The 56,251-nt window shown below is 70.5% G+C and carries 54 protein-coding genes (1 of these 54 cut by a window edge); 26 read left to right on the top strand and 28 right to left on the bottom strand.

Annotation, left to right across the window (positions count from 1 at the left end; translation table 11 throughout):
- The 3 genes in view from HNR30_RS28465 to HNR30_RS28455 are tightly spaced (at most 16 nt apart) and all read left to right on the top strand, a layout consistent with a single transcriptional unit that may run on beyond the window.
- Nucleotides 1-235 carry the end of an NADP-dependent oxidoreductase gene (locus tag HNR30_RS28465; protein WP_181613149.1) on the top strand. The gene continues 638 nt to the left of window position 1, outside the view, so 235 of the gene's 873 nt are visible here — the last part of the coding sequence; the start codon falls outside the window, past its left edge; its stop codon occupies nt 233-235.
- Between the two features lie 16 nt (nt 236-251).
- Nucleotides 252-1,223 carry a helix-turn-helix transcriptional regulator gene (locus HNR30_RS28460; RefSeq protein ID WP_181613148.1) on the top strand — a complete coding sequence of 324 codons (972 nt, stop codon included), beginning with the start codon at nt 252-254 and terminating at the stop codon, nt 1,221-1,223.
- A 3-nt stretch (nt 1,224-1,226) separates the two neighbouring features.
- A complete protein-coding gene (locus tag HNR30_RS28455; RefSeq protein WP_181613147.1) occupies nt 1,227-2,339 on the top strand; it encodes a C45 family peptidase in 1,113 nt (370 codons plus the stop codon).
- Here the strand turns inward: HNR30_RS28455 and HNR30_RS28450 are convergent.
- Together HNR30_RS28450 and HNR30_RS28445 are read right to left on the bottom strand one after the other, a co-directional pair.
- The gene (locus HNR30_RS28450; protein ID WP_181613146.1) at nt 2,323-2,976 is read right to left on the bottom strand and encodes a response regulator; all 654 of its coding nucleotides are present in this window, start codon (nt 2,974-2,976) and stop codon (nt 2,323-2,325) included. The two genes, HNR30_RS28455 and HNR30_RS28450, sit on opposite strands and share 17 nt — an antisense overlap.
- Nucleotides 2,973-4,076 carry a sensor histidine kinase gene (locus tag HNR30_RS28445; RefSeq protein WP_181613145.1) on the bottom strand — a complete coding sequence of 368 codons (1,104 nt, stop codon included), beginning with the start codon at nt 4,074-4,076 and terminating at the stop codon, nt 2,973-2,975. Before HNR30_RS28445 ends, HNR30_RS28450 begins: the two co-directional genes overlap by 4 nt.
- A gap of 121 nt (nt 4,077-4,197) precedes the next feature.
- Here HNR30_RS28445 and HNR30_RS28440 point away from each other — a divergent pair, with 121 nt between their 5' ends.
- Complete coding sequence (locus tag HNR30_RS28440; protein ID WP_181613144.1) at nt 4,198-5,352, top strand: FAD-binding oxidoreductase; 1,155 nt, start codon at nt 4,198-4,200, stop codon at nt 5,350-5,352.
- Complete coding sequence (locus HNR30_RS28435) at nt 5,349-6,236, top strand: carboxymuconolactone decarboxylase family protein (protein WP_220134131.1); 888 nt, start codon at nt 5,349-5,351, stop codon at nt 6,234-6,236. Before HNR30_RS28440 ends, HNR30_RS28435 begins: the two co-directional genes overlap by 4 nt.
- Here HNR30_RS28435 and HNR30_RS28430 read toward each other — a convergent pair.
- The 3 genes from HNR30_RS28430 to HNR30_RS28420 are packed head-to-tail and all read right to left on the bottom strand — an operon-like array spanning nt 6,211 to nt 9,755.
- A complete protein-coding gene (locus HNR30_RS28430) occupies nt 6,211-7,632 on the bottom strand; it encodes an AMP-binding protein (RefSeq protein WP_181613143.1) in 1,422 nt (473 codons plus the stop codon). The genes HNR30_RS28435 and HNR30_RS28430 overlap by 26 nt on opposite strands.
- The gene (locus HNR30_RS28425; RefSeq protein ID WP_181613142.1) at nt 7,633-8,613 is read right to left on the bottom strand and encodes an acyl-CoA dehydrogenase family protein; all 981 of its coding nucleotides are present in this window, start codon (nt 8,611-8,613) and stop codon (nt 7,633-7,635) included. It abuts the gene before it with no gap.
- A complete protein-coding gene (locus HNR30_RS28420) occupies nt 8,610-9,755 on the bottom strand; it encodes an acyl-CoA dehydrogenase family protein (protein WP_181613141.1) in 1,146 nt (381 codons plus the stop codon). Before HNR30_RS28420 ends, HNR30_RS28425 begins: the two co-directional genes overlap by 4 nt.
- Nucleotides 9,756-9,903: 148 nt before the next feature.
- Here HNR30_RS28420 and HNR30_RS28415 point away from each other — a divergent pair, with 148 nt between their 5' ends.
- The 3 genes from HNR30_RS28415 (at nt 9,904) to HNR30_RS28405 (ending at nt 13,537) form a co-directional block, all read left to right on the top strand.
- Nucleotides 9,904-11,247, top strand: coding sequence for a sensor histidine kinase (locus HNR30_RS28415; protein ID WP_312894692.1), 1,344 nt, complete (start codon nt 9,904-9,906; stop codon nt 11,245-11,247).
- Nucleotides 11,248-11,250: 3 nt separating this feature from the next.
- Nucleotides 11,251-12,591, top strand: a complete 1,341-nt coding sequence (locus tag HNR30_RS50320) for a sensor histidine kinase (protein WP_181613140.1) — start codon at nt 11,251-11,253, stop codon at nt 12,589-12,591.
- Between the two features lie 97 nt (nt 12,592-12,688).
- On the top strand, nt 12,689-13,537 hold the full coding sequence (locus HNR30_RS28405; protein ID WP_181613139.1) for a hypothetical protein: 849 nt from the start codon (nt 12,689-12,691) through the stop codon (nt 13,535-13,537).
- Between the two features lie 43 nt (nt 13,538-13,580).
- Here the strand turns inward: HNR30_RS28405 and HNR30_RS28400 are convergent, their stop codons facing one another.
- Nucleotides 13,581-14,144, bottom strand: a complete 564-nt coding sequence (locus HNR30_RS28400; protein WP_181613138.1) for a TetR/AcrR family transcriptional regulator — start codon at nt 14,142-14,144, stop codon at nt 13,581-13,583.
- Between the two features lie 82 nt (nt 14,145-14,226).
- Between HNR30_RS28400 and HNR30_RS28395 the strand changes: the two genes are divergently transcribed.
- The 4 genes from HNR30_RS28395 to HNR30_RS28380 are packed head-to-tail and all read left to right on the top strand — an operon-like array spanning nt 14,227 to nt 17,124.
- Entirely contained in the window at nt 14,227-15,141 is a 915-nt protein-coding gene (locus HNR30_RS28395) for an SDR family NAD(P)-dependent oxidoreductase (protein WP_181613137.1), read from the top strand.
- 60 nt (nt 15,142-15,201) lie between these two features.
- Nucleotides 15,202-16,155 (top strand): AurF N-oxygenase family protein, encoded by a 954-nt coding sequence (locus HNR30_RS28390; RefSeq protein WP_181613136.1) that lies wholly within the window; start codon nt 15,202-15,204, stop codon nt 16,153-16,155.
- A complete protein-coding gene (locus HNR30_RS28385) occupies nt 16,152-16,934 on the top strand; it encodes an SDR family NAD(P)-dependent oxidoreductase (protein WP_181613135.1) in 783 nt (260 codons plus the stop codon). The genes HNR30_RS28390 and HNR30_RS28385 overlap by 4 nt, the downstream gene beginning before the upstream one ends.
- A gap of 28 nt (nt 16,935-16,962) precedes the next feature.
- Nucleotides 16,963-17,124 carry a hypothetical protein gene (locus tag HNR30_RS28380; RefSeq protein WP_181613134.1) on the top strand — a complete coding sequence of 54 codons (162 nt, stop codon included), beginning with the start codon at nt 16,963-16,965 and terminating at the stop codon, nt 17,122-17,124.
- Between the two features lie 163 nt (nt 17,125-17,287).
- On the opposite strand, the gene HNR30_RS28375 is transcribed toward HNR30_RS28380, so the two are convergent.
- The 5 genes from HNR30_RS28375 to HNR30_RS28355 all read right to left on the bottom strand — a co-directional run bounded on the left by HNR30_RS28375 (nt 17,288) and on the right by HNR30_RS28355 (nt 24,057).
- On the bottom strand, nt 17,288-19,651 hold the full coding sequence (locus tag HNR30_RS28375; RefSeq protein ID WP_181613133.1) for an endo-1,4-beta-xylanase: 2,364 nt from the start codon (nt 19,649-19,651) through the stop codon (nt 17,288-17,290).
- On the bottom strand, nt 19,648-21,018 hold the full coding sequence (locus HNR30_RS28370; protein ID WP_246379552.1) for a glycoside hydrolase family 5 protein: 1,371 nt from the start codon (nt 21,016-21,018) through the stop codon (nt 19,648-19,650). Before HNR30_RS28370 ends, HNR30_RS28375 begins: the two co-directional genes overlap by 4 nt.
- The gene (locus tag HNR30_RS28365) at nt 21,015-21,833 is read right to left on the bottom strand and encodes a carbohydrate ABC transporter permease (RefSeq protein WP_181613132.1); all 819 of its coding nucleotides are present in this window, start codon (nt 21,831-21,833) and stop codon (nt 21,015-21,017) included. Before HNR30_RS28365 ends, HNR30_RS28370 begins: the two co-directional genes overlap by 4 nt.
- Nucleotides 21,830-22,699 (bottom strand): carbohydrate ABC transporter permease, encoded by an 870-nt coding sequence (locus HNR30_RS28360; protein WP_312894691.1) that lies wholly within the window; start codon nt 22,697-22,699, stop codon nt 21,830-21,832. The genes HNR30_RS28365 and HNR30_RS28360 overlap by 4 nt, the downstream gene beginning before the upstream one ends.
- A 74-nt stretch (nt 22,700-22,773) precedes the next feature.
- Nucleotides 22,774-24,057, bottom strand: coding sequence for an extracellular solute-binding protein (locus HNR30_RS28355; RefSeq protein ID WP_312894690.1), 1,284 nt, complete (start codon nt 24,055-24,057; stop codon nt 22,774-22,776).
- Between the two features lie 142 nt (nt 24,058-24,199).
- On the opposite strand from HNR30_RS28355, the gene HNR30_RS28350 reads away from it, so the two are divergent.
- Nucleotides 24,200-25,213 (top strand): LacI family DNA-binding transcriptional regulator, encoded by a 1,014-nt coding sequence (locus HNR30_RS28350; protein WP_181613130.1) that lies wholly within the window; start codon nt 24,200-24,202, stop codon nt 25,211-25,213.
- A gap of 5 nt (nt 25,214-25,218) precedes the next feature.
- Here HNR30_RS28350 and ppk2 read toward each other — a convergent pair whose 3' ends face one another.
- Nucleotides 25,219-26,142, bottom strand: coding sequence for a polyphosphate kinase 2 (ppk2, locus tag HNR30_RS28345; protein ID WP_246379550.1), 924 nt, complete (start codon nt 26,140-26,142; stop codon nt 25,219-25,221).
- A 303-nt stretch (nt 26,143-26,445) separates the two neighbouring features.
- Here ppk2 and HNR30_RS28340 point away from each other — a divergent pair, with 303 nt between their 5' ends.
- From HNR30_RS28340 to HNR30_RS28330, 3 genes are read left to right on the top strand one after another with little or no spacing between them, the layout of a single operon-like run.
- The gene (locus tag HNR30_RS28340; RefSeq protein WP_181613128.1) at nt 26,446-27,489 is read left to right on the top strand and encodes a Gfo/Idh/MocA family protein; all 1,044 of its coding nucleotides are present in this window, start codon (nt 26,446-26,448) and stop codon (nt 27,487-27,489) included.
- Nucleotides 27,486-28,307 carry a DUF6807 domain-containing protein gene (locus HNR30_RS28335; protein ID WP_181613127.1) on the top strand — a complete coding sequence of 274 codons (822 nt, stop codon included), beginning with the start codon at nt 27,486-27,488 and terminating at the stop codon, nt 28,305-28,307. The genes HNR30_RS28340 and HNR30_RS28335 overlap by 4 nt, the downstream gene beginning before the upstream one ends.
- The gene (locus HNR30_RS28330) at nt 28,304-28,972 is read left to right on the top strand and encodes a cupin domain-containing protein (RefSeq protein ID WP_312894689.1); all 669 of its coding nucleotides are present in this window, start codon (nt 28,304-28,306) and stop codon (nt 28,970-28,972) included. The genes HNR30_RS28335 and HNR30_RS28330 overlap by 4 nt, the downstream gene beginning before the upstream one ends.
- Before the next feature lie 59 nt (nt 28,973-29,031).
- Here the strand turns inward: HNR30_RS28330 and HNR30_RS28325 are convergent, their stop codons facing one another.
- Together HNR30_RS28325 and HNR30_RS28320 are read right to left on the bottom strand one after the other, a co-directional pair.
- Complete coding sequence (locus HNR30_RS28325) at nt 29,032-30,264, bottom strand: MFS transporter (RefSeq protein WP_181613126.1); 1,233 nt, start codon at nt 30,262-30,264, stop codon at nt 29,032-29,034.
- A 33-nt stretch (nt 30,265-30,297) separates the two neighbouring features.
- Nucleotides 30,298-31,056: a class I SAM-dependent methyltransferase gene (locus HNR30_RS28320; RefSeq protein WP_181613125.1), complete on the bottom strand. Its 759-nt coding sequence runs from the start codon at nt 31,054-31,056 to the stop codon at nt 30,298-30,300.
- 50 nt (nt 31,057-31,106) lie between these two features.
- Between HNR30_RS28320 and HNR30_RS28315 the strand changes: the two genes are divergently transcribed.
- Nucleotides 31,107-31,805, top strand: coding sequence for a copper resistance CopC family protein (locus HNR30_RS28315; protein ID WP_312894688.1), 699 nt, complete (start codon nt 31,107-31,109; stop codon nt 31,803-31,805).
- Nucleotides 31,802-32,818, top strand: coding sequence for a CopD family protein (locus tag HNR30_RS28310; protein ID WP_181613124.1), 1,017 nt, complete (start codon nt 31,802-31,804; stop codon nt 32,816-32,818). The genes HNR30_RS28315 and HNR30_RS28310 overlap by 4 nt, the downstream gene beginning before the upstream one ends.
- On the opposite strand, the gene HNR30_RS28305 is transcribed toward HNR30_RS28310, so the two are convergent.
- Entirely contained in the window at nt 32,776-33,846 is a 1,071-nt protein-coding gene (locus tag HNR30_RS28305; RefSeq protein ID WP_246379547.1) for a hypothetical protein, read from the bottom strand. The genes HNR30_RS28310 and HNR30_RS28305 overlap by 43 nt on opposite strands.
- Nucleotides 33,847-34,057: 211 nt before the next feature.
- Here HNR30_RS28305 and HNR30_RS28300 point away from each other — a divergent pair, with 211 nt between their 5' ends.
- Both HNR30_RS28300 and HNR30_RS28295 read left to right on the top strand, forming a co-directional pair.
- Nucleotides 34,058-35,287 carry an RNA-guided endonuclease InsQ/TnpB family protein gene (locus HNR30_RS28300; RefSeq protein ID WP_181613123.1) on the top strand — a complete coding sequence of 410 codons (1,230 nt, stop codon included), beginning with the start codon at nt 34,058-34,060 and terminating at the stop codon, nt 35,285-35,287.
- Nucleotides 35,288-35,309: 22 nt separating this feature from the next.
- Nucleotides 35,310-35,849, top strand: a complete 540-nt coding sequence (locus HNR30_RS28295; protein WP_181613122.1) for a GNAT family N-acetyltransferase — start codon at nt 35,310-35,312, stop codon at nt 35,847-35,849.
- Here HNR30_RS28295 and HNR30_RS28290 read toward each other — a convergent pair.
- The gene (locus HNR30_RS28290; protein ID WP_181613121.1) at nt 35,731-37,014 is read right to left on the bottom strand and encodes a cytochrome P450; all 1,284 of its coding nucleotides are present in this window, start codon (nt 37,012-37,014) and stop codon (nt 35,731-35,733) included. The genes HNR30_RS28295 and HNR30_RS28290 overlap by 119 nt on opposite strands.
- Before the next feature lie 25 nt (nt 37,015-37,039).
- Here HNR30_RS28290 and HNR30_RS50315 point away from each other — a divergent pair, with 25 nt between their 5' ends.
- Both HNR30_RS50315 and HNR30_RS28280 read left to right on the top strand, forming a co-directional pair.
- Nucleotides 37,040-37,447, top strand: coding sequence for a PaaI family thioesterase (locus tag HNR30_RS50315; RefSeq protein ID WP_220134130.1), 408 nt, complete (start codon nt 37,040-37,042; stop codon nt 37,445-37,447).
- A 20-nt stretch (nt 37,448-37,467) separates the two neighbouring features.
- Complete coding sequence (locus tag HNR30_RS28280) at nt 37,468-37,809, top strand: VOC family protein (protein ID WP_181613119.1); 342 nt, start codon at nt 37,468-37,470, stop codon at nt 37,807-37,809.
- 56 nt (nt 37,810-37,865) lie between these two features.
- Here the strand turns inward: HNR30_RS28280 and HNR30_RS28275 are convergent, their stop codons facing one another.
- The 9 genes from HNR30_RS28275 to HNR30_RS49485 form a co-directional block, all read right to left on the bottom strand.
- Nucleotides 37,866-38,894, bottom strand: coding sequence for a hypothetical protein (locus tag HNR30_RS28275; RefSeq protein ID WP_181613118.1), 1,029 nt, complete (start codon nt 38,892-38,894; stop codon nt 37,866-37,868).
- Nucleotides 38,891-39,403, bottom strand: a complete 513-nt coding sequence (locus HNR30_RS28270) for an RNA polymerase sigma factor (protein ID WP_181613117.1) — start codon at nt 39,401-39,403, stop codon at nt 38,891-38,893. Before HNR30_RS28270 ends, HNR30_RS28275 begins: the two co-directional genes overlap by 4 nt.
- A gap of 180 nt (nt 39,404-39,583) precedes the next feature.
- A complete protein-coding gene (locus tag HNR30_RS28265) occupies nt 39,584-39,775 on the bottom strand; it encodes a hypothetical protein (RefSeq protein WP_181613116.1) in 192 nt (63 codons plus the stop codon).
- 112 nt (nt 39,776-39,887) lie between these two features.
- Nucleotides 39,888-40,067, bottom strand: coding sequence for a hypothetical protein (locus HNR30_RS28260; RefSeq protein ID WP_181613115.1), 180 nt, complete (start codon nt 40,065-40,067; stop codon nt 39,888-39,890).
- 36 nt (nt 40,068-40,103) lie between these two features.
- Complete coding sequence (locus tag HNR30_RS28255) at nt 40,104-40,286, bottom strand: hypothetical protein (RefSeq protein WP_181613114.1); 183 nt, start codon at nt 40,284-40,286, stop codon at nt 40,104-40,106.
- A 35-nt stretch (nt 40,287-40,321) separates the two neighbouring features.
- Entirely contained in the window at nt 40,322-40,510 is a 189-nt protein-coding gene (locus tag HNR30_RS28250; protein ID WP_181613113.1) for a hypothetical protein, read from the bottom strand.
- Nucleotides 40,503-42,698, bottom strand: a complete 2,196-nt coding sequence (locus HNR30_RS28245; protein WP_181613112.1) for a peptidase domain-containing ABC transporter — start codon at nt 42,696-42,698, stop codon at nt 40,503-40,505. Before HNR30_RS28245 ends, HNR30_RS28250 begins: the two co-directional genes overlap by 8 nt.
- On the bottom strand, nt 42,698-45,832 hold the full coding sequence (locus tag HNR30_RS28240; protein ID WP_181613111.1) for a type 2 lanthipeptide synthetase LanM family protein: 3,135 nt from the start codon (nt 45,830-45,832) through the stop codon (nt 42,698-42,700). Before HNR30_RS28240 ends, HNR30_RS28245 begins: the two co-directional genes overlap by 1 nt.
- A gap of 217 nt (nt 45,833-46,049) precedes the next feature.
- The gene (locus HNR30_RS49485; RefSeq protein WP_181613110.1) at nt 46,050-47,264 is read right to left on the bottom strand and encodes an alpha/beta hydrolase fold domain-containing protein; all 1,215 of its coding nucleotides are present in this window, start codon (nt 47,262-47,264) and stop codon (nt 46,050-46,052) included.
- 101 nt (nt 47,265-47,365) lie between these two features.
- Here HNR30_RS49485 and HNR30_RS28230 point away from each other — a divergent pair, with 101 nt between their 5' ends.
- The 3 genes from HNR30_RS28230 (at nt 47,366) to HNR30_RS28220 (ending at nt 52,472) form a co-directional block, all read left to right on the top strand.
- The gene (locus HNR30_RS28230; protein WP_181613109.1) at nt 47,366-48,469 is read left to right on the top strand and encodes a serine hydrolase domain-containing protein; all 1,104 of its coding nucleotides are present in this window, start codon (nt 47,366-47,368) and stop codon (nt 48,467-48,469) included.
- 576 nt (nt 48,470-49,045) lie between these two features.
- Nucleotides 49,046-51,571, top strand: a complete 2,526-nt coding sequence (locus tag HNR30_RS28225; RefSeq protein ID WP_246379544.1) for an alpha/beta fold hydrolase — start codon at nt 49,046-49,048, stop codon at nt 51,569-51,571.
- A gap of 64 nt (nt 51,572-51,635) precedes the next feature.
- A complete protein-coding gene (locus HNR30_RS28220; protein WP_312894687.1) occupies nt 51,636-52,472 on the top strand; it encodes an ABC transporter permease in 837 nt (278 codons plus the stop codon).
- On the opposite strand, the gene HNR30_RS28215 is transcribed toward HNR30_RS28220, so the two are convergent.
- From HNR30_RS28215 to HNR30_RS49480, 3 genes are read right to left on the bottom strand one after another with little or no spacing between them, the layout of a single operon-like run.
- Nucleotides 52,409-53,752 (bottom strand): MFS transporter, encoded by a 1,344-nt coding sequence (locus HNR30_RS28215; RefSeq protein WP_181613108.1) that lies wholly within the window; start codon nt 53,750-53,752, stop codon nt 52,409-52,411. The genes HNR30_RS28220 and HNR30_RS28215 overlap by 64 nt on opposite strands.
- Before the next feature lie 26 nt (nt 53,753-53,778).
- On the bottom strand, nt 53,779-54,324 hold the full coding sequence (locus tag HNR30_RS28210; RefSeq protein ID WP_181613107.1) for a CGNR zinc finger domain-containing protein: 546 nt from the start codon (nt 54,322-54,324) through the stop codon (nt 53,779-53,781).
- A 5-nt stretch (nt 54,325-54,329) separates the two neighbouring features.
- Entirely contained in the window at nt 54,330-54,452 is a 123-nt protein-coding gene (locus HNR30_RS49480; protein ID WP_281389888.1) for a hypothetical protein, read from the bottom strand.
- Between the two features lie 96 nt (nt 54,453-54,548).
- Here HNR30_RS49480 and HNR30_RS28205 point away from each other — a divergent pair, with 96 nt between their 5' ends.
- Nucleotides 54,549-56,186 carry an ATP-binding protein gene (locus HNR30_RS28205; RefSeq protein ID WP_246379542.1) on the top strand — a complete coding sequence of 546 codons (1,638 nt, stop codon included), beginning with the start codon at nt 54,549-54,551 and terminating at the stop codon, nt 56,184-56,186.
- Nucleotides 56,187-56,251: the final 65 nt, after the last annotated feature.

Genomic DNA, 56,251 nt, shown 5'->3' with positions numbered 1-56,251 from the left:
CACGAGCCGCGTGGTGTCGATCGCCAGCCACGACGTCCCCGAGCTGTTCTCCTCCGCCAGCACGGAAGGGGTGCCGCTGGCGGAGGTGTTCGCCGAGCTCCTGCCGGTCGTGCGGCTGCCCATCGCCGCCGTCTTCCCGCTCGGCCGGACCGCGGAGGCGCACCGGCTGAGCGAGGAGGGCCACCTGCGCGGGAAGATCGTCATCGCGATCGCGGAAGGAAATCTTCCTCGATAGCGGGCAGAATGTCGTCATGCTGGAAACCTCGGCCCGACTGCTCCGCCTGCTGTCGCTGCTCCAGGCCCACCGCGAATGGTCGGGCCCGGAGCTGGCCGGCCGCCTGGGCGTGTCGACCAGGACCATTCGCAACGACGTGGAGCGCCTGCGCACGCTCGGCTACCCGGTGCACGCCACGCCCGGGGTGGCGGGCGGCTACCGGCTGGGCGCCGGCGCCGCGCTGCCGCCGCTCCTGCTCGACGACGACGAGGCGGTGGCGGTCGCCGTGGGCCTGGGCAGGGCGGCGGGCGGCGGAGTGGCCGGCATCGAGGAGAGCTCGATCAGGGCGCTGGCCAAGCTGGAGCAGGTGCTGCCGTCGCGGCTCCGGCACCGGGTCAACGCGCTCAACACCCACACCGTGCACATCCCGGGAACCACGCCGAGCGTGCCGCCGGAGACCCTGACGACGATCGCCAACGCCGCGCGCGACCACGAGCGGCTGCGCTTCGACTACACCGTCCACGACGGCGAGGCCAGCGTGCGCGAGGCCGAGCCGTACAAGCTGGTGCACCGCCGCGGCCGCTGGTACCTGGTCGGATGGGACGTGCAGCGCGAGGACTGGCGCACCTACCGGGTCGACCGCATCACGCCGCGCACCCCCAACGGCCGCCGCTTCACCCCGCGCGAGGTGCCCTTCGACGTGGCCGAACACGTGGAACGCGGCGTCAACACCGCGATGTGGCGTCACCGCGCGACCGTGCGGATGTTCGCCCCGGCGGAACGGCTGACCAGCCTGCCCATGGGCCTGGACGTGGAGCCGGAGACGGAACAGACCTGCCTGCTGCGTGTCGGCGCCGACGACCCCGGCGCGATGGCGGTGTGGATCGGCTTCCTCGGCATCGACTTCGAGGTGCTCGACTCGCCCGAACTGATCGAGCACTTGCGGATCGTGGCCGAGCGCTACCAGCGGGCGGTCAGCGCGCGGTCAGCGCCGGAGCCGACCGTGTGAGGCATGACAGTCAAGCAGATCGCGGGCAGCGCGAACGACTTCCAGCTCGTCCACCACGTCACCGCCACCGGCGACCAGCAGGCCATCGGCCGCCTCCTCGCGGCGCAGGCCGCCGAGGTCTTCGGATGGCGGCCCCAGCCGGTCGACCCGGAGCTGAACCGGGCCCGCATGGCCTGGTTCGCCGAGCACTGGCCGCAGCACCACGCCAGGATCGAGGGCGCCCGCGCCCTGTGGGCGCAGGAGCACGGCGGGGCCTGCGCCGACGGCCTGACCTTCGACGGGCTGACCGGCATGGCCATGGGCTGCTCGGCGTTGTGGGTCCCGCCCTCGGCCAGCACCGACGGACACGGCCGGATCGGCCGCAACTACGACTTCTTCACCCTGACCACCAGCGAGCTCATGGGCCTGGGCGGGCCCCAGCCGGGCGAGCTGCCCATGGCCGCCCGCCCGCACGTCGTCACCACCGTGCCCGACGAGGGCCTGGCCTCGACCGTGGTGTCGATGTCCGACCTCGACGGCGCCATGGACGGCATCAACGAGGCGGGCCTGGCCGTGGCGCTGCTCATGGAGGACTACGCCCGGACCGAGCCGCCCACGGACACCACGCCCGGCATTGGGGTCAGCTCGGTGCAGTTGCTGCGGTTCCTGCTCGACACCTGCGAGGACACCGAGCAGGCCAAGACGGCGCTGAAGGGGCTGCCGACCTACGACTTCGGCATGCCGCTGCACTACATCGTGGCCGACGCCGCCGGACGGGCCTTCGTGTGGGAGAACGGCAACGCCTTCGAGGTGGGCGACGCGGCCCTGTGCGTCACCAACCACCCGCTCCACCGCCACCCGGACCCGCGCTCGCTGCCCGAGGACGACGAGCTGACCATGACCACCTACGCGCGCCTGCGCTCCATCTTCGACGCCAGCCGCGGCGTCACCATGTCGCCCGAGTCGCTGCGCGCCGCGCTGCGAGGAGTCCAGGCCGGGCAGGACAGCCCGTGGCGCACGACGTGGAACACGGTGTTCGACACTTACGACCGCACCATGGCCGTGCGCTTCTACCTCGGCGACGGCGAGCGGGAGCCGCGCTACACCCAGGAGCTGCTGTTCACCGCCGGGGTGTGACCAGCCCCGACTCGTAGGCCATCACGACGAGCTGGGCGCGGTCGCGCACACCCAGCTTGGTCATCGCCCTGCTGACGTGGGTCTTGGCGGTGAACGGGCTCACCACCAGCTCCGTGGCGATCTCCTCGTTCGACAGGCCCTGGCCGACCAGCGCGACCACCTCCCGTTCGCGGGAGGTGAGCGCGCTCAGGTCGCCCTGCACCGGCCTGCCGCGCGAGACGAACTCGTCGATCAGCCTGCGGGTGATGCCGGGCGACAGCAGCGCGTCGCCCCTGGCGGCCACCCGGATCGCGTGGAGCAGGTCAGCCGGGTCGGTGTCCTTCAGCATGAAGCCGGCCGCCCCGGCCCGCAGGGCGTCGAAGACGTACTCGTCGACGCCGTAGTTGGTGAGGATCACCACGTGCACCCCGGCCAGAGCCGGGTCGGCGGCGATGCGCCTGGTCGCCTCGATGCCGTCCATCACCGGCATCTGCACGTCGAGCAGCACCACCTCGGGCACGTGCTCGGTGACCAGCGCGACCGCCTCGGCACCGTTGCAGGCCTCCCCCACGACCTCGATGCTCTCCTCGGCCTCCAGCAGGGCGCGGAAGCCCGCCCTGATCAGCGCCTGGTCGTCGGCCAGCACCACGCGGATCATGCCGGCAGCGCCTTGCCGGACAGGCCGGCCGTGACCTCGACGGGCAGCCACGCCCTGACGGTGAAGCCCCGCCCGGCCGGACCCGCCTCCAGCCTGCCGCCGAGCGCGTCGACGCGCTCGCGCATGCCGGTCAGCCCCTTGCCGCCCCCCGCGAGGCCCTCGCCTGGAGCGGCCGCCCCTCCGGTGTCGCTCACCTCGACCACGACCTCCTGCTTGCCGTACTCCACCAGCACCGAGGCCTGCGCGCCGGGCGCGTGCCTGACGCAGTTGGTCAGCGCCTCCTGCACGATACGGAAGGCCGCCTGGTCGACGGAGGCGGGCAGGGCCCGGCTGTTGCCCTCGACCGTCAGCGCCACCTCCTGCCCCATGGCCCGCATGCGGGAGATGAGCTCGGGCAGCCTGGCCAGCGCCACGGTGTCGTCACGCAGCACCTCCAGCGTCTCGCGCAGCTCGCGCATGGCCTCGCCGCTGGCCTCCTGGATCGCCAGCAGAGCGGGTGACGCCTGCTCGCCGCGCTTGGAGGTGAGGTGGACGGCCACACCGGCCTGCACCTTGATCACCGAGATCGTGTGGGTGAGCGAGTCGTGCAGCTCGCGCGCGATGCGCAGCCGCTCCTCTCCCGCCCGGCGCAACGCGGCCTCCTCGCGGGAGTGCTCGGCGTCGAGCGCCCGCCGGTCGGCCTGCTGCAGCGCGATGCCCATGGCGACGGCGGCGACGAACCAGCCCATGACCAGGAAACCGCCCTTGACGGCGGCGAGCACGGGCTGGTCGGAGAGCAGGTAGCCGCCGGTCATCGCGGCCACCAGGCCCAGCGCGGCGACCTGGGCGGCACGACGGTGCCCGTGGCGCACCACGCTGGCCAGCGTGATCAGGGCGGGGATGGTGGCGGCCATCTCCGGCTCGACGGCGAGCACATAGCACGCGGCCAGCACCGAGGTGACGGCCAGGACGTGGAGCGGATGACGCCGGTGCGCGGCCAGCGCCGCCGCGGAGAGCACGAGCAGGCCGTAACCGGCCGGGCCCGCCACCCCGTTGAGCGCGGCCGTGCCCACCATCAGGGCGCCGACCACCGGAGCCACCATGACATCGACCCTGTTCATGTCGTCAAGGTACGACAAAGATCCGCCGGGCGCGTCGTACGGTGGGAGTACTTCGAGCGCATCATCAGGTGTCTCTCCAGGCACGACGACCGCGGGCACGCCGCGGGCGATCGTTGGGGCCATGAGAGATTTCACCGGAAGCGTCCACCGTCCAGGCGACGCCGGATACGACGAGGCCCGCCGCGCCTGGAACCGTGCCGTGGACCCGCGCCCCGCCCTTGTCGCGGAGGCGCTCACGCCGCAGGACGTGCGCTGCGCCGTCCTTGAGGCCAGGACCAAGGAGATGCCGCTGACCGTGCAGGCCACCGGCCACGGCACGCTGGCCGATGTGCCGGGAGCGCTGCTGCTCAGGACCGGCGACCTCGACCATGTCTTCGTCGACCCGTTCAGGCGCGAGGTGAGCGTGGGCGCCGGGGCGGTGTGGTCGGACGTGATCGCGGCCGCCGCGCCGTACGGCCTGGCGCCCCTGTCGGGCACCCCGTGGATCGGCGTGAGCGGCTACACCCTGGGCGGCGGCGCGGGATACCTGTCCAGGAAGTACGGCCTGGCGGCCGACAGCCTGCTGGGAGCCACGATCGTCACCGCCGACGGCGAGCTCGTCGAGGCCCGTGACGAGCTGCTGTGGGCGCTGAAGGGCGGCAGCGGCAACTTCGGCGTGGTCACCGAGCTCACGCTGCGGCTGTTCCCCGCGGAGCGGGTGGTGGCAGGGAGGAGCTTCCACCCCGGCGAACGCGCCCAGGAGGTGCTGGCCGCCTTCGAGGAGCTGGAGCAGCCCGACGAGCTCAACGCGGCCGTCCTGCTCATGCCGGGCATGGTGGGCCTGCGCGTCCTCGCCGTCGAGGGCGGCGAGCGCGCGCTGGCTCCGCTGCTGAAGGCGGCCGGCGATCCCCTCCGGGGCGGCTTCGCCGAGATGAGCTTCCAGGAGGCGGGCGACGTGCTCGGGCCCAGGCACGACCCGGCGCCCGTCGCTCACGGCTTCGAGCTGTTCCACCGGCTGCCGCCGCTGGAGGGCGTCTTCGGCGAGGTCAGGCGCTGGGGCGGGGCGATGGCGCACGGCGAGGGGCCCGCAGGCCACCGCGACGTGCCCTTCTCCGTCATCAGCTCCGAGCCGGTCGACCTGCCCGGCAGGACCGGCGGGGCGTTCCTGAACTTCCTGGTCGACACCTCGCGCACGGCCGACGCCTACACCCGCGCCGACTACGAGCGCCTCGTGGAGCTGAAGAAGCTCCACGACCCCGACAACCTGTTCCGCCCTTCGCACCTGATCGGATCATGATGAAATTCAGGCACATCATCCCTGTCGAGCCGCGTGACGCGACCGGGCTCGTCGCCGAGATCTACAGCCAGCAGGCGCGCGACATGGGCATGACACGGCTGCGCCCGCTGATGCCGCTGTCGCACGCCCCCGACCTCATGGCCGCCGCCTGGGCGCTGCTGCGCGAGTCGCTCGTGGCGGGAACGGTCAGCAGGACCGAGCGCGAACTGGTCGCCATCGGCGTCTCCGAGCGCAACCGGTGCCCGTTCTGCTTCGACGCCCACACGATGTTGCTGCACGCCACCGGCCGGCACCGGCTGGCCGAGGCCATCGCGCGCGGCGAGCGCCCGGCCGATCCGCGCCAGGCGGCGCTGCTCGACGGGCGCGGCCTGGACGAGCCCGAGCTGGTGGGGACCGCGCTGGCCTTCCACTTCGTCAACCGCATGGTCTCCACGCTGCACTCCCCCGACGTGCTGCCCGGCGGCATGCAACGCTGGCGTGCCGTACGGTCGCTGGCGGGGCGGGCCTTCGCCAGTACGGTCCGCCGGGTCGCGCCGCCGGGCGACAGCCTCAAGCTGCTCACCGTGCGGCCCGACGCGCCCGCGTGGGCGGAGGACAGCCCCGTCGGCACGGCCTACGCCGCCCTGTGCGCCCTGGCAGACGACGCCGTCGTGCCGGGCCTGGACACCTGGGACGGCGGCCATCCGCCGCTCACCCACCGCTGGCCCGACGAGCCGGTCGCCCGGCTGCGGGCCAAGGTCGCCCTGGCGCCCTACCGGATCACCGACGACGACCTCGGCTCGTGCGGGCTCGGCCCCGAGGAACTCGTGAGGGTGATCGCCTCGGGCGCCGTGGCGGCGATGCGCCGCCACGAGCGGCTCATCCTCGCAGGTACTCCTCTCTGACCTTGGAGCGCGACAACTTCCCGGTGGGCGTGCGCGGCAGCGCCTCGCGGAACTCGATCACCTTCGGGTGCTTGAAGCGCGCCAGGCGAGGCTCCAGATGCTCCAGCAGCTCCCCGGCGCTCACCTCGGACAGGGGCTGGACCAGGGCGACGACGTTGTGCCCCCACTCCTCGTCGGGGACGCCGATCACGGCCACGTCGGCGACCGCCGGGTGCTCCAGCAGCGCCGCCTCGATCTCGGCGGGGTAGATGTTGACCCCGCCCGAGATGATCAGGTCGGTGCGGCGGTCGCACAGGAACAGGTAGCCCTCCTTGTCGAGGTAGCCGATGTCGCCGGGGGCGTACCACTCGCCGCGCATGCTGGCCTCGGTCTTGGCCCGGTCCTTGCGGTACTCGAAGGTGCCCAGGCCGGACTTGACGTAGATCATTCCGGGTTCGCCCGGCGGCAGGTCGTCGCCGTTCTCGTCGAGGATGCGCACCTCGAAGGTCGGGGCGGGCTTGCCGACCGTGCCAGGGTGCGCCAGCCAGTCGTGCGGCTTGACCGAGAAGGCGATGGTCGACTCGGTGGAGCCGTAGTACTCGTAGAGCACCGGGCCCCACCAGTTCATGATCCCCTTCTTGACCGCCACGGGGCAGGCCGCCGCGGTATGGATGACCTGCTGCAACGACGACACGTCATGGCGCCGCCGCACCTCCTCGGGCAGCTGGAGCATGCGGTGGAACATGGTCGGCACCATCATCGCGTTGGTGACCCGGTGGCGCTCGATCAGCTCCAGGATCGGCTCGGGTTCGAAGCGCGGCGCGATCACCAGCGTGTGCCCGAGGTGCAGGGCGAACATCGTGTGCGCGCAGGGCGAGGAGTGGTACATCGGCGAGGTGACCAGGTGCACCGCGTCGCCCTGCTTCAGGTCGCAGACCTCGCCCAGGAACCACTGGTAGAGCGGTACGACGGCCTCGGGCTCGGCCCCGGGCAGCGGGCGCTGCACGCCCTTGGGGAAGCCGGTCGTGCCGGAGGTGTACCACATGACCGCGCCCATGCTCCGGTCGGCGGGCGACGCGGTGGGCTGGTCTGCCGCCAGGTCGGCCACCCCGGTCGTGACGACCACCTTGGCGTCGCAGTCGGCGACGATGTAGTCGATCTCGGGTTGCGTCAGGTGCCAGTTGATCGGCACGTAGTACAGGCCGATCTGTCCGGTGGCCATCAGCATGACCACCTGGTCGATCCCGTTGCGCAGGACCCCGGCGACCACGTCGCCGTTCTGCAGCCCGCGGGCGCGCAGGCCGTGGCTGACCCGGTTGGTCAGCGCGAGGAGCTCGCCGTAGGTCACCTGGGGTTCGGCGATGGCGAGGCGGTCGGGATGGGCTTGGGCGATGGCGTAGAAACCCGGAAGATCCATCTAGAGCTCCAGGAGCTGGGCGAGTCTGGCGCGGTAGACGCGCGGCGGGCCGAGCAGGACCTCGTCGGCCTTGGCGCGCTTGTAGTACAGGTGGGCGTCGTGCTCCCAGGTGAAGCCGATGCCTCCGTGCAGCAGCAGGTGGTCGCGGGCCACCTCGAAACATGCCCGCCCGACGAAGGCCTGGGCGAACATGCCCGCGCGGGCCACCTCCCCCGGCTCGTTGTCGGCCGTCCAGGCGGCGTATCGGACGATCGACTCGGCCTGCTCGAGCTTGCCGTGCATGTCGGCGAGCTTGTGCTTGACCGCCTGGTAGGAGCCGATCAGGCGGCCGAAGGCGGCGCGGATCTTGGCGTAGGCCACGATCGCGTCGAGCGAGGCGCGCATGACGCCCAGCTGCTCGGCGGCCAGGGCGATGGCCATGCGGTCGAAGACGCCCGACTCAGGAGCCGCGCCCAGCTCACGGGCGGGGGGCTGGTCGAGCTCGATCCTGGCGTAGCCGCGGGTGACGTCGAGCGCGGGCTGTGCCGTACGGCTGACGCCCGGCCCGTCGAGCTCGACCGCGTAGAACGTGTCGCCGACGCGGGTGACCAGGACCTCGGCCTCCATGCCGCTGAGCACCTGCTCGTAGGTGCCGGTCAGGCCCGGCCCCTCGGCGAGGGTGACCGCGCGGCCCTCGGCGATCTGGGTGAGCAGTTCCTTGTCGGGGGTGAGGCTCAGCGCGATCGTGGCGAAGACGGTGGCCAGGTACGGCCCGGGCAGCAGGGCGGCGCCCGTCTCCTCCAGGGCCACGGCCAGCTCGGCGTAGCCCGCTCCGGCTCCGCCGTACTCCTCGGGGACCAGCAGGCCCGCGAGGCCGAGTTCGCCGTTGAGCCGGCGGTAGACGGCCGGGTCGTGGCCGTCGCGCGGCCTGGCGTTGGCCGCCAGGAAGGAGCGGACGGCGGTGCGGAGCTCCTGCTGCTCCGCGGTCAGCAACAGGTTCACGCCTGGGTCCCCACCTTCAGGTCCTTGAACGGCACGGTCTTGTCGACGCGGGGCTCGGGCGGCAGGTTGAGCACGCGGTCGCCGACGATGCCGCGCATGATCTCGTTGGTGCCGCCGCCGAGCGCCATGCCCGGCGCCCAGGAGACGGCGAAGGCCAGCCGGTCGTCCTCCAGCAGCGCCTGCGGGCCGACCAGGTTCACCGCCAGGTCGGCCTGGAAGACGGTCAGCTCGGCGAGCAGGAGCTTGGCGGCGCTGCCGCGGGCGCCGGGGAAGATCCCGGCCCTGGTCTCCTGGCCCAGCCGCTGGTTGAACAGCTGCAGCGCCTTGGATCTGATGTACAGCTCGACCAGCTGGTCGCGGACCAGGGGGTCGTCGGTGTCGACCACCTCGCGCAGGGCCTCCAGGGAGGTGGGGTTGTCGCCGCTCATGCCGACGCCCGCCGAGATCGACAGCCGCTCGTGCAGGAGCGTCGTGACGGCCACGGACCAGCCGTCGTTGACCTCGCCGACGCGGTCGGAGTCGGGGATGTGCACGTCGTCGAAGAAGATCTCGTTGAAGTGCGCGCGTCCCGTCATGTCACGCAGCGGCCGTACGGTCACCCCCGGGTGGCGCATGTTGACCACGAACATGGTCAGGCCCTTGTGTTTGGGCACGTCGATGTCGGTGCGGGTGAGGATGAGGCCCCAGTCGGCGTACTGCGCGTTGGTGGTCCACACCTTCTGGCCGTTGACGATCCAGCCCTCGCCGTCGCGTACGGCACGCGTCTGGAGGCTGGCCACGTCGCTGCCCGCTCCCGGCTCGGAGAACAGCTGGCACCAGATCTCCTCGCCGCGCAGCAGCGGCCGGATCCAGCGGGCACGCTGCTCGTCGTCGCCCCTGTCGACCAGCGTGGGACCGCACATGCCCAGGCCGATCGAGAAGATCGGCGTCGGCATGGAGAATTCCCTGGCGACTTCGGCGAAGGCTCTTTCCTCGGCCTGTCCGAGTCCCTGGCCGCCCCATTCCTTGGGCCAGGTGATGCCGGAATATCCGGCGTCGTACAGCCCGGCCATGAATCGTTTGGCGCCGTCGACGCCCTCCGCCGCCGGGGTGTTGGCCTCCAGCCACTGCCGGGCCGTGCGGCGGTATTCGTCCAGATTCACTCCGCCTCCTCGAGATCAGTGCTCACTTACTCTAATCAGCGGAAAGGGCCTCGCATAGGGCAAGGTTTTGTCCGTTTTTATGACCGAATCTCCCTTAATTAGGGTGAACTCCACCTAGTGTGATCACCTGATTACCAGGGGGAGAGGCGTGATCACACGGTTCGCGGGGTCCGTGCGTGCGAGGCTGACACTGATCGCCAGCGTCGTCATGGCACTGATCTGCCTTGTCCTGAACACCCTGGTGCTCTACGGCGTGCACACCGCCGCCGACGACTACCGCACCAACCAGGTGATCAGCGCGGCGCTGCGCATCGTGCACCAGATCAAACGCGGCACCCTGCCCGCCGAGCTCAACACCGACGTCGACGGCGCGCAGGTGCTCAACGCCACCGGCCAGGTCGTGTCGGCATCCGCGACGCTGACCGGCAAGGCGCCCATCACGGACGTGGTGCCCGACGCCGACAACGCGAGCCGTACCGAGGTCATCTGCGGCGTGGCGGACTTCGACGGCGACTGCATGGTCATCGCGTCGTTCCGCGTCTACGAGGACGACGGCGACTGGATCGTCTACACCGCCTCCGGCGCGATCCCCTGGTACGTGCACGGATGGGTGATCGCCGGGCTCACCGCGCTCTCACTCGGCATGATCGCCCTGACCGCGTACGGCACCTCCCGCACCGTGGCCAAGACGCTCGCGCCCGTCGACGCGATCCGCTCCAAGCTCGCCGACATCACCGCCACCGACCTCGGGCAGCGGGTGCCCGTCCCCGCGGCGAAGGACGAGATCCACGCGCTGGCGGAAACGGCCAACTCCACGCTCGACCGGCTGGAGGCCGCCGTCGAGCAGCAGCGGCGCTTCGCCTCCGACGCCTCCCACGACCTGCGCAGCCCCATCACCGCCATGCGCACGCAGGTCGAGGAGGCGATGCTGCACCCGGACGACACCGACTGGGAGCAGACCGGCCGCGCCCTGATGGCCAGCATCGACCGGCTGCAGGCCATCGTCACCGACCTGCTGACCCTGGCCAGGCTCGACGCGGGCGCGCCCAGCCAGGTCGAGAGCATCGACCTGGGCTCGCTGGCCGCCGAGGAGATGTCCAGGCGCCCCAACGGCAAGGAGGTCAAGCTCGACCTCATGCCCGAGGTCGTGGTCGACGGCGACCGGTTGCGGCTGGTCAGGCTGCTCACCAACCTCGTCGACAACGCCCAGCGGCACGCCTCCTCGCTCATCGAGATCTCCGTGCGGGCCGAGGGCCGCCTGGCCGTCGTGGAGGTGGCCGACGACGGCGCGGGCATCGAACCCGAACAGCGCGAGATCGTCTTCCGGCGCTTCACCCGCCTCGACGCCTCCCGCAACGTCGACGCCGGAGGCACCGGCCTCGGCCTGCCCATCGCCCGCGAGATCGCCAAAGCCCACGGCGGCTCCCTGACCATCGAGGACTCCGCGCGCGGCGCCCGCTTCGTCCTGCGGCTGCCCCTGAGGGAGGCATGAGCGGTGTTCACGACCTGGTCGGTGCGAGCGCGGCTGACGGCCGCGGCCGGCGTCGCCGCCCTCCTGCTCAACCTGCTCATCGCCACGCTGGTCACGCCGCTGGTCTACCTCCTGCTGGCCGACTACGTCTCCGAGCAGGTGGCGGCCACCTCCCGCAGGGTGGCCTTCACCGTCGAGCGTTACGCCGCCGACGACCTGCTCAAGCCCGTCGCGCCGGTCGAGGACATCGATCTCATCCAGGTGCTCGACAACAAGAACGAGGTACGGCAGGCGAGCCCGAAACTGGTCGGCAAGCCGCCGCTCACCACCGTGCGGCCGACGGGCGAGGACGGGCGCGTCGACACCACGACCTGCGTTCCCGCCATGCCCGGGTGCCTGATCACGGTGGGGTTCCGGGTCGCGGTCGGCGACGAGTACTGGATGTCCTACGCCTTCGCTCCCACCGTGCCGTGGTACATCGATGTGAAGTACATCGCCGGGATGGTCGGCGGGGCGCTGGTGCTGGCCGGGGTGACCGCCTGGATCTCCTCCCGCGGCCTGCGCAGGGCCCTGGAACCGGTGTCGGCGATCCAGAACGAGCTGGCCGAGATCACCTCCACCGACCTCGGCCGCCGGGTGCCGCGCGCCAGTCACCGCGACGAGTTCGACTCCCTCGCGCAGACCATCAACGCCACGCTCGACCGGCTGGAGGCGACCGTCGAGCAGCAGCGCCGCTTCGCCTCCGACGCCTCCCACGACCTGCGCAGCCCCATCACCGCCATGCGCGCCCAGGTGGAGGAGGCGATGCTCCACCCGGACGACACCGACTGGGAGCAGACCAGCCGGGCCCTGATGGCCAGCATCGAGCGGCTGCAGGCCCTCGCCACCGACCTGCTCGCCCTGGCGCGGCTGGAGTCGGGCACGCCGGGCAAGCAGGACCGGCTCGATCTGGGGGAACTGGTCGCCACCGAGCTCGACCGGCGCACGCCGGGCAAGACCCTGGTGCGCTCATTGGAGCCGGGGGTCTTCGTCGTGGGCGACCGGTTGCGGCTGGCCCGGCTGCTCACCAACCTCGTCGACAACGCCCAGCGGCACGCGGTGTCGCGGATCGACGTCTCGGTGCGGACCGAGGACGGCTGCGCCGTCCTGGAGGTCGTCGACGACGGCGCGGGCATCGAAGCAGAACAGCGCGAGATCGTCTTCCGGCGCTTCACCCGCCTCGACGCCTCCCGCAACGTCGACGCCGGAGGCACCGGCCTCGGCCTGCCCATCGCCCGCGAGATCGCCAAAGCCCACGGCGGCTCCCTGACCATCGAGGACTCCGCACGCGGCGCCCGCTTCGTCCTGCGGCTGCCGATGGCCTGAACGTGTCGTTTTACGCACAACGGAACAGATCATTCCGCATGGAGCGTCTGCCTCTCTGACAGTCCCCCACGGGGGAATCATCAGACAGGAGAAGCCCATGTTTTCCCTGAAGCACAACCTGGCCCGCCTTTCCCTTCTCGGTGTGGCCTCCGCCGCGCTGATCGGCGCCGCGGCGGTGCCCGGCCAGGCGGCCGCCTCCGGCATCGTCGAAGTCGCCGTGGACGCCGGCGTGCCGACCGTCATCTACCGGGCGGGCAGCCAGGCGAGCAACTCGGCCTCGCTGACCACCTTCAACCGTGACGGGGTCCCGCACATCGCGGTGTTCGACACCGTGGCGCTCACCGCCGGCGCGGGTTGCCAGCAGCTCAGCCCCCGCGCGGTCACCTGCGGCCCGGCGGCCGGCACGGCGATCAAGAGGTTCGTCGCCAACCTGGGAGACCGCAACGACGTCTTCAGCGTCGGCGCGATCTTCACCGGCATCGTCAACGGCGGGGACGGCGACGACTCCTTCCTCGCCGGCGTCAAGAACGCCCAGCGCACCGCGATCATCTGGAACGGCGGTGACGGCAACTTCGACAAGATCTCCTACCGCGGCAGCGACGCGGCGGTCCGCGTCTCGCTCGAGAACGGCTCGGACGGGCTCGAGGACGGCCGCACCGGCGACCGCAACTCGGTCGTCGGGGTCGAGGAGCTCACCGGCTCGCCGTTCGGCGACGACCTGCGGGGCGACCGCAGGGACAACCGCATCGACGACGGGTTCGTCCAGGGTGCGGGCGACAACTCCGGCGACAGGCTGAGCGGTGGCGACGGCGACGACCTGCTGTTCACCAAGGACCTGCTGGCCGACCAGGCCGCCGACTGCGGTGACGGCACCGGCGACCAGATCTTCATCGACCGGACGCTCGACCCCGCGCCGGTGAACTGCGAGGAGATCGTGCGCCAGTAGCCCGGGCGGGGTGCCTGTCCGCCTCCAGGCACCCCCGGCGCCGCTAGCCGACCCCCAGCGCCCGGTAGACGCCGGGCGTCAGCATCTCCAGATACCACGCCGCCGCCTGTCCCGCCGGGTGGGGCTCGTCCTGCTCCAGCCACCACACCAGCGAGCCCATCGCCGCCGACACCGCGAAGGCCACCACCACCTCGTGCGGCACCCGCGCCCGCTCCGGCTCGATCCCCGCGGCGCGGATCCGGCCCCGCAGCAGGCCCTCCAGGTAGACGCGCAGGTCCTCGCGCACCCGCGCCGAGCCGCGCTCGCCCAGCACGCCCAGGTAGAACCTGCGGCGCGCGGCCAGGTTCTCCAGGAACTCCACCAGCCAGCCGGGAACGCCCGGATCCGGCAGCGGCGGGTTGTCGCGCACCGGCGCGAAGGTGCCGCCGATCACGTCGAGCAGCAGGTCGTACTTGTCGTCGAAATGGGCGTAGAAGGTCGCGCGGTTGACCATGGCCCGCTCGGCGATGTCCCGCACCGTCACGGTGTCGTAGCCCCGCTCCCCCACCAGCTCGATCAGCGCCTCGCGCAGGAGCTTGCGCGTGCGCCGTACTCGCAGATCCGACACATCCCTCCTCCGTGTCGCCTAAGCGACACCCTGGGCGGTGGCCTCCTTACGAGTCACCGTCCCGGCCGATTAAACACAAAGCATGAACGGACGAGTGGCGGTCATCACCGGAGCGGGACGAGGGATCGGGCGCGAGGAGGCGTTGTTCTTCGCGGCACGAGGGGCCAGGGTCGTGGTCAACGACCCCGGCGTGGCGGCCGACGGGTCGGGCGGCGACCCGGCCGTCGCCCAGCGGGTGGTGGAGGAGATCAGGGCGGCGGGCGGCCAGGCGGTCGCCAGCACCGCGGACGTGGCGGACTGGGCGGGGGCGCGCAGCGTCGTGGAGAGCGCGCTGGAGGCCTTCGGCGACCTGGACATCGTGGTCAACAACGCCGCGGTCGAGCGCAACCGGGCGCTGGTCACCATGACGGAGGACGACTTCGACAGCGTCGTGGCGGTCAAGCTCAGGGGCGGCTTCGCGGTCAGTCACTGGGCTGCGCGGCACTGGGCGGACAGCGGTCTCGTGCGCGACCGGGCGATCGTCAACACCGCCTCGGGCTCCGGGCTGACCAACCCGCTTCCCGGCCAGACCAACTACGCCTCCGCCAACGCCGCCGTGGCGGCGATGACCCAGGTCCACGCGCTGGAGCTGGGGAGGTACGGCGTGCGGGTGAACTGCCTGTCACCCTCCATGGTGCGCACCAGGCTGACGGAGACCGTGCCGGGCGAGCTGACCTCGCCCGCCGCGATCGCCCCGGTCGCGGCCTACCTGGCGAGCGAGTCCTGCCCGCTCAACGGCCAGGTGCTGTCGGTGCGCGGCAGCGTCGTGACGGTCCTGCGGGGCTGGGCGGCGGGCGAGCGGGTGGAGAGCGGCGGCACCGTCGAGGGCCTGGCCGCCGCGATGGCGGAGGTGAAGGTCACCGACCCGGCCGAGGTGCTGGCCGCGGCGCTGCAGGGGGCGCTGGGGATCGACGGGGCGCAGGCGCTGCGCCGCATGATCGACGCCGCGCTCGGCTGAGGGCCCTTCCCAGGCTTATTGGATGGTTTGTACAATACGAGCCTGGGAGAGGAGCCACCGATGAGCTCAATCGCCGCCGGCGAACGCGACGACCCGATCAACGAGCAGCGAGCCTACGAAGCGGTCATCGAACGCCTCTCGAAGGCGTCGGTCGACAAGCACTGGGAGCCGTACAAGGACATCCCCTGGGACGACCCCGACTTCCTGGTCCACCACGACGACCCCCGGTGGAGGTTGCCGGAGGTGGACAAGCTCGGCTCGACCGCCTGGTACCAGGGACTGCCCGAAGAACTCCAGGCGCGGATCGGCCTGTTCAGGGTCGCGACGGCGATGAAGATCGGCCTGCAGTTCGAGAACCTGCTCAAGCGGGGGCTGCTGAACTACGCCTACCGCCTGCCGAACGGCTCGCCCGAGTTCCGCTACGTCTACCACGAGACCATCGAAGAGGGACATCACGGGATGATGTTCCAGGAGTTCGTCAACCGCACGAAGCTCCCGATCCGCGGCATGCCGGGGCCCCTGAGCGTGATCGCCCAGGCGGCCCCCTGGATCCCGCTGATCTCGACCGAGCTGTTCTTCATCTTCGTCCTGGGCGGCGAGGACCCGATCGACCACGTGCAGCGCAAGGTGCTCAAGGACGGGCACAGGCACCACCCGCTCGAAGAGACCATCATGCGCATCCACATCGCCGAGGAGGCCAGGCACATCTCCTTCGCCCGCCACTACCTGCGCAGGCGCGTGCCCCGGATGCCGCGTTACCGCAGGGCGATGCTGAGCTTGATCTCGCCGGTCATCCTGGGCATCATGGCGCGCATCATGCTCGCCCCGCCCGGTCCCATGATCAGGCACTTCGGGATCCCCGGCCACGTCGTCGACGAGTGCTACCGCGACAACACCGCGGCCAAGCAGGAGATCAGCGACTCGGTCGGCAAGACCAGGGAGTTGTGCGCGGAGCTGGGCCTGATGAACCCTGTCAGCCGCAGGATCTGGAGTGTCATGGGCATCGCGGCATGAGAACGGCGATCATCACCGGAGGCGCCTCCGGCATCGGCCGGGCGGTGGCCGGCGAACTGGTACGACGGGGCGCCCGCGTCACCGTCGCCGACCTGGAGCGCGGCGACGACCCCGAGGTCGTCTCGGTCAAGCTCGACGTGACCGACCCCGAGGCGGTGGCCGCGCTGGTCGGCCAGGTCAAGCGGGAGTACGGCCGGCTCGATCTGATCATGAACAACGCGGGCATCGCGATCGGCGGCGCCACCGACGAGCTCACGCTCGACCACTGGAACCGCGCGATCGACGTCAACCTGCGCGGGGTGGTGCACGGCGTGCACGCCGCCTATCCGGTGATGGTCGAGCAGGGTTTCGGTCACATCGTCAACACCGCGTCGCTGGCCGGGCTGGTTCCGGCGCCGCTGATGCTGCCCTACACCACCACCAAGCACGCGGTGGTGGGCCTGTCGACCGCGCTGCGCGCCGAGGCGGCGCGCCACGGCGTGCGGGTGAGCGTGGTCTGCCCGGGCTTCACCGACACCCCCCTGCTCGACCACGCCAACCCCGACCTGCCGGAGACCGAGGCCTCCAAGCACGCCAGGAGCGCGGCGATCCGGGTGCAGGGCCGCCTCTACCCGGTGGAGGATCTGGCCCGCGACATCGTGCGCGGCATCGCGCGCAACCAGGCGCTGATCGTCGCGCCCGCCAGCGCCCGCGCGGCCTGGCGCGGGGTACGGCTGTCGCCGTCGTCGGCGATCCGTGTCGCGGCGCGTGCCGTACGCGGACTGACCAGAAACGTTTAGCGCGCCTTAAATCGGACATAACGGACATATGACGGCACATTTCCAGGACCCGAAGCGCAAGCAGGACAACGCCCGCGCGGCGTTCACCGAGCGCACCACTTCGGGTGGTGGAACCTCGAAACGGATCGCCAAGCAGTCACTTCCCGTACGCCGCGGCCAGCGGCACGGCACCCGCCCCGGCCGAAGCTAGAGGGTGAAACCACAGATGCCGGTCCCGGGCTCGCCGAGCGCCCCGTTCCCCGCTTAGGACGGGGGCGCCCGAGCCCCGGGACCGGTACCCGGTCATCCACGAGGCCGTGCACCGATCTCCGCCCCCGAGGATCGGTGCACTCCCCTGTTTCATGACCCCTGTGTCACGACACCAAGCGCAGCACGCCCCAGCGCGAGGTGTCGCGGTAGGACTGGCCCGTCGGGTCGTTCCAGGTCGCGGCAGCCGTACGGCTGGCGCCGGTGGCGTCGTTGACCTGGAGGTCGAAGCCGAGCAGCGCGCCCTCCGCCGGGTCGGCCAGGGCGAGGGCGGCCTCGACCACGTAACCCGTCGCCGTGCGCTTCACCGCCGACGCCACCGGGGCGGCCCCGCTGAGCGCGCCGGTGAAGCTGATCCGATACTGCCCGTCGTCGCCGTCGTAGGACTTGGCCTTGTCGTTGCCCTGGTCGACGAAGATCTCGACCGAGTCCTCCTCCCAGGGATTGGCCGCCTCCTCCGACAGGACGGGATCGGTCACCGTCGCCAGGACGTAGAGCGTGCCCGAGTCCCACAGCGCGCTCCACTGGGCGGTGGCGCCGGAAGCGCCCTCCACCTGGACCGAGGTCGGCTGGCTCTTCCTGCCCCACAGCCCTTCGCGCACGCCGTCGACCACCGGCGTGCCCCGCTTGGCGGTGGCCAGCCTGACGGCCGGGACGGGCGTCACCTTGCCGAGCCAGACGGTCTCGGCGCCGGTGGCCGCGTCGACGATCTTCAGCTCGAACAGCTCGCCGAGCCGCGCCGGCAGCAGCGTCTCCGCCCGGTAGCCGCCCTCGACGGGCTTGACGGTCCTCGCGGATCGCTTGATCACGTACGGCACGCCGTCCACGGTCGCGGTCACCGCGTCGTTCCTGTCGCGGGTGGCGTCCCGGACGGTGGCCAGCAGCGAGATGCCCCGCTCCGACCATCGCAGCTGGAAGCCGCCGTTCGGCAGGGAGATGTCTGGCAGCTTGTCCCACTCCAGGTCGCGCTGGCCGTCGATCCTGGGCGAACCCTCCGGCGCCTGGGCCTTGCGCACCAGCGGGGGCAGCCTGCTCGGGTCGACCACACCCCAGTAGGCGGGCTTGGCCTGCAACTGGTCGTCGAAGAGCAGCGGGGCGTTGAGCCGGGTGATCGGGAAGGTCGACAGCCACGTGTCGTTGTCGGCCAGGCCCCAGACGGTGACCGAGCTGAGCTTGCCGGCGTGGCGGCGCAGGACGTCGAAGATGTCCTTGTAGCGGTGGCCCTGCTCGATGATGATCTCTTCGGGGATCGACTCCCACGAGGAGGTCGAGTCGGTGTAGACGCTCACGTCGAGCTCGGTGACCTGCTGGTCCACCGGCAGGCCGGCGAAACGCTCGATCGTGTCCTCGATCGCGGAGGCGGGCTGCGCCTCGATGTTGACGTGGAGCTGGTGGCCGACGGTGGTGATCGGCACGCCCTCGTCGAGCAGCTGCTTGACGACCTTGTACATCGCCTCGCGCTTGTTCGGGTACTCGGTGTTGTAGTCGTTGAACACCAGCTTGGCCGTCGGGTCGACCTCGTGGGCGACGCGGAAGGCGGTGCGGATGTAGTCGAGGCCGGTGATCTCGAACCACGGAGAGCGGCGCAGGCCGTCCGGCTGGTTCTCGTCGATCACCTCGTTGACCACGTCCCAGGTGTCGATCTTGCCCACGTAGCGGCCCATGACCGCGCGGATGTGCCGCTCCAGGCGGGCCAGCAGCACCTCCTTGGTGGCGTTCTCGAACACCCAGGCGGGGGTCTGGCTGTGCCAGGCCAGGGTGTGCCCGCGCACGTGCATGCCGTTGGCGATGCCGAAGTCGACCAGTTCGTCGGCGGCGGCGAAGGTGAACTCGCCCTCGCGTGGCTCGGTGAAGTCCCACTTGAGCTGGTTGCCGGTGGTGACGCTGTCGAAGTGCTTGGTCAGCAGCTGACCTTCCAGGCCGAGGATCTGCTGGCGCTGGATGGCCGCTCCCATGCGGAACGGCACGGTGTCCTTGACCGCCGTCAGCTCCGTCTGGATGGGCGGGACGGGCTTGTGGACGAGGGTGAAGTCGTCCATGGCGTAGTCGGCCGTTCCGCTGGAGGACTCCACGTACACCGACAGGAAGTCCACGTCGTCGACGAGCGTGTAGGTGGCCTTGAGCTGGGTCCAGGCCGCGGGGTTCTCGGCCGTGGCCAGGCGCTGGTACGACGGGGTGCCCGCCAGGCGCCGCTCCAGCGACAGGCTGAGCGGCCCCGTGCCCTTCACCCATACCGACAGCTCGTACTTCTCTCCCTTGGCCAGGTGGGGCAGCACGTCGAGCGCCGCCCCGGTCCAGTTGGCCGACCGCCCCGTCACCGACAGGCCGGACGAGCCGCTGTGGGCGGCCTCGGCCGTGACGGTGAGCGTGGCGGTGCCCCGCGGCGCCCAGCCCTGGGGGGTTCCGTCCTCGAAGTCGCCGCTCACCAGCGTGGTGGCGGCCAGGAGGACGGATAAGAGCAGGCGGATCATGCCAGGTTGCTCCTCAGCAGGTCGATGAGGGGTGCCCGGCGCGCGCAGGAGCCGAAGGCGAAGGACTCGGCCAGGGAGGTCAGCTCGGAGTCGTCGAGCCCGCGGAAGAGGTCGGCGTACTCCGGCAGCATCGCCTGGGCCATCAGGACGTGCCTGACGAGGTCGTCGGTCTGGTAGCGGGCGCCCCACGGATAGGGGTGCCAGCCGGGGAACTCGGTCTCGACCAGGCCGTGGAGCGGCGCCAGGTCGGTGGCCGACTCCTCCATGGTCGAGCCCCAGCGGTCGACCCCGAGCCTGGCCTTCTTGGCGATGAAGGAGGAGAAGCGCTCCATGTACGGCCCGCCGGCCGTCACCAGCCCCTGCAGCCCCACGTCCTTGTAGGTCCAGAGCGACCAGCCCGCCTCGTGGGCGTCGAAGATCTCCAGCTGGTCGCTCAGGATCTGGTAGCGCATCTCGTCGATCACCGGGTCGCCGGTGTAGACGGGACCGAACTCCCCCACCCACAACGGCGTGCCGGTCTCGCGCTGGAAGCGGGTGCGCCGCTCGAAGGTGGCCTCCAGCTGCGCCCGGTCGCACCATTCGCCTCTGGTCAGCCCGGGATAGGGCCCGCCGTGGGCGAATCCGGCCAGCGCGTAGTCGTGGCAGACGAACACCGTGTTCTCGTAGACCTCACGGAAGACGGTGAAGTCGGTGGAGTAGGTGTTGCCGTCGAGGAAGAGCACGTGCCCCGGGTCGGCGGCCCGCACCGCCTTGACCAGCCGGTCGTAGAAGGGCCCGACCACCTTGCCGCTCGGATCGCCCGGCTCGTTGACCGGGTTGTATCCCGCCACCCAGGGGTTGTCCCTGTAGCGGTCGGCGATGGCCTCCCACAGGTTGACCACCCGGTCCTGGAAGTGGCGGTGGGTCCAGAAGGAGGCGACGTGCGTGGGGTTGTCGGAGTGCCAGTGCTGGTTCTGCGCGCCGGGCAGGGCGTGCAGGTCGATCACGCTGTAGATGCCGTGCGAGCCGAGGAGGTCGATCACCCGGTCGAGATGGCGGAAGCCGTACTCCACGATCTCCATGGGGCGGGCGTCCGACTCGAAGTGGCGGTAGTTGATCGGGATGCGCACGCAGTTCATCCCGAGCTCGGCGAGGAGCGCGGCGTCCTGCTCGGCGAAGAAGCACGACAGGAGCCGGTCGAAGAACAGCTCCGCGCGGTCCTCGCCGAGCACCTCCTGGACGGCCTCGCGCATCGCGCTCTCGTTGGCCGGATAGCCGGTGATGAAGTTCTCCATGTTCATCCATCCGCCCAGGCCCACACCGCGAAGCCGTACCGGATGTCCTTGATCGTCGACTAGCTGGGCGCCGGAGACACGCAGCATGTTCATCCCTTCATGGCACCGGCCGTGAGGCCGCTGATCAGGTGGCGTTCTGCGAGGGAGTAGAAGGCCAGCGCCGGCACCATGGCCAGGACGAGGTAGGCCATGATTCTGGAGGTGTCGGCGCCGTGCTCACCCTGGAACTGCTGGACTCCCAGGGGGATGGTCCACCACTCCGGATCGGTGAAGACGACCAGGGGAAGCAGGAAGTTGTTCCAGCTCGCGACCACGGCGAGCACGCTCACCGTGGCCAGGGCCGGTCTGGCCATGGGCAGCAGGATGCGCCAGAAGAAGGCGAAGGACGTGCAGCCGTCGAGCGTGGCCGCCTCTTCGATCTCGTTGGGGATGCTCCTGAAGAAGCCGCGCAGGATGATGATCGTCACCGGGATGCCGAAGGCCGCCTGGACGAAGATCACGCCCCAGGGGCTGTCGAGCAGCCCCAGCGTGCGCAGCATGACGAACAGCGGCAGGATCGCCACGGTGAAGGGGAACATCAGCCCCACGGCGAACAGGGTGAAGATCGCCTCCCGGCCCCGGAAGGTGAAGCGGGCCAATACGAAGGCGGCCAGCGCCGAGACCCCGACGAGCAGGGCGGTGGTCAGCAGGGCGATGAAGATGCTGTTGCCCAGCTGGCGCCAGAATCCGGCCGAACCCAGCACGTCGGCGTAGTTGCCGGCGTTCCACGGCGCGGGCAGCCCGAAGGGGTTGGTGGACAGCTGGCTGGTGTCCTTGAAGCCTCCGATGACCGCGTAGATGATCGGCACGGCGACGAAGGCTCCGACGACGACGGCGATCAGCTGCAGTGACAGATGCCTGCTCTTCACTGGACGGTCGCCCCCTCGAGGTCACGGCGCATGACGTAGCGCTGGTACCACAGCGCGAAGACGAGACTGAGCAGGAACATCACGACGCTGATGGCGCTGGCGTAACCGATCTGCGCGCGCTTGAAGCCGAACTGCATCATCGTGACGGCGAGCGTCTCGGAGGAGTGGCTCGGCCCGCCGCCGGTCAGGATCCAGACCAGGTCGAAGAGCTGGATCGTGCCGATCACCGACAGGAAGGCGCTGATCCGGATGGTGGGCCCCATCAGCGGCAGGGTCACGTAGCGGAACACCTGCCACGGGGTGCTCCCGTCGATCTGCGCCGCCTCGGTCAGCTCCTTGGGGATGCCCTGCCGTCCGGCCAGGTAGAGCAGGGTGTGGAAGCCGAAGTACTTCCACGACATCACCACGAAGAGCGTCAGCAGGACGGTCGACTCGTCGGCGAACCACTCCGACTCCAGGCCCACGACGCCCAGGATGGCGTTGGCCAGCCCGCTCTCGTCAGGAGCGAAGATCATCGTGAAGAGGACGGCGGTCACCGCCTCCGAGAGCACGTACGGCGCGAAGAACACCAGCCGGTAGAACGCCCGGCCCCGGATGCGCTGGTGCAGCAACATCGCGATGGCCAGGGAGAAGGGCAGCTGGACGAGGAGCGACAGGACGATGATCACGCCCATCGTGCGCAGGTCGCCGTAGAAGATGTCGCTCTCGAACAGCCGCGTGTAGTTGTCCAAGCCGATGTAGTTGGTAGGCAGGCCACCCAGGCCGTTCCACTTGAAGAAGCTCAGGTAGCCGGCCATCAACGTCGGCAGGAGCACCAGCAGGACGAAGAGCACCAGGGCGGGCAGCAGGAACAGGGTGATCGTCACCCAGCGGCGCATCCGGCGCGGGGCGGAGGCCGCCCGTCGTCTGTTTCTGACGGGCGGCCTGGACAACGTTGTGGTCACTCCGACTTCGCCACTTCCGTGATGGACTGCACGACCTCTTCCGGGGTCTTCTTGCCTTCGATCAGCTGGGCGACGCTGTCGTTCACCTCCTGGCCGACCGCGGGCGGGTAGGCCTGGTCGAGGTAGAGCTGGAAGCCGGTGGCGGTGGCCAGGGCCTCGGCGACCGCCTTCTTGTTCGGGTCGGAGACGGTGGCCTCCTCACCCTTGTGGATCGGCAGCCACAGGTCGTCGTTGATCGCCGGAGCGTGGCGCTCCTCGGCGATCAGGAACTTCAGGAAGTCCACGGCCGCGTCGGGAGCCTCGGCGCCCACGGCGTAACCGCCGCCACCGCCGAACGCCTCGGTGAGGGCGCCCTTGCCGCCCTCGACCGCGGGGAAGGGGAAGAAGCCGAGCGCCTCGCCCAGGCCCTTGCCCTCGGTCTTCTGCGAGCCGGGTGCCCACTGGCCCATCAGCTCCATGGCGGCCTTGCCGTTGCCCACGGTGGCCGACTGTCCCGTCGGGCCGGGGTAGGCGGCGTTCTCGAAGCCCTTCTGGAAGGGCTGGAGGTCGGCCAGGGCCTTGAGCTGCTGCCCGGCGGCCACGAAGTCGGGGTTGGTGAAGTCCTTGGTCTCGGCCGCCTGCTGGAGCGCGGGCAGACCGGCGATGCGCATCGCCAGGTAGGACCAGTAGAAGTGGCCGGGCCACTTCTCCTTGCCCGCCAGCGCGATCGGGACGATCCCGGCGGCCTTGAGCTTCTTGACCGCCTCCAGATAGGCACTCCAGGTGCCCGGAGGCTCGGTGATCCCCGCCTTGGCGAAGAGATCCTTGTTGTACCAGAAGCCGATCATGCCGATGTCGGTCGGCACCGCGTAGACCTTCTCGTCGATGACGTAGGGCGCCACCGCGGCGGTGGTGAGGCTGTCCTTCATCTCACCGAGGTCCACCTCCTTGACCAGGCCGGCCTCCACCTGCTGGGCCAGCACGCCGCCGCCCCAGGTGGTGAAGATGTCCGGAGCCTGGCCGGCGGAGGAGACCGTGGACATCTTGGACTTGAAGGCGTCGTTCTCGAGGATCGTGATCTTGATCGTCACCTCGGGGTGCTCGGCCATGTAGGCCTTCGCCGCCTTGTCCAGGGTGGACTTGCCCGGGTCGTTGGTGGCGATGTGCCACCAGTCGACCGTGACCGGCTCGGCCTTCTGACTCTGACCGGCCTGGGGAGACTGCTGGGGCGGAGTGGTGGAGCTTCCGCAACCTGCCAGGAAAAGGGCTGTGGCCGCACATAGGACCAGATGCCGTCGCACCGGGGTTCCCTCCTCAGAAAATTTCGAGTACCCCCCGAATGTTTCGTGCTCGCAGCGTAGGTAAACGCCACGTTTCACGTCAATAGGTGGCGATGGAAGCGCTCCCAAACTGGGCAGAAAGTTTTCGGCTACACTCCGGATCATGTCGACTCGCAGGCGCGTGACCATCGCGACGATCGCCGAGGAGGCCGGGGTCTCCATCCCGACGGTCTCCAAGGTCATCAACGGCCGTCCCGAGGTCGCGCCGGAAACCCGGCGCAAGGTGGAGCGCCTCCTCCACAAGCACGGCTACCAGCGCCGTGTCAGCTCGGACGACACTCCGGCAGGCCTGGTCGACCTGGTTTTCGCCGAGATCGAGAGCCCCTGGGCCATGGAGATCGTGCGCGGCGCCGAGACCGCGGCGCACGATGCCGGCTCCAGCGTCGTGATCTCGGTGCTCCACACCCACGCCGGTCCCGGGCGCGACTGGCTGGAGCGCCTGGCCGCCCGCCGCACCGACGGCGTCGTGATCGTCGCCTCCAAGCTCTCGGGCGACGTGCAGGCCCAGCTCACCGCGCGATCGCTGCCCTTCGTCGTGGTCGACCCCGAGGGCGAGCCCGCCCCCGGCGTCGTCTCGGTGGGCGCGACCAACTGGCACGGCGGCCTGGCCGCCACCCGCCACCTGCTGGAGCTGGGCCACCGCAGGATCGCGATGATCTCGGGGCCCGCCGACATGTTGTGCAGCCAGGCGCGCATCGACGGCTACCGCGCCGCCCTGGAGACCGCGGGGGTGGCGGTCGATCCCGCGCTCATCCGCCGTGGCACGTTCCTGGTCGACTCCGGGCACGACGAGGGGCATGCGCTGCTGGAGCTGCCCGACGCGCCGACCGCCATCTTCGCCGGCAGCGACCTGCAGGCCTTCGGGGTGTTCGAGGCGGCTCGGCAGCGGGGGCTGCGGGTGCCGGTCGATCTCAGCGTCGTGGGCTTCGACGACCTGCCGCTGGCCCGTTCGGCCTGGCCGCCGCTGACCACCGTGCGGCAGCCGCTGCAGGAGATGGCGGCGCTGGCGACGCGCACCGTGCTGGGCATGGGGCGCGGGGAGGCGCCGGAGATGCGGCGGGTGGAGCTGGCCACCGAGCTGATCGTCAGGGAGAGTACGGCGGCGCCGCGCCCCTGAGAGGCTCAGCCTCCCACCGGGCCCGGCGCGGTGGCGTGGTCCTCGTCGAGGATGTCGGCCGCCGAGATGACGATGAGCGGATCGGGCGTCCCGACCACATCGTGGTCCTTGTCGTCGTAGTCGAACAGGCTCAGCACGTGGCGCATCGCCTCCAGGCGGGCGCGCTTCTTGTCGTTGCTCTTGATGACTGTCCAGGGCGCCGCCTCGGTGTCGGTGTGCAGGAACATCTCCTCCTTGGCCTCGGTGTACTGCTCCCACTTGTCCAGCGAGGCCAGGTCCATCGGCGACAGCTTCCACTGACGGACCGGGTCCACCTGCCTGATGATGAAGCGGGTGCGCTGCTCAGCACGCGAGACCGAGAACCAGAGCTTGACCAGGTGCAGCCCGGACTCCACCAGCAGCTGCTCGAAGCGGGGCGCCTGCTCGAAGAACTCCTGACACTCCTCCGGGGTGCAGAAGCCCATGACTCGCTCGACCCCGGCGCGGTTGTACCAGGAGCGGTCGAACAGCACCATCTCCCCCGCGGACGGCAGATGGGCGACGTAACGCTGGAAGTACCACTGGGTGCGCTCGCGCTCGGAGGGCTTCTCCAGCGCCACGACGGAGGCGCCGCGCGGGTTGAGGTGCTCGGTGAAGCGCTTGATCGTGCCGCCCTTGCCCGCCGCGTCCCTGCCCTCGAAGAGGATCACGAGCCTGCCGCCGGTCGACTTGAGCCAGTACTGCAGCTTGAGCAGCTCGATCTGGAGCAGGCGCTTGTCTCCGTCGTACTCCGCGCGGCCCAGGCGCACGTCGTAGGGGTAGTGCTGGCGCCAGGTGTCGACGGGGCGCCCGTCGGCCAGCGTGAGGATCGGGTCGTCGTCGGCCGAGTCGTCCACCATCAGGCCTGGCGTGGAGTCGAGAAGGTCCGTGTTCAGGTTCGTCAGCTCCATCGCAGGCTCCATCCGGTTCATCTGGTCCCTTCCATGCTCCATCGGCTCCGGCCCGGCCCTTCGGCCGCCCCCTCCACCTGACCGGGAGGGGCGGCGGGTATGCGTGCGGAGCCCGGTATTCATCGATTCTTCATCGGGACCCCCGCGTTGACGCGCGGCCTGAACTCGGCATACGGTTGGCGGGCCGAAATTTCTCGCAGCCATTCCGAAACTTTCGAGGCGACCGAATTCCCGTCCGGGACTTACGGTGGCCGCGCTGGGCCGCTAGCGTTGGAAAGCGCTTACCCCTTTAGAAGGAGTCTCATGATCCGCGTCGCAGTGGTCGGCACCGGCGGCATCGCCAGTGGCTGCCACATGCCCGCCCTGGCCGCCCAGGCACACCGCGCCGAGGTGGTCGCCGCCGTCGACGTCGACGCCGACCGGGTGAAGGCGTTCGCCGCCGAGCACTCGATCCCCGCCGCCTACACCTCGCTGACCGAGATGCTCGAAGCCGAGCGTCCCGATCTGGTGCACCTGTGCACGCCGCCGTTCCTCCACGCCGAGCAGGCCCGCGAGTGCCTGGAGGCGGGCGCGTGGGTGTGGTGCGAGAAGCCCCTGGCACTGTCGCTCGCCCAGGTCGACACCATCGCCGCGGCCGAGTCCGAGGCCGGTCCTTACTGCTCGGTCGTCTTCCAGCACCGCTTCGGCTCCGGCGCCCGGCACCTGCGCGCACTGACCGCCGACGGCACGCTCGGCCGCCCGCTCGTGGCCCAGTGCGTCACCGCCTGGTTCCGCAACGACGCCTACTTCGAGGTGCCCTGGCGCGCCAAGTGGGCCACCGAGGGCGGCGGGCCGACCATGGGGCACGGCATCCACCAGTTCGACCTGCTGCTGTCGGTGTTCGGCGAGTGGAGCGAGATCCGCGCGATGGCCGGGCGGCTGGCCCGCCACACCGAGACCGAGGACGTCTCGATGGCGATCGTGCGCTTCGCCAACGGCGCGATGGCCTCCATCACCAACAGCGTGCTCTCCCCGCGCGAGGAGAGCTACCTGCGCTTCGACTACGAGCAGGCCACCGTGGAGCTGCGGCACCTGTACGGCTACGACAACGGCAACTGGAGCTCGGAGTCCGAGCTGTGGTCGCCGCCCGAGAACATCGCCAGCGGCCACCACGCCCAGCTCGACGAGCTGCTGAACTCCTTGGAGCGTGGCGAGCGGCCGGCCGTCAGCGGGCCCGAGGCCCGCGCCACCATGGAGCTGGCCGCCGGGCTGTACGCCTCGGCGCTCACCGGGCAGCCCGTCAAGCGCTCCGACCTGACCCCCGGCCACCCCTTCTACCACGGCATGAACGGAGGCCTGTCCCTGTGAAGGACACCGGCAGCGAACTGATCTACGAGGTCGACGGCGTCGAGCTCTTCCGCTACGTCTACCTCCCCGACATGCCGACCTTCGAGTCGCCCAAGCCCTACTTTCACCCGCTGCGCACCCGCGCGGGCCACCTGGTGAGCTCCTACCGGCCCAACGACCACCGCTGGCACAAGGGCCTGCAGTTCACCGCCTCCGAGGTGTCGGGCGAGAACTTCTGGGGCGGCCCCAGCTACACCCGCGCCGACCAGGCCTACGTCGGCCTGCCCAACAACGGCAGCATGCGCCACGAGGAGTGGGTGTCGGAGGGGGTCGAGCGGCTGACCTGGTGGACCCAGGCGGGCGAGCACTGGGTCGACGAGACCCGTACGCTGGCCGTCGACCACGGCGACGACTGGTGGTCGCTGGACTTCTCCACCCGGCTGGTGAACGTTCGCGACGAGGACCTGGTCTTCGGCAGCCCCACCACCAACGGCCGCGAGCTGGCCGGATACACCGGCCTGTTCTGGCGTGGCCCGCGCGACTTCACCCACGGCACCGTGATCTCCCCCACCGGCCAGGCCGAGATGATGGGCGAGAAGGCTCCCTGGCTGGCCTACGTCGCCGAGCACGACGAGGTCGACGCCCACTCGACGCTGCTGTTCGTCTCGGACCCCGACCAGGTCTGGTTCGTGCGCCGCGAGCCGTTCGCCGCGGTCAACCCGTCGTTCGCCTTCTTCGAGGAGGTACGGCTCGCGCCCGGCCAGGCGCTGGAGCTGTCGCACCGCGTGGTGGTCGGCGACGGCGCCTGGGAGGCCGAACGGCTGCGGGAGTTCGCGTGACACACCTGCCCGGCGGGGTGGGACTGTCGGAGCTGCGGGTCTACGACTGGCCCGCGCCCGACGGCGTCTGCGGCGGCTCCCCGCACATGCACCTGGTCTGCTCGGAGGCGTACGTGGTGGTGGAGGGCTCGGGCAGCGTGCAGACGCTGACCTGGTCCGGCTACGCCGAGACGCCGCTGGAGCCCGGCGCGGTCGTGTCGTTCTCGCCCGGGACCATCCACCGGCTGGTCAACGGCGACGGGCGGCTGCGGATCGTGGTGGTCATGCAGAACAGCGGGCTGCCGGAGGCCGGTGACGCCGTCTTCACCTTCCCCCCGCACGTGCTGGCCTCCGGCGAGCTGTACGGCCGGGCGGCGGCGGGCGGTGACGAGGAGGCGGTGCTGCGGCGGCGCGACCTCGCCCTGGCGGGATTCTTCGCCCTTCGTGACGACCCGAGCGGCCTCGCGGCCTTCCACGAAGCGGCCGGACGGATCGTGTCGGGCAAGCTCGACGAGTTCGAGAAGCGGTGGAGCGCCGGCGCGCGCGCCATGGCCGAGGCGACCGGCGAGCAGCTGGCCGCCCTGCGCCGCGGCGAGCTGTCACACCTGCGCGAGGCGGCCGTCGGCGGCACGGTCCCGCACGACCGCCTGGGCATGTGCGGCCACCTGCGGGCCCACCAGAGCTGACCGGCACGGCAGCGGCGCACCGCGAGCCCTTCGCGGGCGCCGCCGCTGGTGCACCGTCGTCAGGGGACGCTCCGGATCTTCCACACCAGCCCGGCGCCCAGCAGGACCAGCGCGGCGGAGGTGAGGAAGAGCACCGGATAGCCGCCCAGCCCGGCGACGATCGGCCCGGCGATCACGGGCGCGACCACCTGCGGGCCGGAGTTGGCGATGTTGATGACGCCCAGGTCCTTGGCCCGGCCGTCGGCCGCCGGGAGCACCTGCGTGACCAGCGCGTTGTCGACCGACATGTAGACGCCGAAGCCGATGCCGAGCACGGCCGCGCCGATCATGACCGTCGTCCACGTGGGCCAGAAGGCCAGCATGACGGCGGGCAGCGAGCCGATCACGCCGGCGACGGTGACCAGGGTCTTGCGTTTGCCGAGCCGGTCGGAGACCTTGCCCGCGACGACCGTGGTGGAGACGACGAAGGCCGTGTAGATGAGGATCAGCACCAGCAGCCCGTCGGTGGCCTGCTCGCCCGGGAACAGGCGCTCGTAGCCGACCGCGTCGGTCAGGAAGTACAGCAGGTAGAGCATGACCACCGAGTTGCCCAGGTTCATCAGAAAGCGGGTGATCCAGGCCCAGAAGAAGTCGGGATGGGCGCGGGGGCTGATCCAGAAGGACCTCAGGCTGAACGGCGGGCGGGCGGTCAGGCGGGGATCGGGGGTGGTCAGCACGAAGGGCAGGACCAGCAGCGGGATGAGGGCGGCGATCAGGAAATATCCGGACCTGGTGGTGGTGGCCACGATCGTGACCAGGACCACCGCCAGCACCACCCCCAGGGTCTGCGGGATGCCGATCCAGCCGGAGACCTCACCGCGTTGCCGTACCGGCACATGATCGGGCACGCCCGCCGTCATCGACGCCTGCATGGAGTTGAGCGCCGCCTGGGCCAGGCACCAGCCGGCCGCGATCCACACCACCGAACTCTGCAACGCCAGGAAGGCCAGCGCCAGGCCGCCCAGGAGGCCGCCGGCCAGAGTCCACGGGTGCCGCCTGCCGTACCTGGAGGTGGTCCTGTCGGACAGCGCCCCCGCGACGGGATTGGCGAGCATCGCCACCAGCGCGCCGACCCCCGTCACCCAGGCCAGCGCCTGCTCCTTGCCGCCCGGCGCGACCTGCGCGATCTGCTGGGGCAGCAGCACCTGCAGCGGGGCGATGTAGCCCATGTACAGGCCTAAGTTGACCAGGGAGATCGTGGCGATCCACCACGGGCCGACTCGTTTGACCGGTTCCGCCAGCGCGGCATCCATGGGACCTCGCTCATGATCGCAGGTGCCCGGATGTTACTCCTGAGTCCGCCTCGCGACCAGCACCTCGGTGGTGTAGGGAACGCTCCATGTGCCCTCCGGGTGCGCCTGTTCGACCGCCCGCCGCAGCGCCGTCAGGAACTCCTCCCGCCGCTCGCCCAGCCTCGCCGGGGTGGAGATCGACAGCGAGAGCTGGTAGCCGATCACGCTGTCGACGTCCCACACCACCGTGCGCTCGGACGTCACCCGCTCCAGCCGGGCGAACGGCGAGGTCTCCAGCACGTCGTCGTGGTGGAGACCGGTGTCCTGGTAGGAGCCGCGCGCCTGGTGGCGGGTCAGCCCGAACTCCTCGCACACCCGCTGCGCCACCGGGTGCCACTCCTGATGATGGGCCTCACGCGTCGGGCCGACCAGCGCGATCACGCCACCGGGCGGCAGGAGGTCGTCGAGATCGGCCAGGACGGCCAGGCGGTCCATCCAGTGGAAGGACCGCCCCATCACCACATGATCGAAAGGGGGCAGCTGCCGCAACATCGTCGAATCGGCCTTGATCCAGCGGATGTTCGCCACCCCGGCCTTGGCGCCCTCCTGGAGCATCTCCTCGTCGGGGTCGGCCGCCAGCACCCGCGCCACGTGACAGGCCAGCGGGACCGCGATCGTTCCAGGGCCGCTGCCGAGGTCCAGCACGGTGGCCGCCGGGCCGAAGGTCCTGGCCAGGTGCGCGATCGCCGCATCGCCGTGGCTCAGGCGATATCGGGCGTAATAGGGGGCCGCTCCGCCGAACAGGTGCTCCATGGATGCGACCATATACGGGTTCCATGAAGGTCTAAGGAAGGTCAAGAGCTGTGCGGCGGTTGCTCACAGTCCTGCTGGTCGCCTGCGCGGCAGCCTGGGCGCTCATGCCCGGGGCGGCCTGGGCGCACGACGTGCTCGTCGGCAGCGACCCTGCCGACGGGGCGCGGCTCGACGCCGCGCCGTCGGAGGTCACGCTCGTCTTCAACACGGCGGTCCGCACCGGCTACGCGCACGTCAACGTCACCGGTCCCGGCGGGACCTCGTGGGCCGACGGGAGCGCGGTGGTGCGGAAGGAGCGGGTCAGCGTCAAGGTGCGGCCGCTGGGGGCCGCGGGTGAGTACGTGGTGGGATATCGGATCCTGTCGTCCGACGGGCATCCGGTGTCGGGGAAGGTGACCTTCACGCTCACCAGGCCTGGACCGGGCGCCGAGGCGCCCGCCACGCCCGGCGCCACACCGGCCGCCACACCGACCGCCACCCCGACCGGCACCCCCACCGGCACCCCCACCGCCGCCCCGACCGGCACGCCGGTCCCGTCGGCCGCCGGCGGCGACCAGGCGGGCCAGGGGGCCGTCTCCCCCACCGGCCCCGCCTCCACCGCCCCCGACCTCAGCATGCAGGCGGCCGAGGCCGCCGCCAACGGCGGGGCGGGCATGGCGGTGCTGTGGATCGGCGGCGCGCTGCTGGTGCTGGCGGCCGGCACCGTCGTCGCCCTGCGCCGCTCGACCCGCGGCGAGGACCGGGCATGACGACCCTCACCGCCGCCGCTCCCCCGCGCGCCACCCCCACCACCCGGCTCCTGCTCCCCGGCCTCTTCACCGTCGGCGCCCTCCTCGCCGTGGTGATCGCCAGCACGCTCACCGCCGAAGAGGCGGTCCCCGGCATCCCCCTGCCGGGACCCGCGGTCGAGTACGGCCTGCCGATCGTCCGGGTGCTCCTCGACCTGGCCGCCGTGGCCGTCGTCGGCCTGAGCGTGCTCCCCAAGCTGCTCGGCTTCGACACCCCCGACACCACCGAGCCGATCATGCGCAGGGTCCGGCCCCTCGCCGTGACGGCCGCCTGGGCGTGGGCGATCACCGCCCTGCTGACGATCGTGTTCCAGACCGCCGAGCTCAGCCCCGGCGCGATCCCCACCCTCGGCATGATCGCCGACTACGTCGACAGTGTCGGCGCCGGCCAGGGCATGCTGTTCAGCGCCGCCTGCGCCCTGGTCGCGGCCGGCATCGGCCTGATGGCGGTGCGCTTCGGCGAGAAGGTGCCCGCCGAGCTCCGCATCGTCGTGGCCCTGTTCGGCCTGCTGCCGATCCCGGTGACCGGCCACGCGGTCGACTCGGTCTGGCACGACCCGCTGATGATCTCGATGGAACTGCACGTCATGGGCGCGGCCGTCTGGACCGGCGGCCTGATCGCGGTCATGACGTACGCCCGGCCGCTCCTGCCCGAGGTGCTGCCGAGGTTCTCCCGCCTGGCCACCGTCTGCCTCCTGCTGGTGTCGGCCTCCGGCCTGGTCAGCGGCCTGGGCACGATGGCGCTGACGCCCGGCGGCGAGCTGCCCGGCGCGCTGCTGACGACGGAGTACGGCCTGCTGGTCGTCACCAAGGTGGTGCTGACCGCGGCGCTCGTGCCGGTGGCCGCCTACATCAGGTTCAGGCTGATGAGACAGCAGAAGACCTCCGTAGCCGTGTGGGCGGCGGCGGAGGTCTCCATCATGGGGCTGGCCTACGGGGTGGCGGTGGCGATCACGCGCGCCTCGATCGGCTGATCCTGCGAGCGCAGGTCGAAGCGGGTGACGAGCCACTCGCACAACAGCCAGAGCACCATCAGCCCGCCTCCGGCGTACACGGCGGAGGCGGTCATCAGCGGTGGCGCTCCGAGCAGGTCGTCGAGGCCGTTCAGCGTGCCGTACACCTGGCCGAGCACCGCGCTCTGCGCGGACAGCGCCGCGTAGACACCCGCCGTCACCAGCACCGAGCCCACCACGGCCCGCACCACCGGGTGGCCGAGCAGGAACGCGACGTCGACACAGAGCGCACCGACGACCAGGAAGAACGGCACCGCCGACGGCGGGAAGTCGGTGTAGGTGAGCAGCGGCCAGATCAGCGTGCGGAAGCCCACGTAGGCGCCGGCGACGAGGGTCGCGGCGCCGAAGCGCCCGATCATCATGCGTGCCACGGCCAGCACCGCCATGCCCGCGACGACCGCGTAGGCCGGGTAGAGCCAGTCGGGCACGGGCAGCGTGAAGTTGACCATCATCTGCCGGTTGATCGCGCTGCCCATCTGGTCGGCGGCGAACTGCTGCAGGATCGGCTCGGCGTAGCTGACGCCGTTGTCCCACGCCTTGAGCGACAGGATGCCGTACTCCTGATGTTGTTCGGGGAAGTGCACGTTCTCCAGGAAGAACACGAAGAACACCCCGAGCACCAGCTTGCCGCCCCCGCCGACGAACCAGCCGCGGATCACGCCCGCGATCATGAAGAACGTCCCGACGTAGAGCAGGATGTGCGAAGGGCTCCACGAGGTGATGTCGAGCCCGTTGATCCGGTGGTTGATCAGATCGAGCGGCACCGCGACCAGGAAGATCCCGGTCCCCCACTGGATGAGCCGCAACGCCGTCTTGTCGACGCCGTAGCCGGTGTAGCCGTGGATGATCGTCAACGCCACGACGATGGCCGTGCCCACGCTGTTGAGCAGGTGCGGCGGCGCCAGGTCGTCACGCAGCCACTTGAAGTGCCAGGAGACGTCCCACGCCGAACCCAGCACCTTCAGGCCGAAGGCGACGAGCCATCCCATGTACAGAAACGTGAACAACTCGCGCGGCGTCTCCCGACCTGCGGGTCCACGGGTCCAATACGGCATGGCATGCCTGATCAGCCTCCTGGGGCTGAAGGTACCAAGCGATTGCGGCGGCATGACGTGCTCCTTCGATATGGCAATCACACGATGACGGTAAGTAAGATTTCCGCTAGGATCCGAACTGGCGATCGATTAGCGAGGGAGGCTCGTGACGTTTCGGCGATCCTCTGAGAAGCAGACTGGGCTGACGTCGGTGGTGCAGGTGCGTCTGTCGCCGACGCCCGCGCAGGCGGTGGCCTTGGCCGCAGCGGTGGAGGTGGCGAACAGGGCGGCCGCCCTCGTGTCGCGCCTCGCGTGGCGACATCGGTGTTTCGGCCGGGTCGCCCTGCATCGGCTGGCCTACCATCGTGTGCGCGCCGAACTGCCCCGATTGGGCGCGCAGGCCGCCAACCTCGCCATCGCCCGTGTCCACAGCGTCTACGCCCATCGGCGCAAGAGCCGTCAGCGCGCCCATGGCTTCCGGCCGAGCGGAGCGGTGCCCTACGACGCGCGCATGCTGACCTTCAACCGCGATGCCCGCACCGCCTCGATCTGGACTCCAACGGGTCGGGTGAGCGTGAGCTACGCCGGAAGGGATGCCGACGAGAGAGCCATCGAAACGCTGCCGGTCGGCGAGAGCGACCTGATCTGTCGCGGCGGGAAGTGGCTGCTGCAGGTCACCGTCACTCTGCCGACGCCGAATCAGGCGGAGCCCGTCAACGGATTCCTCGGCGTCGACCAGGGCGTGGCCAATCTGGCTGTCACCAGCGACGGCCTGGTCCTGCCAGGAAAAGCCCTCCCTGGCACGATCGCGGGCAACGGGCATGTACGAACCGTGCGAGCACGCCGATTCCGTCAGCGGCGACGCCTGCAAGCGAAAGGCACCCGTTCGGCCCGCCGGGCGCTGCGGCGTCTGTCCGGGCGCGAACGCCGGATGATGACGGACGTCAACCACCAGATCACGGCATACGTGGTGCGCGAGGCCGAACGCACCGGCCGCGGCATCGCCCTGGAAGATCTCCGGGGCATCCGCGGAAGGGTAAGGGCTGACCGGCTCCAGCGGCGCACTCTGCACGGCTGGGCGTTCGCCCAGCAGACCGCATTCACTCGATACAAGGCCGCGCGGGCCGGTGTCGCGTTCGTCCTCGTGGACGCCGCCTACACCAGCCAATGCTGCCCATCGTGCGGATACGTGTCGCGTGGCAATCGGCCAACGCGTGGCCGCTTCGCCTGCCTCCGGTGTGGCCTCGCTGGGCACGCCGACCACATCGCGGCCGTCAACATCGCCCAACGCGGCGTCGACGGCTGGGGGACAGTCAACTCCCCGCACGCTACCGGCCTCCCTTCAGCCAGACGGGATCGTGAGAGCAAGCCACCGGCACCAGCTCGTGGCCGTTGACGGGGGAGTACATTACCGTGCCATGACCTTCCAGATCAGGCCTGCCGTTCCCGCCGATGCCAGGGCGATCGAGACAGTGCGGATCACTTCCTGGAAGAGCGCCTACCAGGGCATCGTCTCGGACGAATACCTCGACTCCCTCGAGGTCACCGCGCAACGGGTCGAGTTCCGCGCGGAGTCTCTGGCCGACGGCCACTCCGCGGCCTTCGTCGCCGTCGTCGGCGGCGAGATCCGCGGGTTCTCCGCCTACGGCCCGGCGCGCGAGTTCGAGGGCGACGAGGTCTACGCGATCTACCTGCTGCCCGGTGAGTTCTCCACCGGGATGGGGCGCGCCCTGATGGACGCCACCCTCGACGACCTGCGTGCACGCGGCTCGCGCAGCGTCGGGCTGTGGGTGCTGACCGACAACGCCCGCGCGCGCCGCTTCTACGAGGCCGCCGGGTTCACCTGGACGGGCGGGGTGCAGCACTGGGACCAGCTGGAGGAGCTGCACTACTCCCGATCGCTGCCAGCCGTACAGGAAGATGCTTCAGGCCGTTCTGGAAGTTCGACGTCAGCCTGACCGGATCGCCGGCCGGTTCGACGCTCCAGGCCAGCAGTTCGGTGAAGACCGCGCGCATCTGCGTCCTGGCCAGGTGGGCGCCGAGGCAGAAGTGCGGTCCGAAGCCGAAGCTGACGTGGTCGTTGGGCCGGCGCGCGGGGTCGAAACGGTCGGGGTCGGAGAAGACCTCGGGGTCGCGGTTGGCCGAGGCGTGGTAGACGACGACCTTGTCGCCGCGGGCGATGTCCTGACCGCCCAGAGTGAGCTCCCGGGTCGCGGTGCGCCTGAAGTCCATGACCGGCGGCCAGAACCTCAGCATCTCCTCCACCGCCGCCGGGACCTGCTCAGGCGTCAAGGCGATGCCGTGGTCGAGCAGGGTGAGCAGGCCGCCGGGGATGGCGTTGCGCAGCGTCTCGTTGCCGGCCACGGCGAACAGGAAGAACATGTTCTCGAACTCCTCCTCCGTCAGCCCGCCCCTGAGCATGGCGGCCATGACGGACTCCTCGTCGAGCGGGTGCCCGGCCAGCTCGTGCGCATAGCCGTACATGTCGCGTAGCGCGGCACGCGAACGCGGGTTCATGCCGGGTTCGAGCCTGGGCCGCAGCGCCAGCGCCCGCCTGCCGATGTCGCTGAGCCCGCGCGCGGTCTCCAGGCCGGCGTACTCCTCGTCCTGGTAGCCGATCACCCGGCTCGCCCAGTCGTGCAGGAGCCCGCGATCCTGCGGCGGCACGCCCATCACGTGCGCCAGCGTCCACACCGGCAGCTCGGCCACGACCTCGACGAAGTCGCACTCCCCCGCCGAGAACAGGCTCGCCGCCCTGGCCCTGATCTGCTCCTCCAGCTTGCGTACGGCACGCGGCGTGAACGCCCCCGCCACGATCCCGCGCAGCCGGGAATGCTCGGGCGGGTCCCGGTTGAGCATCATCTGCCGGACGAACTCGAGATCCTGCGCCGTGTCCGGATCCCGGATCTGCGTCGCGCCCAGGTGCGAGGAGAAGTCCTCGGGCGTGCGCAGCACGTGCTTGACGTCCTGATGACGGAAGACCGCCCAGTAGCCGGGCCCCGCCTTCCAGGGCCCCACCTCCGGCTCCTCCACCCAGCACACGGGAGATTCTCGCCTCAATCGGGCGAACAACTCGTACGGCACGCCCCGCGCATAGGTCTGCGGCAGGAAGACTTCCTCCATGCCTGCCAGCGTGCATCATGGGCGTGTGACTCCTGAAGAGGGCGACGCCATCCTCCGTGACAACTTCGCACCCTGGATCCTGGATCTCGGCCTGACCACCGTCGAGACCGGCCCCCGCCACGCGGTCCTCCGCCTGCCCTGGTCCGACAGGCTGGCCCGCGAGGGCGGCGGCCTCAGCGGCCAGGCCATGATGGCCGCGGCCGACACCGCCACCGTCATCGCCCTGTCGTCGGCGCGCGGCGGCTTCGTGCCGATGACGACCGTGCAGCAGTCGACGACCTTCCAGCGTCCGGTCACCGGCAAGGATCTGCTGGTCACCGTCGAGATCACCAAGCTGGGGCGCACCCTGGCCTTCTGCGACGTCACGCTCACCCCCGACGGCTCCACCGAGCCCGCCGCCCGCGCCAGCACGGTCTACGCCATGCTCGGGTGAGCGCCTCCTAGGATCACTTCATGGCCCTCGACTTGTTCGCAGGAATCCCGGTCAGCGACTTCGCCGCGGCTCTGAAGTGGTACGAGCGGCTGCTCGGCGACCCGCCCACTTTCTTCCCGCACGACGCGGAAGCGGTGTGGGAGCTGGCCGAGCACCGCTACCTGTACATCGAGCACCTGCCCGAGCGTGCGGGGCACGCCATGCACACGATCTTCCTCGACGACTTCGACGCGCGCACAGCCCAGATCTCCGAGCGCGGCCTTGAGCCCGCCACGAGCGAGACCTACTCCAACGGCGTGCGCAAGGCGACCTACCGCGACCCCGACGGCAACGAGATCGGCTTCGGCGGCGCTCCGGTCTGAGCCCGGCGCGGTCACTGGACGGGTCCGCCCGACTGCGCGCTCCGGCCCCGGCCTGGCTAGGGGCGGGCACCCAGCAGGTCCACCCAGCCGGAGGACAGGATCGCGACCTTGCGACCGCTCACCTCGGCCATGCGCACCGAAGCGCCGGTCCGCTTCTCCGGCACGTCGGGGCCGTCGTAGGCGAAGGAGAGCAGCCGGGCCCCGGTCGGGTCGATGATGAGCCGGGTGTCGTCACCCGGCAGTCCGATCTCCACGCCGGCGCGCCCCATCGGATCGGTGACGCCCTGCTTCATGGTCAGGCCGAGCTGAGCGGCGAGGAGCCTGAGCACGGCCGCGCGGGTCGCCGGAGTCGCCGGAGAGCCGAGGAGATACCTGGCGGCGCCGAGCACGAACGACGGATAGGACCGCACCCGCTCCGCCGTCGCCGCCTCGGCGAACAGGCCCCTGTCCACTCCGCGGTAGGCCTGGCGTAGCCAGCGGTCGAGCGCCTGCTGGTCGCCGGGCAGGTCGACCACGCTCTCGTCGGACACGAGCGTGCCCCCGATCGCCGCCTGGAAGATCATCGGCCCGTGGTCGACGGTCTTCTCCTCGGGTAGCACCGCGCCAGGACGAGGCGGAATGTGGGCGGAGTCCTTGCCGGTCACGAGACGGCCGCCATCCGGGGCTCTCCAGACCTCGTCGGTGACCGCGAGTACACCGCCCCCCGCGACCGGGTCGAACACCCGAGTGCTGGAGAACCAGTAGCGGGCGCGGGTCCCGGGAGTACGCGCCACGGTTTCCGCACCGGCCAACAGGAAGGAGCGAACGTCCGTCAGGTGAGCGGGGGTGGCACGGTCGTGCACGGCTGGCCTGACGGTCTGCGCCGCTTGGGGCGCGGCGGGCGAGCTCTCCATCGCGTACAGCACGCCTATCGCGGCCGCGGCGGCGAGCCCGAGCGCGATCTTGAGCAGGCGTGCGGGCACCGGCGGGCGTGGCCGCTCCGCGGTGGCGAACGCGGCCGCCAGGTCGCGCGCGCGCCGACGGCGGTGGCTCTCCTCGGTCACGGCGTCGGGGCGCAGGCCGAGCATGAAGTCGTCGGGGGTCATCGTTGCTCCTCCAGGGTGGATGCGGCACGGTCGAGGGCTTGCGCCAGGCGGCGGCGGGCGCGATGCAGCCGGACGTTGAAGGCTCTGGCCGTGCAGCCCGCGACGCGGGCAGCCTCAGCCGGCGTCAGTCCGTACCAGCTCGCCAGGACCAGGGCCTCGACGTCGCCCTCACCGAGTCCCGCGAGGGCCGCGAGGGCGGCCTCCCGCTGAGCGATGCGTTCGGCGACATCCGTCTCGGGCGGCGGGGCGAGTCCCGCGAGCCGGTTCGCGAGAGCCTGACCTCGTAGTCCGGAGGAGTGCTGCTTGCGCACGAGGTTGCGGGCCGCGCTGAGCAGCCATGGCAGCGCCGGGTCAGGGACCTCGCGCAGCCGTCGCCACGTGGTCAGGAACGTCTCGCTCACCACGTCCTCGGCGGCTTGCGAATCTGCCACACGCAGCAGGACGTAGCCGAGAACATCGCGGTAGTGCCGGTCGTAGAGCTCGGTGAAGCGTTGATGGGAATGGTCCACGAAGAGGAGTCCTTGAGCTGGTTGAAGCAGCGTTCGGCGTGATCACAGCTCTCACGAAACGACGCCGGCGCGCTCTGGGTGTCAAGGGGCGTCGCGGCCTCGCCGTGGACGGACAGGCCCGCCCCCGCCCTGGACGGGAACGAGCCTTCGCGGCAACGCGCGCCGCCCGAGGTGCCGGGGCTAGAAGGTGCCGCCGCACCAAGGGCCGGTGATCGTGGGGCAGCACCGCCACGTGCCGACCGGGTCGGCGGTGTTGGGCGCCGCTCCGCCGACGAACCGGTCGAGGACGGTCTCACCCGACGGGTGCACGGTCCCTTCCGCACGGGCGTGCGGCGCCTTCCACTGCAGGATCAGCTCGTGTTCTTGCCTCATGTGTCACTCCTTTTATGCCGGCGGACAAGCGGACCGGCCTTGGTTTTCAGCCGGGCGTCCAGCGCCTCGGATCGCGGCCGAGGCGCCGGACGGGTTCACGAACAGGCTCGCGTCAGCCGCACAGCAGGCTCATGGACGTCTTGCAGCAGCCGTAGGTGAACACCGAGTACGTGATCGACATCCTTCCGCCGACGAGCTGCTCCTCGAGGGCGGCCTCACCTGACGGGTGGGCTGCCCCGGCCGCACGGGTGTGCGGGTTCTTCCACTGGTCGATCAGGTCCTGGCTGGACATGTGCTCTCCTTTTCCGATGAGGGGTGGTGACCGGGGTCAGACGATGGTGCAGAAGCTCCAGGAGGTCTTGCAGCAGCCCCAGGTGTCCCAGCCCTCGGTGGCCGGAGGACGGCCGCCGACGATCATGCGCGCCAGGACGACGTCGCCCGCCGGGTGCTCGGTCCCGGCGGCCCGGGTGTGCGGGTTCTTCCACTGCTGGACGAGCTCGTGATCGGACATGCTTGCTCCTTGGTGTCGCTGGGTGTCGGTGACGGCTAGATGGTGACGCCGCAGTTCTGCGACTTGGTGTAGGTCGGGCAGCAACCGATGGACAGGTAGTACTCGGTTCGCGCCGGCCTACCGCCGACGAGGTCGTCGAGGACGACCTCCCCCGAGGGGTGCGCTGCCGAGATGTCGCGCAGGTGCGGGGTCTTCCACTGGTGGACCAGCTCGTTGTCAGACATGCGGGGCTCCTTGGCCGATGGGGGCGGGCCGGTTGGCCGTGCCCTGGAAGGGATGATTCGGATGAGGGGCGAACAGCCTGGTGTAGACACCTCCCTGCGTGACGAGCTCCTCGTGACGGCCGAGGGCGCACACGCGGCCCTGGTCCAGGACGAGGATCTGGTGGGCGTCGCGGATCGCGCTCAGGCGGTGGGAGACCACGATCCGCGTGACCTCGAGCCTCGACAGTTCCGCGTCGACGCGGCGTTCGGTGTCGGGGTCGAGGTGGCTGGTCGCCTCGTCGAGGATGAGCAGACGAGGACGGTGGATCAGGGCCCTGGCCAGCGCGACCCGCTGGCGCTGCCCGGCCGACAACGCCGCGCCGGCCTCACCGACGAGCGTGCCGTAGCCCATCGGCATGGCGAGAACGTCATCGTGCAGCCCGGCGATGCGGGCGGACCACACGAGGTCGCCGTCCGAGGCGTCGGGGCGGCCGAGTGTCAGGTTGTCTCTGATGGATCCGTTGAAGAGGTTAAGGTCCTGCAGGACGGCGCCGCAGCGCGAACGCAGGTGGTGGATGTCGAGGTCGTCGAGAGGGTGGCCGTCGAAGCGCACGACGCCGCCCGAGGGCCGCAGCAGGCCGAGTACCAGCAGGGCGATGGTGGACTTGCCCGACCCGGTGCGCCCGACGATGCCCAGCTTCGATCCGGCGGGCACGGAGAAGGACACCTCATGCAGAACGGGCGGCGCGTCGGTCTGGTAGTGGAAGGTGAGGCCCTCGACATCGACCCGGCTCGCGGCGCCTTCCGGCAGGCGCCGGGCGCCGGTCGGCTCCTCCTCGGCGTCGACGATGTCGTAGACGCGTTCGATCTGGCTGCGCAGCATGGGATAGCTCTGGCCGGTCCCGGCGAGCGTCTGGATGGGGATCAGCACGGCCAGCGCGACGGCGTTGGCCGCGAGCGCCGTGCCGAGCGTCATCTGTCCCGACAGGACGAACACCAGGCCGAACAGCAGCAGGAGCAGCGGCGTGAGCGTCGCCAGCGCCTGGTTGACGGCGTCGAGGACGGCCGTGATGCGGCTGCGCGCGATCAACGCACCGCAGTAGCGCTCCAGCAGACCGCTCCAGTGGTGCTCGGCCCTCGGTTCGGCGCCGTTGGCCTTGACCGGGACGATGGCCTCCAGGGTCTCGGTGAGGTAGCTCTGCTCCTCGGCCTTGGTCGTCAGTTCTCGCTGATAGACCGCGCCCACCCGGGGAGAGACCCGGACCACCATGACCATCTGCGTGACGGCGAGCGCCAGGACGACGGGCAGATACCCGGGAGCCAGCAGCGCCAGCCCGATCAGGTAGCCGGTCAGGAGTGCCAGGTCCAGCACCGTGGTGAGCAGGCGCTGGCTGACGCTCTCCCTGGTGGTCGAGACGCTCCCGAGCCTGGCCAGCAGGTCGCCGCGCCTGCGCTGGATGTAGAACGACAACGGCAGGCGCAACATGTGCCTGATGAGTTGTCTGCCCAGCACCCGCTCGGCCCGGACGCTCAAGGTGAGCACGGCGAGTTCGCGCAGCAGCGTCATGAGCCCGGCGATCAGCGTGGTACCCGCCACGACGGCGATGAAGGCGGGCAGGACGTCGGCCCGTTGACCGGGCGCGAAGCTGTCGACCACCTGCTGGGTGGCGAGAGGCAGCACGAGGGCCAGCATTTTCAGCACCACAGCGCAGGCGACGACCGCGCCGAGCAGGGGCCCGCTGCCCGGCATCGCGATGAAGTCACGCAGGTAGCGGATCATCAGCCGATCGCGGACGGGCGTGCGCCGCCGGACGAAACCGGCCTGCGGCGTGACCCTGACGACGACACCGCTGTAGCGCCGCTCGAAGTCCTCACGGCTCAACCACGCTCGCCCCGAGCCTGGGTCGGCGATCCGCACCCGCCTGGCGTCGGCCCGTTCGACCACGACGAAGTGCTGCTCGGTGAGGAAGGCGATGACCGGCTCCTCGACCGTGCGCGGAACCTCCGCCCTTTCCGTGCGCACGTGCAGCCCCAGCTTGGGTCCGGCAGCCGCGAGGTGGGCGGTCGACACACCGTCGCGCCCGATGCCGAGGAGCTCACGGCACTCGGCGACTCGGGTGTCCCGCCCGTGGAAGCTGGCGATCATGGCCAGGCACGCCGCGGCGCACTCGGTGGTGGTGAGCTGGTGGCGCAGTGGTACGCGTGCCATCAGCTCACCCGAGCCGCAGGCGCTTCGAGCAACAGCACGGAGGGCACCTCGCCGGGCGCGGCCAGACGCAGGAGACCGTAGCCGATCCCGGCCAGGCCGTTCATCAGCCCCGGAGTGCCGGTGTCGCCGGGCGTGCCGCAGCGGGGACCGTGCGTGCGCAGGTCGCGCAGCAGTCCGGCGCCGCGCGCGGTCAGTGCCTGGGCGACCTCGGGCCGCTCCCGCAGATGGAGCAGCAGTTCGAGGTTGCCGAGCTCGCCGTGGCACAGACTGTGGTTGGTCATCGGCCCGTGAGCGAGCTCGGCGGCCACCGCTCTGGTGAGGTCGGGGTCGGAGCCGAGCGCCAGCCTGGACAGGCCCACGCCGGGCGCGCCGTGACACCAGGCGTGCAAGGCACGCTCCCCGCCCGCGCCGTCGCGGAAGTCGGGCCAGTTGCGCTGCTCTGCCGAGTACAGACCGTGTTCGTAGGCGAACGCGCCGAGGGCGACCCGCCGGCAGCTCTCGTCGCCCGCGGCGTCCGCGTAGCGCAGCAGCGCCCAACCAATGCCCGCGGCCCCGTGCGAGAAGCCGGCCAGCGGCTGCGCGGAAGGCATCTCCGTACGCCAGGCGAACCCTTCCGGCATGGCACTCGCCGTTGAAACGAGGCGTTCGGCGCAGGCCTGCGCCGCCTTCCAGGCGGCGGCGAGTCGAGTCGTCTCGTGTACCGCGAGCATCGCGGCCAGGGTTCCGGCGCTTCCACCGATCAGGTCGAGCATGGAGTCGGTCTCGGCCGCCGTCGCACACAGTTCTGCCACGAGTTCGGCCGAGGCGGCCAGCTCCGGGTCGTCCAGCAGCGCCGCGAGATGCACCATGCCGTACACCGATCCCGCCAGGCCGCTGTAGGCCCCCATGAGGGGCAGGTCGGCTGCCTTGCCCACGACGTGCCGCATCGGCGCGACGGCGCTGCGGGCGAGGTCGGCGTAGCGTTGCTCACCGGTGGTGACGGCGATCCTGGCCAGGAAGAGCGCCACCCCGACGTAGCCTCCGTACAACTCCCAGCCCAGTGGGCGAGGGGCCCAATACTTGTCGTCGAGCATCTCCAGACCGAGCCAGTTGGCCCGCCCGGGTCCGAGCCAGGCCTGCTCGGCGACGAGGTCGGCGACCATGACCGCGGCGCTGGTGAGTTCCTCGGGCGTGGCCGGGGTGGCCGGTTCGTCGTGGAGGGAGGCGGTGCCGATGAAGGCGCTCATGCCCGACAGGTCGCGGCTGATCATCGAGGCCCTGATGAACCACTCCTGGCGCACCCTGTCCTGCTCCCCCATCGCGCGGACCTTACGGATGGCGCGCTCTAGCGGAGGTTCGGCCAGCAGACCCGCCAGGCGGGAGCCGTCAGCGGACCAGACGTCGCGGCTGCCCGGCCGGGTCATGAAGATCGGCACGTCGTTGCGCCACAGGTCGCCCATCTCGTGCTCGATCAGGCGCTCCAGAGTCTCGTCGTCACGTGACAGCGCCCACAGGTAGTCCAGAACACGATCGCGGTCGAGCCCGTGCCTCAGGTGGTCGGGATGGGTGGACTCGCTGAGCAGCGTCACGTAGGTCTGGGTCGCGCGCATCACGACCCTCACCTCTTCGTCCGCGAACGTGCGCATCAAGGTGACCAGCTCTTCAGGATGCGCGGCGATGACGTCGTAGGCGCGTGCGAACCCCGCCAGCAACGCGGGCAGATGGTCGGCGGGCTCGGGCACCACGTCGTCGCCCGCCACGTGCGGGCGGTTCTCCCTGCCTGTGAAGACCGGGTGCTCGCGCACCAGTCGCATGATGTCGGTGCCCGCGTCCGCATAGGTGGCCGCCTTCATCGGGACCATGACGTCCTTGTCCCCGCCGAGTCCTGACATGTCGATCACACCGCCGTCGCCGACCATGAGCACGGGCAGCAGCGCGCTGCGCCCCACCGACGACTCCGCCGCGGCCAGTGCGGGATCGCCTCGGTACTCCGGCAGGGACGGCTCGAACGCCGGGTGGAAGAGCGCCTCGAGGTCGACGAGGACCGGTTGGTCGGCGCACGCGATCAGGTTCTCGCAGTGGAAGTCGGCCCCGTCGAGGGCATAGAGCACGGCCAGCAGCGCGCCGAGCCGGTGATAGTACTGGTCCACATCCCCCGCGGCGGCGCACGGCAGGTGCTCGGCGAACTCGACCCAGCCGTAGCCGTCGCGGCTGATCACGCCGAGCCTGATCAAGCCGAGCTCAGGAACCCGCTCGTTGAGCCAGCCCAGAACATCGTTGAAGCACCGATGCACCCCGAGCGGACGAGGCTTGTAGACGATCTTGGCGCCGTTGGCGAAGGTCAGGACGGCGACCGATCTGCCGCCCTGATGGTTGTCGCCCCCCAAGCTCACGGCCGCCAGCGGGCCCGGGTCCACGCCGGCGAGAAGGCTCTCGACGATGGAGTCCCGATCGGCCGCGAACCTGCGCACCATCTCGACCTGTCCGGTCGCGAACTGCTCGGACTCCTGGACAAGCAACCGGGCGAGCACGGTGTACTCGCCGCACAGGGCGGCGAGCGCCTCCGGCCGCCGAAACCGGCGGACGAAGTCGGCGTAGCGTTCCTGCGGCGTGTCGCCGAGCAGCCGGCCACTGACGCGCAGCACGTTGAGTTCCAGGACGAGCGTGCGGGCGGCGAGATCGCGCAGCGCGCCGTGCAGCCGCTCCGACCAGCACGCCAGCAGCGCGTCGACGTCGCAGCCCGGCGTGAGCCCGGCGAGCTCGTCACGGATACGACGCAGCGCCGGCCTCGCGAACGGCGTCAGAGTGACAGCGAGACCCTCGATGTCATCGGACCGGTCGGCGTCCGCGAGCGCGACGGCGACCTGGTCGGCCCACGTCGGCCGGGCCAGCCTCGACTCCAGGGCGTCGGGCTCCTCCTCCAGCAGGTCACGCAGGCGATCGAGGGTGAGCCCGGTCGCGGCCAGCCGCCTTTCGAATTGGCCGCTCTGGCGCAGCTCGTGCCGTTCCTGCCACTGGTCGAGCCGCCAGCGGGTGATGGCGCTCTCGCTCTCGGACGTCGCGCAGTCCTCGGGCCGCGCGATGCGCTCGGCCAGGCTCGTGCCCGAGGTCCACCAGGCCCCGGGCAGCTCCGCCCGCGCTTGGCCACGTTTCAACAGACGCCCCCTCATCGTGCTCTCCGCCGCCTTCTGCTGGGGCAACGGACTTATGAGGAGAGATTTTCCAGGCGCCCTTGTCGATCACTTGTAAATGACTTGATAAACCACGTTTTCGCAGTTCAAAGCAGTCTTACGGCAATATTTCCGACGAAGAAGAAAGGTGATCCGACAAATACGGGAGGTAATGTGGATCAAAATTACAGGTGAGCTTGTATCAATTTGATTTTTTTATGCCGGGATGCGGCCGGCCGTGCCCGTCCTTCGAACCCCGACCCGCTTCCCGGACGAACTCGCCCGCCGACGCGATCGCCTCCGCCGCCTCGGGCAGGAACGACCAGAAGATCTGGAACGAGTGGGTCGCCACCGGATAGAGCTCCAGCCGCACCTCCACCCCGTGGCCGCGGGCATGACCGGCCAGGCGCTCGGCGTCGTCGACGAACGGGTCGTCGGTCCCGCCCTGGATGAGCATCGGCGGCAGGCCCGACAGGTCGGCCGACAGCGGGCTCACGACCGGGTCCTCCGGCGGGTGCTCGGCCAGATAGGCCGAGACGAAGCGCCTGAGCAGGTCGAGCGAGATCGCGCTGTCGGACTGGGCCAGGCTGTCGCGGCACATGTCCACACCCGGGCAGAACAGCACGACGCCGCCCGGCATCGGCGCGCCCTGCCGCTTGAGGCTGAGCAGCAGCGACAAGGCCAGGCCCGCCCCGGAGGAGTCGCCCGCGACCACCAGCCGCCCAGGATCGCCCGCCTGCTCCAGCATCCACTGGTAGGCCCGCGTCACGTCCTCCAGGGCAGCGGGGAACGGGTGCTCGGGCGCCAGCCGGTATTCGGGCACCAGAGTGGCGGCTCCTGAGGCCACGGCGAGAGCCCCCGCCACATGGCGGTAGCCGTACGCGGAACCCATGACGTAGGCGCCGCCGTGCAGGTAGAGGACCGTCGCGGGCTCGTGGCCCGTGCCGACCTGGAAGCAGGAGACGCCGCCCGCGTTCACGGGCCGCACAGTCGTCTCCGGCGGAGCGAACTCGGCGTGCATCGTCTCGCACACCCGCCGCAGCTCCTCCAGCTCCGGCCCCGCGTCGCGGGAGGCCAGCGCATGCCAGTAACGGTAAGCCCGTCCGGCCAGCTCGCCCGACGCCGAACGGGTCGCCACGATGGCCTCGTCGAGGTCGGCCAGCAGCCTGCGCGCCCGATCGAGCAAGGCCCCGCCCGCCGCGGTGAGCTCCACCCGATGCGTGGAACGGCGCAGCAGATCGCACCCGACGAGCCGCTCCAGCGCCTGGATCTGCCTGCTCAACGCGGGCTGCGAGAGGTGGAGCCGGGTGGCGGCCCGGCCGAAGTTCAGCTCGTCGGCGACGGCGACGAACGAGCGCAGATGCCGCAGCTCGATCGTGTCGGGGGCCTGCGGCAAGGCCAAAAGCCTGCCATCCATACCGCGATTGTCGCACCGGCAGGCCGTCATGCGGCGGCCGCATGACCGCGATGCCCACTCGGCCTTTCCCCCGCGCGCGCACCGCGTGCCACGGTGAACGCATGAGCGATGTACAGAAACTCGTGCAGGAGACCATCGACCGGCTCGTCGAATCCGGCGACGAGCAGGGGCTGCAGGTGTCGGTCTACCGCCACGGCGAGCAGATCGCCGACGCCGTCGCGGGCCTGGCCGACCCCGCCGCCGGCCGTACGGTCACCCCGGAGACGCCCTTCTACTGCTTCTCCGTCGTCAAGGCCGCCACCAGCACGATCGTCCACATGCTCGTCGAGCGCGGGCTGTTCGGCTACGACACGCCCATCGCCGAGCTGTGGCCCGAGTTCGGCGCGCACGGCAAGGAGCGGGTCACCGTACGGCACGTGCTCGACCACACGGCCGGCGTGCCGGGCGTGCCACAGGACACGACGCTGGCGGACCTGTGCGACTGGGACAAGATGTGCGCGGCCGTCGCCGATTCGCGCCCGTGGTGGGAGCCCGGCACCAAGATCGGCTACCACGCGATCACCTTCGGCTACATCCTCGGCGAAGTCGTCCGCCTCGCCACCGGCAAACGCCTCTCCCAGGTCCTGCGGGAGGAGGTGGCCGAGCCCCTGGGCGTGGCCGACGAACTGTACTTCGGCATGCCCGCCTCCGAGCACCACCGCCTCGCCCGCCTCGAGGACCTGCCGGGGACCACCGAGCAGATGACGATGCTGCCGCCCGACCTGCCGATGTTCAGGGCCGCACCGGCGGCGCTGTTCCCCACCGCCGAGTGGGACCGCCGGGCCGACATCCTGTCCGCCGACATCCCGGCGGGCGGCAAGGCCACCGCCCGCGCCGCGGCCAGGCTCTACGCGGCCCTGCTCGGCGAGGTCGACGGCGTGCGCCTGCTGTCACCCGAAGCCCTGCGCCTGGCCTCCGAGACCTCGGCGACGGGAGTGGACGAGGTGTTCGGCTTCCCGACCACGTGGGGGCTCGGGTTCTCGGTGGGCCTGCCGGGCTTCCCATCGCCGAACCTGTTCGGGGTGGGCGGGGTCGGCGGGAGCTACGCGTGCGGGGACACGGGCAGCGGGGTGGCGTTCGCGATCACCAAGAACCGGCTGCGGCCCGACTTCGACAGCGCGGGCGCGGTACTGCGGGTGGTGCTGGAGACCACTCAGCGGAGCTGAACGAGCGTGCCGGGAAGCTGGGGAGCGGCTGAATCGGTGTCATGTACCGCGGTGAACGACACGATTGGCGGGCCTGAAGAGGACCTTGCGCGATCCGGATCCCTTGAGAGAGAGCCTCCACCAGATTCTTGCTCTATCCGGGGCTGGACCACCCAATTCGAGCATGATCGCGCCCTGGCCGCCACAGTCGATGATCGTGGCAATGCACTGCTGTCCCGCATTCTCCGCCTCCATGTGGCCCTTGCCGACTTCGCAAGCGAGGGCCGCGACCTCTGCGGCTGGCCTTCCGCGGACGAACGTGATACCAAAATTCGTTGATCCGGTAGGGCCAGTGGTCGTCCCTCCGAACCATCGGACGTCGTCGACAGCCATGTGACCTCCAGGGTCCGGGAGGAAGGGTGCACTCGCCGCGAGACACCCTGTCACACCCCCCACAACGGACGGGTACTGCCAGAGGCCCCCGGCCGAAGTGAGGACCGGGGGCGGGCGGGTGGGCGGGCGGGGGGCGGGAAGGCGGGAAGGGCACCAAGATCCCCGTCTCAGGGTTTTCTCAGCAACTCCTCATAGAGTCTCCGCATGAAACGCATGGCCGCGCTGGTCGTGGCACTTGCCGTGCTCGGTGTCACGGTGTGGCTGGTGTGGCCGTCTGGACCGGGCGTCCAGGGCCAGGAGCAACGGATCACCGTCGTCGACGGCCCGAACGACGACCAGAAGGTCGACCTGGACACCACCTTCTTCCCTCCCGCGCAAGGAGGCAAGGCGCCCGCCGTCCTGCTGGCCCATGGCTTCGGCTCGGCGAAGGAGAGCATGAGGAACCAGGCCAGGCAACTGGCCGAGGCGGGCTACGCCGTACTGACCTGGTCCGCGAGGGGCTTCGGCAAGTCGACGGGCCAGATCGCCCTGAACTCGCCCGACTACGAGGTCAAGGACGTCAAGCAGCTCATCGACTGGCTGGCGAAGCGGCCGGAGGTGCTGCTCGACAAGGAGGGCGACCCGAGGGTCGGCATGGCGGGCGGTTCGTACGGCGGGGCGATTTCGCTGATGACGGCCGCCTACGACGACCGGGTGGATGCGATCGTCCCCCAGATCACCTGGTACGACCTGGCCGACGCGCTGTTCCCGAACGGCACCGGCCAGGGCCCGGAGTCGGGGGTGTTCAAGAAGGCGTGGGCGGGCTTCTTCTTCGGCAGGGGCGGCATCGCCCAGGGCAGCGGCCTGCAGGGCGGGCTGGAGGCGCTGAACCGGCAGGTGCAGCCGCTGAGCCCGGAGGAGGCCAGGTGCGGCCGGTTCCTGCCGGAGATCTGCGACGTCTACCAGCAGATCGCGAGCACGGGCAAGGCGACGCCTGAGGCGGTGGCGCTGCTGCGCAAGTCGAGCCCGGTGAGCGTCCAGGGCCGGATCAAGGCGCCGACGCTGCTCATCCAGGGCCAGCGTGACTCGCTGTTCACGCTGGCGCAGGCCGACGGCAACGCCCGCGCGGTCGCGGGTCCGGTGCAGGTGATGTGGTTCGACGGCGGTCACGACGGCGGCAACGGCGAGGTCGACTACCTCTACGAGAAGACGCTGGGCTGGCTGGACCGCTGGCTGAAGCAGCAGCCTCAGCCCGAGGGCCCGGCGTTCAGCGTGACGCGTGACGGCGGCCGTGACCCGGGCACGCGCCAGCGGATCAGGCTGCACCCGGAGACGGCCCAGTACCCGGGCCTGAGCGGCACGATGACGACGCCGGTCGAGTTGCGGGGTCCCGAGCAGAACATCGTCAATCCGCCGGGCGGCACACCTCCGTCGATCTCGACCGTGCCCGGTGTGGGCGGCCTGCTCGGCGGGGGCGGCAGCGGCGGTGGCGGCCAGAGCAACCTGAGCGTGTCGCTCGACATGCCGGGCCAGAGCGCGGTGTTCGAGTCGGCGCCGCTGACCCGGCCGTTGCAGCTGACCGGCGGGGCGAGCGCGAAGATCAGGGTGTACGGCAAGGGCGAGGTGACGTTGTTCGGCAAGCTCTACGACGTCTCCGACTCGCTGCAGCCCCCGAACCTGCCGTCCGGGCAGATCTCCCCGGTCAAGGTGACGATCCCCGAGGGCGCCGACAGCGTCGAGGCGACGATCACCCTGCCGGTCGTGGACTACCTGTTCCCGGCCGGGCACCGGATGAGGCTGGCGCTGACGACCACGGACATGGGGTTCTCCACTCCGGCTGAGCCCGCCTCCTACCGGGTGGCGCTGGCGGACCCGGCGCTTGCCGTACCGAGCGTGAAGGGCCTGTCGGAGCCGCCGCCCGGCCTGGCGTGGTGGGTGTGGGCGATGCCGCTGGCCGCCATCGTGGTGGCGGCGGCCGTGCTGGCCACCGGCCGGACCCGCAGGGCCCGGGCGGGTACGGCCAGCGACGTGCCGCTGGAGATCACCGGCCTGACCAAGGCCTACAGCAACGGCTTCAAGGCCGTCGACGACCTGTCGTTCCGCGTGGAGCAGGGCCAGGTGCTGGGCCTGCTGGGGCCGAACGGCGCGGGCAAGACGACCACGATGCGCATGATGATGGGCTTGATCCACCCCGACGGCGGCACGATCAGGATCTTCGGCGAGGAGGTCACGCCCGGCGCGCCGGTGCTGTCGAGGCTGGGCAGCTTCGTGGAGGGTCCCGGTTTCCTGCCGCACCTGTCGGGGCGGGAGAACCTGGACCTGTACTGGGCGGCGACGGGCCGTCCGGCGAGCGAGGCGCATTTCGACGAGGCGCTGGAGATCGCCGGGCTCGGCAACGCGATCAACCGGGCGGTGCGCACGTATTCGCAGGGCATGCGCCAGCGGCTGGCCATCGCCCAGGCGATGCTCGGCCTGCCGGACCTGCTGGTGCTCGACGAGCCGACGAACGGGCTCGACCCGCCCCAGATCAGGGAGATGCGCGAGGTGCTCAAGCGCTACGCGCAGGACGGCCGCACGGTGATCGTCTCCAGTCACCTGCTGGCCGAGGTGGAGCAGACCTGCTCCCACGTCGTGGTGATGCACCGCGGCAAGCTGGTCAGCGAGGGCCCGGTGGCCCGCCTGCTGGCCACCTCCAACGGGCACGGACCTCGCCTGGAGGACGTGTTCCTGGACCTGATCGGGGAAAAGTGAGCGAGCTTGCGAGTGAACCAATGAACACAGCGAGCATGCTCGCACGCCCGACGAAGGAGGGCGTGTGAGCACCACATACGCGGCGAACAAGACGCTGCCGCTGCGGGTGGAGATCGTGCGGCAGTTCAAGCGCCGCCGCACGATGGTCATGTTCGGGCTGATGCTGGCCCTGCCGTGGATCCTGGTGATCGCGTTCAAGGTGGGCCCGCAGTCGAACAACCCGGGCAACGCGCTGCGCATCTCCGACCTGGCCTCGGCGGGCGCGCTGAACTTCGCCGCCTTCTCGCTGTCGGTTTCGGTGTTCCTGCTGGTGGTCGCGGTGGCGTTGTTCTGCGGCGACACCGTGGCCAGCGAGGCGAACTGGTCGTCGCTCAGATACCTGCTGGCCGCGCCGGTGCCGCGTGACCGGCTGCTGCGGCAGAAGCTGATCGTGGCGATGGGCTACGCGGCGGCGGCGGTGATCAGCATGCCGTTGATGGCGCTGCTGGCCGGGACACTGGCGTTCGGCTGGGACGACATCCAGGTGCCCGGCACGGGCGAGACGATCCCGGCCATGGACGCGCTGCCGCGTTTCGCCATCGTCATCGGCTACGCGCTGGTGTGCCAGCTGGTCACGGGCGCGCTGGCGTTCCTGCTGTCGACCATGACCGACTCGCCGCTGGGCGCGGTGGGCGGCGCGGTCGGGTTGTGGATCGTCTGCCAGATCCTGCAGGCCGTCGAGGCGCTGGGGGTGATCAGGGAGTTCCTCCCGACGTTCTGGAACAACGCCTGGCTGGACGCGATCGCGCCCGAGCCCGACTACAGCGGCATGGCCAAGGGGGTGGCGATCTCGATCACCTACGCGGCGCTGCTCATCGCGCTGTCCTTCCGGCGGTTCCGCCACAAGGACGTGGTGTCGTAGCGGGCCGGGCCCGTGAAGCCCCTGGTCGTCGGCACCAGCATGACGGCCAGGGGTGACAGCAGGCACAGCAGGCCGCACCCGAGGAGTACGGCGGGCGCTCCGGCGAGCTCTGTCAGCGGGGAGACGGCCAGCAATCCCAGCGGCGCCAGGCCGTACGACACGAGGAAGTCGACCGCCGACACCCGTGCCAGCAGGTGCGGCGGCACCTCGCGCTGGGTGGCGGTGAACCAGGTGATGTTGAACAGCGAGGAGCCGAATCCGGCCACCGCGTAGGCGGCGATCACCGTGGGGACGCTGGGCGGCAGGACGAGCGAGAGCGGGGCCAGGCCGTAGGCGGACAGGCCGAGCAGCGCGGTCCAGCCGGGGGCCGGCGGTTTCCATCGCATCATCAGCAGGGCTCCGGCCAGAGCGCCGACGGTGGTGGCGGTCAGGGCGGAGGCGAGCAGGGCGTCGCCGCCGAAGCCGGATCGGGAGATCGTGGGCAGGAGCACCTGGGTCGCGGAGAACCCGGCGGCGGCCTGGATCGCGAGGGCGACCAGGCCGGGGAAGAACCAGCGGTGCCTGCGCGCCTCCCGGACGCCTTCCCAGAAGGACGCGGCCCCCCGGGCGCCGGACCGCTCACGCCGGGCCGCGCCGGAGCCCTCCTCGCTGGCCCGGCGGAAGAAGGCGACGCGGCCGCGCGACGAGGCGGCTGGCGCGGCGGTCATGGCGGGCGTGGCGGTGGGCTGAGTGGCCGTGCGGCGGAGGAGGCCGCTGCCGAGGGCGGTGAGCAGCCACAACGCGCCCGAGACCGCCAGCACCGCCCGAGCCCCGGCCACGACGCTGATCGTGGCGGCCAGTCCCGGCGCGGCCATCGAGACGATGCGCCCGCTCATCGACGACAACGCGTTGGCCCGCTGCCGCGCCTCCTCGGCGACGGCGGCGGCCACGGCGGCCTGGAAGGCGGGCCGGTAGAGCCCCTGCCCGACCCCGGCGACGAGCGCGGCCGCGACGACCGCCCACAGCTGGCCCTCCAGCAACCACGCCACTCCGGCGGTGCCCGCGGCGGCGATGAGCCCGGCGACGCCGAGGGTGCGCCCCGGGGCCCGCCGGTCGGCCAGCACGCCGCCGACGGGCGTGCCGAGCAGGAACCCGGCCGTCTTGGCGGCCAGGGCGGCCCCCAGGACGGCGGCGTCGGCGCCGGCGTCGAGCACGGCGATGGCCAGCAGCACGGGGAAGAGGACCATGCTGAACGTGCCCGCGGTGTTGCCGAGCCAGAGCAGGAGGAAGCGCCGAGTCATGTAACCGACTCTAGCCCTTAAGACAGTTACGCGCGACTGCGGAAGGCGGCCACCTTCATCCGGTTCTGGCACGACGTGGAGCAGAAGCGCCTGGTCCTGCTCCGTGTGGAGTCGAGGAAGAGGTTGTCGCACCGTTCGGCGCCGCACACGTGCAGCCGTCCGGCCTCGGCGCTGCCGATCAGCATGCCCGCCGCGGTGGCCATGTCGGCCAGCAGCGCCGCGGGCCCCGGGACGGCGAAGTGCAGGTGCCAGGGGTCGTCGTCGTGGCGCACCAGCCGGGGTGCGGCGTGGGTGCGCTCGAACAGCTCGTTGATGTGACCGGCCGCGGCGTCCTCGTCGCCGGCCGCCACGTGTTCGAGGGCGAGGTAGAGGCGCGTCCCGCCGTCGCGGTAGGCCTCGAGGACCTGTGCGGTGATCTCGGGTACGCGCCTGGTGGCCAGGCGGAGCGCGGCGTCGACCTCCATCGGGGAGACGGCGGCGGGCGCGCGTCCCTGCCGGTGGGCCGTGCCGAAGGTGTTGGCCAGCGCGATGGCGGCGTCGAGCGCGATCGTCAGGTGATGGGTGACGTCCACAGGGTTCAGCCCCAGTGCGGCGGCTTGTTCTCCAGGTAGAAGGCGTCGGCGTCGTCGAGCGAGGAGCGCCAGTCGCCCCAGCCGAGATCGCGGTCGTCCGAGGTCTGCTCGGGTAGAAGTTCACTCACGCATTCATGCTATCCGGTGGAACAAATACGTACCTGAGATCAAGAAGAGGACATCCGCCGCGAGGTACGATGCCCTGGCAGGTGTCGCCTACCCCCGTGAGGCTGCCCATGGCCACCCCGTCCGGCTGGCGGAGAGAAGGCAATCTGCCCGCGGAGCTGACGAGCTTCGTGGGACGCACCCGCCTCCTCGCCACGTTGAAGCGGCATCTCAACGATTCCCGCCTGGTGACCGTCACCGGCATCGGCGGAGTCGGCAAGTCGCGCACGGTGCTGCGGCTGGCCCATCAGATGCGCGCTCACTACGCCGACGGCGTCTGGTTCGCCGACCTGGCCCGGCTCCAGGACGCCGGGATGGTCAAGCAGACCATCGCCTCGGCGCTCGGCATCGCCGACCAGTCGTCCCGTGCCGCCGGCGAGACGCTGTCGGAGTGGGTCGCCGACCGCGAGATGCTCCTCATCCTCGACACGTGCGAGCACCTCATCCAGGGCTGCGCCGAGCTCGTCGAGGAGCTGCTGGAGGCCAGCCCCAACCTGCGCATCGTGGCCACCAGCCGCCAGTCGCTGCACCTGACCTACGAGCGCGTGGTCCCGATCCCGCCGTTGCAGGTGCCGGGCGACGACCCTGCCGAGAGCCTGTTCACCAACGAGTCGGTGCAGCTGTTCGCGGCCCGCGCGGGCGGCGTGGTGCCCGACTTCGTGCTCGACGAGACCAACATCGGCTCGGTGGCGGAGCTGTGCCGCCGCCTCGACGGCATCCCGCTCGCGATCGAGCTGGCCGCGGTGCGCCTGCGTGCCCTGTCGGTCGACCAGATCCTCGCCCTGCTCGCCGACCGCTTCAGCCTGCTCGCGGGCGCCAGCCGTACGGCACTGCCACGGCACCAGACCCTGCGCGCGGCCATCGGCTGGAGTCACGAGCTGTGCGCTCCGGAGGAGCGGCTGCTGTGGGCGCGGTTGAGCGTGTTCGCCGGCGACTTCGAGCTCGACGCGGCGCGTTTCGTCTGCTCCGACCAGCGCCTGGCCTCGGAGGACATCACCGATCTGGTCACCGGCCTGGTCGAGAAGTCGATCCTGCTGATCCGCAGCAATCACGCGGGCGTGCGCTACAAGCTGATCGACACGCTGGCGGAGTACGGCGAGGAGTGGCTCGACAAGCTGGGCGAGACCGAGACCATGCGCCATCAGCACCTGATGTACTACCTGAGCCTGGCCGAGCGCAGCGAGGACGCCTGGTCGGGGCCGCGGCAGATCTACTGGTTCGTGCGCATGCGCCAGGAGCACGACAACGTGCGCATCGCGCTGGAGCACGCCCTGCGCACGCCCGGCGAGACCCTGCTGGCGCTGAAGCTGCTGAGCTCGTTGTGGTTCATGTGGGTCTGCTGCGGGTTCGTCCGCGAGGGCCGCACCTACCTGGAGCGGGCGCTCAGCGCCAACCCGGTGCCGAGCAAGGAACGCTGCAAGGCGTTGTGGGTGCTGTCGTACGTGCGCAGCGCCCAGGGCGACAGTGCCGCAGCGCAGCAGGCGGCCGAGCAGTGCAGCACCGAGGCGGTGCGGGTGGGCGACTCCAAGGCGGTGATCCTGGCGTCGAAGATGCAGGGCACGGCGGCCCTGCTGCAGGGCGACCTCCAGAAGGCCAGCGCGCTGCTGGGCGTGGCGATCGAGTTCAACACCGACAACAAGGAGCTCAACCCCGGCCTGCTGCCCGCCTGGTCTTGCCCCGGTTTGATGGACACCTGATCTCTGAGGGACCCTGGTTCCCAGAAGAAGGAGTTCACTGTGCCGAACAACTATCCGCCGGAGTT

The organism is Nonomuraea soli, assembly GCF_013761175.1.
Lineage (GTDB): Bacteria > Actinomycetota > Actinomycetes > Streptosporangiales > Streptosporangiaceae > Nonomuraea > Nonomuraea soli.
The sequence above is the reverse complement of the archived record's forward strand: the minus strand, read 5'-3'. Positions and strand labels throughout refer to the sequence as shown.

Coding starts and splice junctions, on each gene's coding strand:
- HNR30_RS28250 (WP_181613113.1), bottom strand. CDS start 40,510: ATGTCTGACAACGAGCTGGTCCACCAGTGGAAGACCCCGCACCTGCGC.
- HNR30_RS28275 (WP_181613118.1), bottom strand. CDS start 38,894: ATGACCCCCGACGACTTCATGCTCGGCCTGCGCCCCGACGCCGTGACC.
- HNR30_RS28375 (WP_181613133.1), bottom strand. CDS start 19,651: ATGATCCGCCTGCTCTTATCCGTCCTCCTGGCCGCCACCACGCTGGTG.
- HNR30_RS28455 (WP_181613147.1), top strand. CDS start 1,227: ATGACAGTCAAGCAGATCGCGGGCAGCGCGAACGACTTCCAGCTCGTC.
- HNR30_RS28310 (WP_181613124.1), top strand. CDS start 31,802: ATGACGACCCTCACCGCCGCCGCTCCCCCGCGCGCCACCCCCACCACC.
- HNR30_RS28320 (WP_181613125.1), bottom strand. CDS start 31,056: ATGGAGCACCTGTTCGGCGGAGCGGCCCCCTATTACGCCCGATATCGC.
- HNR30_RS28435 (WP_220134131.1), top strand. CDS start 5,349: ATGATGAAATTCAGGCACATCATCCCTGTCGAGCCGCGTGACGCGACC.
- HNR30_RS28245 (WP_181613112.1), bottom strand. CDS start 42,698: ATGGCACGCGTACCACTGCGCCACCAGCTCACCACCACCGAGTGCGCC.
- HNR30_RS28230 (WP_181613109.1), top strand. CDS start 47,366: ATGAGCGATGTACAGAAACTCGTGCAGGAGACCATCGACCGGCTCGTC.
- HNR30_RS28225 (WP_246379544.1), top strand. CDS start 49,046: ATGAAACGCATGGCCGCGCTGGTCGTGGCACTTGCCGTGCTCGGTGTC.
- HNR30_RS28390 (WP_181613136.1), top strand. CDS start 15,202: ATGAGCTCAATCGCCGCCGGCGAACGCGACGACCCGATCAACGAGCAG.
- ppk2 (WP_246379550.1), bottom strand. CDS start 26,142: ATGGAGCTGACGAACCTGAACACGGACCTTCTCGACTCCACGCCAGGC.
- HNR30_RS28260 (WP_181613115.1), bottom strand. CDS start 40,067: ATGTCCAGCCAGGACCTGATCGACCAGTGGAAGAACCCGCACACCCGT.
- HNR30_RS28290 (WP_181613121.1), bottom strand. CDS start 37,014: ATGGAGGAAGTCTTCCTGCCGCAGACCTATGCGCGGGGCGTGCCGTAC.
- HNR30_RS28460 (WP_181613148.1), top strand. CDS start 252: ATGCTGGAAACCTCGGCCCGACTGCTCCGCCTGCTGTCGCTGCTCCAG.
- HNR30_RS28445 (WP_181613145.1), bottom strand. CDS start 4,076: ATGAACAGGGTCGATGTCATGGTGGCTCCGGTGGTCGGCGCCCTGATG.
- HNR30_RS28215 (WP_181613108.1), bottom strand. CDS start 53,752: ATGACTCGGCGCTTCCTCCTGCTCTGGCTCGGCAACACCGCGGGCACG.
- HNR30_RS28450 (WP_181613146.1), bottom strand. CDS start 2,976: ATGATCCGCGTGGTGCTGGCCGACGACCAGGCGCTGATCAGGGCGGGC.
- HNR30_RS28385 (WP_181613135.1), top strand. CDS start 16,152: ATGAGAACGGCGATCATCACCGGAGGCGCCTCCGGCATCGGCCGGGCG.
- HNR30_RS28395 (WP_181613137.1), top strand. CDS start 14,227: ATGAACGGACGAGTGGCGGTCATCACCGGAGCGGGACGAGGGATCGGG.
- HNR30_RS28295 (WP_181613122.1), top strand. CDS start 35,310: ATGACCTTCCAGATCAGGCCTGCCGTTCCCGCCGATGCCAGGGCGATC.
- HNR30_RS28405 (WP_181613139.1), top strand. CDS start 12,689: ATGTTTTCCCTGAAGCACAACCTGGCCCGCCTTTCCCTTCTCGGTGTG.
- HNR30_RS28350 (WP_181613130.1), top strand. CDS start 24,200: ATGTCGACTCGCAGGCGCGTGACCATCGCGACGATCGCCGAGGAGGCC.
- HNR30_RS28380 (WP_181613134.1), top strand. CDS start 16,963: ATGACGGCACATTTCCAGGACCCGAAGCGCAAGCAGGACAACGCCCGC.
- HNR30_RS28440 (WP_181613144.1), top strand. CDS start 4,198: ATGAGAGATTTCACCGGAAGCGTCCACCGTCCAGGCGACGCCGGATAC.
- HNR30_RS28280 (WP_181613119.1), top strand. CDS start 37,468: ATGGCCCTCGACTTGTTCGCAGGAATCCCGGTCAGCGACTTCGCCGCG.
- HNR30_RS28340 (WP_181613128.1), top strand. CDS start 26,446: ATGATCCGCGTCGCAGTGGTCGGCACCGGCGGCATCGCCAGTGGCTGC.
- HNR30_RS28325 (WP_181613126.1), bottom strand. CDS start 30,264: ATGGATGCCGCGCTGGCGGAACCGGTCAAACGAGTCGGCCCGTGGTGG.
- HNR30_RS28430 (WP_181613143.1), bottom strand. CDS start 7,632: ATGGATCTTCCGGGTTTCTACGCCATCGCCCAAGCCCATCCCGACCGC.
- HNR30_RS28370 (WP_246379552.1), bottom strand. CDS start 21,018: ATGAACATGCTGCGTGTCTCCGGCGCCCAGCTAGTCGACGATCAAGGA.
- HNR30_RS28265 (WP_181613116.1), bottom strand. CDS start 39,775: ATGAGGCAAGAACACGAGCTGATCCTGCAGTGGAAGGCGCCGCACGCC.
- HNR30_RS49485 (WP_181613110.1), bottom strand. CDS start 47,264: ATGGATGGCAGGCTTTTGGCCTTGCCGCAGGCCCCCGACACGATCGAG.
- HNR30_RS28305 (WP_246379547.1), bottom strand. CDS start 33,846: ATGGGATGGCTCGTCGCCTTCGGCCTGAAGGTGCTGGGTTCGGCGTGG.
- HNR30_RS28255 (WP_181613114.1), bottom strand. CDS start 40,286: ATGTCCGATCACGAGCTCGTCCAGCAGTGGAAGAACCCGCACACCCGG.